At 64.3% G+C, this 56,269-nt stretch carries 51 protein-coding genes (1 of these 51 cut by a window edge); 17 read left to right on the top strand and 34 right to left on the bottom strand.

Going from position 1 to position 56,269, the window contains the following annotated elements; genetic code table 11:
- Positions 1–263: 263 nt before the first annotated feature.
- The gene (locus tag VSR72_RS36570) at positions 264–737 is read left to right on the top strand and encodes a hypothetical protein (RefSeq protein ID WP_342957105.1); all 474 of its coding nucleotides are present in this window, start codon (positions 264–266) and stop codon (positions 735–737) included.
- A 41-nt stretch (positions 738–778) separates the two neighbouring features.
- Entirely contained in the window at positions 779–1,036 is a 258-nt protein-coding gene (locus VSR72_RS36575; RefSeq protein ID WP_342957106.1) for a hypothetical protein, read from the top strand.
- A 278-nt stretch (positions 1,037–1,314) separates the two neighbouring features.
- Here the strand turns inward: VSR72_RS36575 and VSR72_RS36580 are convergent, their stop codons facing one another.
- Positions 1,315–3,843 (bottom strand): penicillin-binding protein 1A, encoded by a 2,529-nt coding sequence (locus VSR72_RS36580; protein WP_342957107.1) that lies wholly within the window; start codon positions 3,841–3,843, stop codon positions 1,315–1,317.
- Positions 3,844–4,443: 600 nt separating this feature from the next.
- Between VSR72_RS36580 and VSR72_RS36585 the strand changes: the two genes are divergently transcribed.
- The 4 genes from VSR72_RS36585 to VSR72_RS36600 all read left to right on the top strand — a co-directional run bounded on the left by VSR72_RS36585 (position 4,444) and on the right by VSR72_RS36600 (position 9,092).
- Positions 4,444–5,112, top strand: coding sequence for a hypothetical protein (locus VSR72_RS36585; protein WP_342957108.1), 669 nt, complete (start codon positions 4,444–4,446; stop codon positions 5,110–5,112).
- A gap of 407 nt (positions 5,113–5,519) precedes the next feature.
- Positions 5,520–6,200 (top strand): PspA/IM30 family protein, encoded by a 681-nt coding sequence (locus VSR72_RS36590; protein WP_042265728.1) that lies wholly within the window; start codon positions 5,520–5,522, stop codon positions 6,198–6,200.
- A gap of 128 nt (positions 6,201–6,328) precedes the next feature.
- The gene (locus tag VSR72_RS36595) at positions 6,329–7,492 is read left to right on the top strand and encodes a tetratricopeptide repeat protein (protein ID WP_342957109.1); all 1,164 of its coding nucleotides are present in this window, start codon (positions 6,329–6,331) and stop codon (positions 7,490–7,492) included.
- Between the two features lie 109 nt (positions 7,493–7,601).
- Positions 7,602–9,092: an NAD(P)/FAD-dependent oxidoreductase gene (locus VSR72_RS36600; protein ID WP_342957110.1), complete on the top strand. Its 1,491-nt coding sequence runs from the start codon at positions 7,602–7,604 to the stop codon at positions 9,090–9,092.
- A 5-nt stretch (positions 9,093–9,097) separates the two neighbouring features.
- Here the strand turns inward: VSR72_RS36600 and VSR72_RS36605 are convergent, their stop codons facing one another.
- Both VSR72_RS36605 and VSR72_RS36610 read right to left on the bottom strand, forming a co-directional pair.
- Positions 9,098–9,868: a class I SAM-dependent methyltransferase gene (locus tag VSR72_RS36605; protein ID WP_342957111.1), complete on the bottom strand. Its 771-nt coding sequence runs from the start codon at positions 9,866–9,868 to the stop codon at positions 9,098–9,100.
- Between the two features lie 18 nt (positions 9,869–9,886).
- Complete coding sequence (locus tag VSR72_RS36610) at positions 9,887–10,018, bottom strand: hypothetical protein (RefSeq protein WP_342957173.1); 132 nt, start codon at positions 10,016–10,018, stop codon at positions 9,887–9,889.
- Positions 10,019–10,239: 221 nt separating this feature from the next.
- Between VSR72_RS36610 and VSR72_RS36615 the strand changes: the two genes are divergently transcribed.
- A complete protein-coding gene (locus tag VSR72_RS36615) occupies positions 10,240–11,661 on the top strand; it encodes a methyl-accepting chemotaxis protein (RefSeq protein WP_342957112.1) in 1,422 nt (473 codons plus the stop codon).
- 83 nt (positions 11,662–11,744) lie between these two features.
- Here VSR72_RS36615 and VSR72_RS36620 read toward each other — a convergent pair whose 3' ends face one another.
- The 4 genes from VSR72_RS36620 to VSR72_RS36635 all read right to left on the bottom strand — a co-directional run bounded on the left by VSR72_RS36620 (position 11,745) and on the right by VSR72_RS36635 (position 15,876).
- Positions 11,745–12,563: an ABC transporter permease subunit gene (locus VSR72_RS36620; protein ID WP_342957113.1), complete on the bottom strand. Its 819-nt coding sequence runs from the start codon at positions 12,561–12,563 to the stop codon at positions 11,745–11,747.
- Complete coding sequence (locus VSR72_RS36625; RefSeq protein WP_342957114.1) at positions 12,560–13,495, bottom strand: ABC transporter permease subunit; 936 nt, start codon at positions 13,493–13,495, stop codon at positions 12,560–12,562. Before VSR72_RS36625 ends, VSR72_RS36620 begins: the two co-directional genes overlap by 4 nt.
- Entirely contained in the window at positions 13,492–14,655 is a 1,164-nt protein-coding gene (gene potA / locus VSR72_RS36630) for a polyamine ABC transporter ATP-binding protein (protein ID WP_342957168.1), read from the bottom strand. The genes VSR72_RS36625 and potA overlap by 4 nt, the downstream gene beginning before the upstream one ends.
- Positions 14,656–14,775: 120 nt before the next feature.
- Entirely contained in the window at positions 14,776–15,876 is a 1,101-nt protein-coding gene (locus VSR72_RS36635) for a polyamine ABC transporter substrate-binding protein (RefSeq protein ID WP_342957115.1), read from the bottom strand.
- 459 nt (positions 15,877–16,335) lie between these two features.
- On the opposite strand from VSR72_RS36635, the gene VSR72_RS36640 reads away from it, so the two are divergent.
- Positions 16,336–16,539 carry a DUF1289 domain-containing protein gene (locus VSR72_RS36640; protein ID WP_028204006.1) on the top strand — a complete coding sequence of 68 codons (204 nt, stop codon included), beginning with the start codon at positions 16,336–16,338 and terminating at the stop codon, positions 16,537–16,539.
- Between the two features lie 49 nt (positions 16,540–16,588).
- Here VSR72_RS36640 and VSR72_RS36645 read toward each other — a convergent pair whose 3' ends face one another.
- The 5 genes from VSR72_RS36645 to VSR72_RS36665 all read right to left on the bottom strand — a co-directional run bounded on the left by VSR72_RS36645 (position 16,589) and on the right by VSR72_RS36665 (position 23,111).
- Positions 16,589–17,191, bottom strand: a complete 603-nt coding sequence (locus tag VSR72_RS36645) for an OmpW family outer membrane protein (protein WP_342957169.1) — start codon at positions 17,189–17,191, stop codon at positions 16,589–16,591.
- A 125-nt stretch (positions 17,192–17,316) separates the two neighbouring features.
- On the bottom strand, positions 17,317–18,507 hold the full coding sequence (locus tag VSR72_RS36650; protein WP_342957116.1) for a nitronate monooxygenase family protein: 1,191 nt from the start codon (positions 18,505–18,507) through the stop codon (positions 17,317–17,319).
- 165 nt (positions 18,508–18,672) lie between these two features.
- Positions 18,673–20,106 (bottom strand): aldehyde dehydrogenase family protein, encoded by a 1,434-nt coding sequence (locus VSR72_RS36655; RefSeq protein ID WP_342957117.1) that lies wholly within the window; start codon positions 20,104–20,106, stop codon positions 18,673–18,675.
- 213 nt (positions 20,107–20,319) lie between these two features.
- Complete coding sequence (locus tag VSR72_RS36660; RefSeq protein ID WP_321925502.1) at positions 20,320–21,912, bottom strand: ABC-F family ATPase; 1,593 nt, start codon at positions 21,910–21,912, stop codon at positions 20,320–20,322.
- Positions 21,913–22,190: 278 nt separating this feature from the next.
- Positions 22,191–23,111 carry an NAD(P)-dependent oxidoreductase gene (locus VSR72_RS36665; RefSeq protein ID WP_342957118.1) on the bottom strand — a complete coding sequence of 307 codons (921 nt, stop codon included), beginning with the start codon at positions 23,109–23,111 and terminating at the stop codon, positions 22,191–22,193.
- A gap of 173 nt (positions 23,112–23,284) precedes the next feature.
- Here VSR72_RS36665 and VSR72_RS36670 point away from each other — a divergent pair, with 173 nt between their 5' ends.
- Complete coding sequence (locus VSR72_RS36670) at positions 23,285–23,494, top strand: dodecin (RefSeq protein ID WP_233881467.1); 210 nt, start codon at positions 23,285–23,287, stop codon at positions 23,492–23,494.
- 144 nt (positions 23,495–23,638) lie between these two features.
- On the opposite strand, the gene VSR72_RS36675 is transcribed toward VSR72_RS36670, so the two are convergent.
- The 4 genes from VSR72_RS36675 to VSR72_RS36690 form a co-directional block, all read right to left on the bottom strand.
- A complete protein-coding gene (locus tag VSR72_RS36675) occupies positions 23,639–24,724 on the bottom strand; it encodes a BMP family ABC transporter substrate-binding protein (protein WP_342957119.1) in 1,086 nt (361 codons plus the stop codon).
- Positions 24,725–24,802: 78 nt separating this feature from the next.
- Entirely contained in the window at positions 24,803–25,732 is a 930-nt protein-coding gene (locus tag VSR72_RS36680) for an ABC transporter permease (RefSeq protein ID WP_342957120.1), read from the bottom strand.
- Between the two features lie 39 nt (positions 25,733–25,771).
- Positions 25,772–26,878 (bottom strand): ABC transporter permease, encoded by a 1,107-nt coding sequence (locus VSR72_RS36685; RefSeq protein WP_342957121.1) that lies wholly within the window; start codon positions 26,876–26,878, stop codon positions 25,772–25,774.
- A 66-nt stretch (positions 26,879–26,944) separates the two neighbouring features.
- Positions 26,945–28,573, bottom strand: a complete 1,629-nt coding sequence (locus tag VSR72_RS36690; protein ID WP_342957122.1) for an ABC transporter ATP-binding protein — start codon at positions 28,571–28,573, stop codon at positions 26,945–26,947.
- 267 nt (positions 28,574–28,840) lie between these two features.
- Between VSR72_RS36690 and VSR72_RS36695 the strand changes: the two genes are divergently transcribed.
- Entirely contained in the window at positions 28,841–29,773 is a 933-nt protein-coding gene (locus VSR72_RS36695) for a LysR substrate-binding domain-containing protein (protein WP_158757707.1), read from the top strand.
- Positions 29,774–29,815: 42 nt separating this feature from the next.
- Here VSR72_RS36695 and VSR72_RS36700 read toward each other — a convergent pair whose 3' ends face one another.
- Entirely contained in the window at positions 29,816–31,216 is a 1,401-nt protein-coding gene (locus VSR72_RS36700; protein ID WP_342957123.1) for an 8-oxoguanine deaminase, read from the bottom strand.
- Positions 31,217–31,804: 588 nt separating this feature from the next.
- Between VSR72_RS36700 and uraH the strand changes: the two genes are divergently transcribed.
- Together uraH and VSR72_RS36710 are read left to right on the top strand one after the other, a co-directional pair.
- Complete coding sequence (uraH, locus tag VSR72_RS36705; protein WP_342957124.1) at positions 31,805–32,158, top strand: hydroxyisourate hydrolase; 354 nt, start codon at positions 31,805–31,807, stop codon at positions 32,156–32,158.
- 227 nt (positions 32,159–32,385) lie between these two features.
- Entirely contained in the window at positions 32,386–33,579 is a 1,194-nt protein-coding gene (locus VSR72_RS36710; protein WP_342957125.1) for a urate hydroxylase PuuD, read from the top strand.
- Between the two features lie 512 nt (positions 33,580–34,091).
- Here the strand turns inward: VSR72_RS36710 and VSR72_RS36715 are convergent.
- The 12 genes from VSR72_RS36715 to VSR72_RS36770 form a co-directional block, all read right to left on the bottom strand.
- Positions 34,092–34,616: an ureidoglycolate lyase gene (locus tag VSR72_RS36715; RefSeq protein WP_342957126.1), complete on the bottom strand. Its 525-nt coding sequence runs from the start codon at positions 34,614–34,616 to the stop codon at positions 34,092–34,094.
- A gap of 18 nt (positions 34,617–34,634) precedes the next feature.
- Positions 34,635–35,645 (bottom strand): allantoicase, encoded by a 1,011-nt coding sequence (gene alc, locus VSR72_RS36720; RefSeq protein WP_342957127.1) that lies wholly within the window; start codon positions 35,643–35,645, stop codon positions 34,635–34,637.
- 81 nt (positions 35,646–35,726) lie between these two features.
- A complete protein-coding gene (gene uraD, locus VSR72_RS36725; RefSeq protein ID WP_342957128.1) occupies positions 35,727–36,248 on the bottom strand; it encodes a 2-oxo-4-hydroxy-4-carboxy-5-ureidoimidazoline decarboxylase in 522 nt (173 codons plus the stop codon).
- The gene (gene puuE / locus VSR72_RS36730; protein WP_342957129.1) at positions 36,245–37,204 is read right to left on the bottom strand and encodes an allantoinase PuuE; all 960 of its coding nucleotides are present in this window, start codon (positions 37,202–37,204) and stop codon (positions 36,245–36,247) included. Before puuE ends, uraD begins: the two co-directional genes overlap by 4 nt.
- 257 nt (positions 37,205–37,461) lie before the next feature.
- A complete protein-coding gene (locus tag VSR72_RS36735; protein WP_342957130.1) occupies positions 37,462–38,250 on the bottom strand; it encodes an aspartate/glutamate racemase family protein in 789 nt (262 codons plus the stop codon).
- Between the two features lie 37 nt (positions 38,251–38,287).
- Positions 38,288–39,802, bottom strand: coding sequence for an NCS1 family nucleobase:cation symporter-1 (locus VSR72_RS36740; protein ID WP_342957131.1), 1,515 nt, complete (start codon positions 39,800–39,802; stop codon positions 38,288–38,290).
- A gap of 299 nt (positions 39,803–40,101) precedes the next feature.
- Positions 40,102–40,824: a GntR family transcriptional regulator gene (locus VSR72_RS36745; protein WP_342957132.1), complete on the bottom strand. Its 723-nt coding sequence runs from the start codon at positions 40,822–40,824 to the stop codon at positions 40,102–40,104.
- A 309-nt stretch (positions 40,825–41,133) separates the two neighbouring features.
- Positions 41,134–42,060: a muramoyltetrapeptide carboxypeptidase gene (ldcA, locus tag VSR72_RS36750; protein WP_342957133.1), complete on the bottom strand. Its 927-nt coding sequence runs from the start codon at positions 42,058–42,060 to the stop codon at positions 41,134–41,136.
- A gap of 25 nt (positions 42,061–42,085) precedes the next feature.
- Entirely contained in the window at positions 42,086–42,691 is a 606-nt protein-coding gene (gene tadA / locus VSR72_RS36755) for a tRNA adenosine(34) deaminase TadA (protein ID WP_342957170.1), read from the bottom strand.
- A gap of 80 nt (positions 42,692–42,771) precedes the next feature.
- Entirely contained in the window at positions 42,772–43,182 is a 411-nt protein-coding gene (locus VSR72_RS36760) for a DnaJ family domain-containing protein (RefSeq protein ID WP_342957134.1), read from the bottom strand.
- 508 nt (positions 43,183–43,690) lie between these two features.
- Positions 43,691–44,887 (bottom strand): amino acid aminotransferase, encoded by a 1,197-nt coding sequence (locus VSR72_RS36765; RefSeq protein ID WP_342957135.1) that lies wholly within the window; start codon positions 44,885–44,887, stop codon positions 43,691–43,693.
- Between the two features lie 43 nt (positions 44,888–44,930).
- Entirely contained in the window at positions 44,931–46,325 is a 1,395-nt protein-coding gene (locus tag VSR72_RS36770) for an amino acid permease (RefSeq protein WP_342957136.1), read from the bottom strand.
- A 254-nt stretch (positions 46,326–46,579) separates the two neighbouring features.
- Between VSR72_RS36770 and VSR72_RS36775 the strand changes: the two genes are divergently transcribed.
- From VSR72_RS36775 to VSR72_RS36790, 4 genes are all read left to right on the top strand, one after another.
- Positions 46,580–47,053, top strand: coding sequence for an Lrp/AsnC family transcriptional regulator (locus VSR72_RS36775; protein WP_133186690.1), 474 nt, complete (start codon positions 46,580–46,582; stop codon positions 47,051–47,053).
- 216 nt (positions 47,054–47,269) lie between these two features.
- Positions 47,270–48,010 (top strand): ATP-binding cassette domain-containing protein, encoded by a 741-nt coding sequence (locus tag VSR72_RS36780; protein ID WP_321961588.1) that lies wholly within the window; start codon positions 47,270–47,272, stop codon positions 48,008–48,010.
- 56 nt (positions 48,011–48,066) lie between these two features.
- Positions 48,067–49,062: an ABC transporter permease gene (locus VSR72_RS36785; RefSeq protein WP_342957137.1), complete on the top strand. Its 996-nt coding sequence runs from the start codon at positions 48,067–48,069 to the stop codon at positions 49,060–49,062.
- Positions 49,063–49,247: 185 nt separating this feature from the next.
- The gene (locus tag VSR72_RS36790; RefSeq protein WP_165979471.1) at positions 49,248–50,240 is read left to right on the top strand and encodes a sugar-binding protein; all 993 of its coding nucleotides are present in this window, start codon (positions 49,248–49,250) and stop codon (positions 50,238–50,240) included.
- A gap of 81 nt (positions 50,241–50,321) precedes the next feature.
- Here VSR72_RS36790 and VSR72_RS36795 read toward each other — a convergent pair whose 3' ends face one another.
- The 5 genes from VSR72_RS36795 to guaB all read right to left on the bottom strand — a co-directional run bounded on the left by VSR72_RS36795 (position 50,322) and on the right by guaB (position 55,015).
- A complete protein-coding gene (locus VSR72_RS36795) occupies positions 50,322–50,687 on the bottom strand; it encodes a type II toxin-antitoxin system VapC family toxin (protein WP_342957138.1) in 366 nt (121 codons plus the stop codon).
- Entirely contained in the window at positions 50,681–50,902 is a 222-nt protein-coding gene (locus VSR72_RS36800) for a ribbon-helix-helix protein, CopG family (protein ID WP_342957139.1), read from the bottom strand. Before VSR72_RS36800 ends, VSR72_RS36795 begins: the two co-directional genes overlap by 7 nt.
- Before the next feature lie 133 nt (positions 50,903–51,035).
- On the bottom strand, positions 51,036–52,619 hold the full coding sequence (gene guaA / locus VSR72_RS36805) for a glutamine-hydrolyzing GMP synthase (protein WP_342957140.1): 1,584 nt from the start codon (positions 52,617–52,619) through the stop codon (positions 51,036–51,038).
- Positions 52,620–52,834: 215 nt separating this feature from the next.
- A complete protein-coding gene (locus VSR72_RS36810) occupies positions 52,835–53,548 on the bottom strand; it encodes a hypothetical protein (RefSeq protein ID WP_342957141.1) in 714 nt (237 codons plus the stop codon).
- A gap of 6 nt (positions 53,549–53,554) precedes the next feature.
- Positions 53,555–55,015 (bottom strand): IMP dehydrogenase, encoded by a 1,461-nt coding sequence (gene guaB / locus VSR72_RS36815; RefSeq protein WP_342957142.1) that lies wholly within the window; start codon positions 55,013–55,015, stop codon positions 53,555–53,557.
- Between the two features lie 276 nt (positions 55,016–55,291).
- Between guaB and VSR72_RS36820 the strand changes: the two genes are divergently transcribed.
- On the top strand, positions 55,292–56,269 hold the 5' portion of the coding sequence (locus tag VSR72_RS36820; RefSeq protein WP_342957143.1) for a DMT family transporter. It continues 75 nt past the right edge of the window; 978 of the gene's 1,053 nt are visible here — the first part of the coding sequence; the start codon lies at positions 55,292–55,294; its stop codon lies beyond the right edge, outside the window.

Here is a 56,269-nt window from a genome sequence, read left to right on the forward strand (position 1 = left end):
GCCCCACACCCTTTCGGGCGTGGGGGTCACACTTACCGGCTGCTAAACGGAGGCTGGCGGCCTGAAGATTCTGAACCGGCCCGTAATTTCCATCATGACAGGCGTCAAGGCTTGCGGAGAAACCGGCGCTGCGCTTCTACCCTGTCCTGGAACCGGTCGGCCAGCCCAGGAACTGTCCGAAAAAATCATACCCTGTGATTTTGTGATACTGTATATACATACAGTCTTTTCCTACAAACCATGCGCCTCCCACGGTCCGACAGATGAGTGACGAGATTCCCTACCTGCAACAACTTCACACTGACCTCGCGACGTTGTTGGGCGAGGCGATATGGGCGTTTGCGCTCGTAGAACGGGAAACGTACCGGTACATGAAGAAGCTGTCTAGCGATACGCTCGACATTTTGATGGCAGACCAGAGCATCCCCGTCCGAATTCGCGTCATCAAACATCTGATCGAACGAGCCGAAGGGACCGAGACAATGAAGCAATGTGCATTCAAATGCATCAAGCGTGTTCATACGCTGGCCGAGACACGAAACCACATTGCACACAATCCGTTCAGCACGTGGGTCGATCTTGATGCAGAAGTCTTCGTTAGTGAGATCGAGAAGGTCACCGACAATCGCCAGATCCTCTCCCTCGAGCAACTAGAGGAATTTGCGCGCAACGCCCACACATTGGCATCTGAAATGGCCGATGCGCTGTCGGACCTGAGTTATCGTGACAGCCGTTAGTGGCGCCCCCTTTCCAAGAGCCTCGGGCTCGACCCTAGACCATGCGCCCACCACCCCTGACCGCTGCCGAGCTGGCGGCCATCTACGACGCCGAGCCAACGGCGACCATCTGGCGGCTCATGCACGAAATCCACCGGCTGCGCGCGGTCGTAATCCGCAGCAACCAGATTCGCACGATGATAGGGGCGCGCTACGGCGGGTCGGTGACGGACGCCGTGTGGGCTGCATGGGGGGGCGGAGCTGGACGCGGAGCCGTGCCTGACCGATCCACCAACGCGGAGGCAGCAAGCGAAGGTTGACCGGATACTGGCGCTGCGGGGGAAATAAGAAGGCGGCCAGATTCGTCCAATTGAACACCTTGTCTACGCGGCCACATGTCCCGGTAAGGACGAAGATGTTTGTAGGTCTTGTGCACTGCGGGCAATATTGTCCACAGATTTTGTTGGCAGCCCTGTGGAAAAGCCCTGGAAAGCTCAACCAACTCCTTGGCCCACAAGGAAATTCTGCTCACCAAACAAAACACGGCGCGCCGTTGCCGACGCGCCGTGTTTATCCTGCAGAACTCACCAACCCAGAATCAAGGTTTGTTCGTTTCGAACAGATCCATGATCTGCTTCTTCTCCGTCGTGGTCACGCTCGGCGGCGTCATGCCGCCCGGCCCCATGCTGCCGGTCGCGCCGCTCGCATCGCTCGCAGCACCCGCAGGATTGGCCGAGTCCAGACCGATGCTCGCCACGAAGCCGCTACCCGGCGTCATGTCCGAGAAGTACAGCTCGTCGTTGATCGTCGTGAGGCCCTCGGGCATCGCCGGCTCTTCCTGCGGCACGCCGCGCAGCGCGCGCTGCATGTACTCCACCCAGATCGGCAGCGCGAGTTGCGCGCCGAATTCGCGGCTGCCGAGGCTCTTCGGCTGGTCATAGCCCATCCACGCCACGGCAACCAGCGTGCGCTGATAGCCCGCGAACCAGCCGTCCTTGGCGTCGTTGGTCGTACCGGTCTTGCCCTGCAGGTCGTTGCGATGGAGCACGTTGGTGCCCGCGCCCGTGCCCGCCGTCGCCACCGAGTGCAGCAGGCTGTTCATCACGAACGCGTTGCGCGGCGAGAGCGTTTGCGGCGCATTCTGGCCCGCCACCAGCGGCTGCGCACGCAGGATCGGCTGGCCATGCGCATCATCGACTTCGGCGATCAGATACGGATTGATGCGATAGCCGCCGTTCGCGAACACGCTGTACGCGCCCGCGGACTGCAGCGGCGTGACGAGGCCCGCGCCGAGCGCCATCGGCAGATACGGCGGGGTCTTGTCCGCGTCGAAGCCAAAGCGTTGCGTCACGTAATCCTGCGCGTACTTCGTGCCGATGTACGAGAGGATGCGGATCGACACGAGGTTCTTCGACTTCTGCAGCGCGAGGCGCATCGGCATCGGGCCTTCGGGCTGGTCGTCGTCCTTCGGCTCCCACGCATCGCCGCCCGGCGTGCTCGGCGGGAAGTACAGCGGCGCGTCATTGATGATCGTCGCCGGTCCAAGGCCCTTTTCGAGCGAGGCCGAGTAGATGAACGGCTTGAAGCTCGAACCCGGCTGGCGCCATGCCTGCGTGATGTGGTTGAACTTGTTCTTGTTGAAGTCGAAGCCGCCGATCAGCGCGCGAATCGCGCCGTCCTGCGGCGTGAGCGAGACGAGTGCGCCTTCCACCTGCGGCAGTTGCGTGATCTGCCAGTTGCCCTTCGCGTCCTCCATCAGGCGCACGATGGAGCCGGGACGAATGCGCAGCGCCTGCGAGGCGCGCGGCGAGAGCGCGGCCGCCACGAAGCGCAGGCCCTCGCCCGTCACCGTCACCGAGGTGCCGTCGAGTTGTTGTGCCGTCACCGACTTCGGACCGGCATCGGTCACGACCGCCGAGACGAGGTCGCCGTTGTCCGGGTGGTCGGTGAGCGCGTCTTCGATGGCCTGCTCGCGGTCGTCGCCGTCGGCGGGCAGTTGCACGAAGCCTTCGGGTCCACGATAGCCGTGGCGGCGCTCGTAATCCATCACGCCCTTGCGCACGGCCGCGTAGGCAGCGTCCTGGTCGGCGGAATCGATGGTGGTCGTGACCGTGAGTCCGCGCGTATAGGTCTCGTCCTTGTACTGCGCGTACATCATCTGACGCACCATTTCCGCGACGTATTCGGCGTGCACGTTGTACTCGGTGCCGGCCGTCTTCGTCTGCAGCGGTTCCTTGATCGCTTCGTCGTACTGCGCCTGCGTGATGTAGCCGAGGTCGAGCATGCGCTTGAGGATGTAATCCTGGCGAATCTTTGCGCGGTGCGGATTGACGATCGGGTTATACGCCGACGGCGCCTTCGGCAGACCCGCGAGCATCGCAGCCTGCGCAATCGTGATGTCCTTCAGATCCTTGCCGAAGTACACGCGCGCGGCCGCCGAAAATCCATACGCGCGCTGCCCCAGATAGATCTGGTTCATGTACAGCTCGAGAATCTGGTCCTTCGAGAGCGCGCGCTCGATCTTGTAGGCGAGCAACATCTCGTAGACCTTGCGCGTGTAGGTCTTCTCGCTCGACAGGAAGAAGTTGCGCGCGACCTGCATCGTGATCGTGCTCGCGCCCTGCGAGGCGCCGCCGTGCATCAGGTCGGCCACGCCCGCGCGCAGGATGCCGACGAAGTCCACTCCGCCGTGCTCGTAGAAGCGGTAGTCCTCGATGGCGAGCACCGCCTTCTTCTGGATGTCAGGAATATCCTGGAAGCGCACGAGCTGACGACGCTCTTCGCCGAACTCGCCGATCAGGACGTGATCGGCGGTATAGATGCGCAGCGGCACCTTGGGCTGATAGTTGGTGAGCGCGTCGAGCGATGGCAGTTGCGGCTCCATCACCACGAGCATGTAGCCCACGATCAGCGCACCGACGACGCAGAGCGTGCCGACGAGGCCGACGAACCAGAGCGCGAGCGCGGTGCCGATGGAGCGCCGCTTCGGGCTTCGATCGCGCGGCCCGTCGCCGCCCGAGCCACCGCCCGATTCTGGCCGGCGAGGCGGCTGGCGTCCGTTGTTGAAGGAGGGTTCCCGATCTTCGTTCGGGTACTGCGGTGAAGGCGGTCGTTTGATGATAGGCATGACTGGAATGATGGGCGCGTCTCGCGCGCGCCGGCTGCGCGCAACTCGCGCGCATGGATCTCGACCACGGCGTCATGGCGCCAATGCGGCATACGACGTCGCCGGCTCAATCCCGGCGACGCGGCGCGACCGGCAACGCCCCCGTCCGGCCGCGCGGCGCGCACTACGGCACGCCACACACGAATACACGCCCGTTCAGGCGCCATTCGCGAAATGTAACAGCGCATTCTAAAGAAATCGCGTGCGCCGGGTCGCGCTTTTTTTGTAAGAGTTTCTTGGGAAACGCTTCCTGCCCGATTTTTTGCGGACTCAGGCGGTCGTTTGCGCCAATCGTGGCTTTATGCGCGAAAAGTTTCGTAACGGCCGGGCCAGCCGCGCGACAAGTTACGCGATGAAGGAAATCTGCAGCAGATTCTTCCAGGCAGGGTTGTTCCCATCAGCGCACCTTCCGATTGCGCATCGGCGCACTCGTCTTATGATGAAAGATCTGCTACACGCCCCTGTTCGCGCCCACACAAGCCGGCATTCATTCTTACAAATTGCTGTGGCGCAGGCAGGAAAACCGACGTCATACGAAGCCGACCCAACGGCCCGTCGATCATGAACAAGCCTAGCGAACGCATCGTCGTCTTCGTCACGCCCGCGCAAAAACGCGCGATCTCCGCCACCGCCGACGAACTCGGCATCAGCATCAGCGAACTCATGCGCCGCGCCGTGATCGCGTTCAGCGCCACGAGCGATCAGGTGAAGGCCGCAAGCATTGTCGACCGGCTGAACGCGCCGCGTCAGCCCGACGCTCTCGCCCAGGTGCTGCAAAAGGCGGCGAAGCCGCTGCGCGCAGGCCGTTCGGGCGCGATCCGGCCACCCGCCGGCGTGGGGACGGCCATCGCAGCGAACGATGCGAACCCCGACGCTCGGCAAAAAGACGCGCTCGCAGAAAGCAAAGCGGCTGCAACGGTCAATGACGACGCCACCGATGAGCACGCGCCTCATGCGTCAATCGCCGCCCTGCCCGCCGCGCACACCGACGAACCGGACGTGAGCCATGCCGCGCGAGAAATCGCCCAGGCTGTCGCCCGGCTGAACGCTGAAGCGGCGGCTGCCGCGGAAAGCGCCGCGCTCGATGCAGCCGCTGCGCCATCGTTCGACGCCGAACCGCTGCAGCCGTTAAGCTCGGCGCCCTTCGCCCGCTCACGGCGCGACGCAAACGACCCGCGCGATGAAGCCCACAGCGACGACGGCGCGCCCGAAGGCGGAAAATTCGCCTGACACGGGCCGCATCCGCACCGCCATACACACGCTTCACAGTCGGCTTAACGCCCGCTTACACACAGGCAAACACGCGCTTGGCGGGCTGCGTGCGCGCTATTCCTTTAAGTCCCTTTTAAGACGGGCCGTGGTGTAATATCCGCGATCGATGGCGGGGCCCGCCTGCAGCGGGGCTTCGAGCCGCACAGTCAGGCCTCGTCCCGAGGAACACACGCCTGCAAGAAAACGCATTCACGCTATTGCAATTGCCGCACTCGCCCCGATTTTCGCGGGGCATGCGCGCCAGGCGCAAAGCGGCGTAAGCTGGCAGATGGATCAGCTTTTCGTCAGCCGGCTGGCGCGTGAGTCCAAACCGCATGCACGCACCTCGGCCCACCATGGCCGATCTCAATTCACTGGAGGAATTCATGTCGCTTTTCGACTCCATCTCGCGCACCGTCAAGGGCCTGCTCAACGACGCGGCCGACTCGGTGCAGGACCCGTCGCGCGACGCGCGCCAGATCGTGCGTGAGCTCGACGACAGCATCGCCCGCGCGGAGAACTCGCTCGTCGAGATTCAGGCGCAGGTCGCGACGCAGCAAAGCAAGCGCGACGTGGCCGCCGACAAGGCGAAGAAGTACGAAGACGGCGCGAAGCGCGCACTGCAATCGGGCGACGAGGCACTTGCACGCGAAGCGCTCGGCGCGCAGCAAACCGCCGAAGCCGAACGCGACGCGCTCGCGGGCGAACTCGCAAAGCTCGAACCGTCGGTCGATCAACTGAAGCAGCAGATCGACGACATGCGCCAGCGCCGCAACGACCTGAACGCACGCTCGAACATCCTGCAGGCGAAGCAGCAGATCGCCCAGGCGAAGGATGTCGCGGCCACGGCGCTGGGCGGCATCGGCGGGAAGAATCTCGATGGCGACTTCCAGAAGCTGGAGGAAAAGGTCGCGCTCTCGAACGCGCGCTCGGACGCCCGTCTGAATTCGTCGGACCAGTCGAGCGGCAAGGCGCTCGACGACAAGCTCGCGGCGCTCAACAAGGGGCCGTCGGTCGACGAGCGCCTCGAGGCGCTGAAGAAGCAGATGAACACCCCGGCGCAGTAAAACGCGCCGGCGTGCTGGATGCGGCGCGGCATGGGCCGTGCTGACGGCATAGTCGGCAGGCGCCCGAGGGCGCCGCATCCTCGAATCGAATGCCATGGAGACGGGCGTCAATCCGCCCGGCCTGCAACATGAAAAAGTTTCTTGCCGCTGCCAGCATCGCTGTCGCGTCGCTCGCCTTCACAGGCGGCGTTGCGTTCGCCGTGCCGAGCGTGCAGCAGATCGAATCCGCGATGTCCCAGGGCGACTGGCAGCGCGCCGACTCCGGCCTGACCGAAGTCCTGCAGGCGCATCCGGACAACGCTCGCGCGCACTATCTCTACGCCCAGGTGCTCGACCGCGAAGGCCGTTACAGCGACGCGCTCGCGCAGGTCGAGCAGGCGAAGTCGCTCGATCCGCAAATCCGCTTCACCCAGCCGCAGCGTTTCGCGCAGGTGGAAGCGAAGATCCGTTCCGACGCCTCACGCGCCGGCGCTGTGAAGACGAGCAGCGCGGATAATCCGTTCGCACAGCAGCAAGTCGCTGCACCACAGAAGCGAGGTCCTGGTATGGGCATGTGGATTGGTATCGCCATCTTGCTGGTCGGCATTGTGCTCGTGCTGCGCTGGACGCTGCGCCGCGCGAAGTCCACCGAAGACGCCAAGGCCGGCGACGACCGCCGCGACCAGCTCAAGCGCGCCACCGAGTTGCTCAACGGCGTGCGCTCGCTCAAGCTCGACGTGAAGCTCTCGACCGCGCCCGGCCACGAAGTGCTCGAAAAGGAAGTCGAAGGGCTCGAAGCGCAGTTGCGCACCCTCGTGGAAACACTCTCGAACAGCGCGAATCCGCGGCCGCCGTATGAGATCGAAGATCTCGAACGCCAGTTCGCAAGCCTCAAGGCGCGCGCCGAAGGCCGCCCCGATCCGAATGCGCAGCCTGCCGCGCCGGACTACGGCAGCAACTCCTCCTACGCGCGCGAAGCCGACGCTGCGTTCGGGCGTCAGCCGCAGTATCCGCCTGCGCCGCCGCAGCAACCGCCGCAGGTCATCGTGCAGCAAGGCGGCGGCGGAATGGGCGGCATGGGTGGCCTGCTCACGGGCGTGCTGCTCGGCGAAGCGCTGAACCATGGCCGCGACCGCGTGATCGAGCGCGACGTGTTCGTCGACGAAGATGGCCGCCGCGTTCAGCGCGATGGCAACGGCAATGGCGGCGGCCTCGACTTCGGCCAGGGCTCGAATGACTGGGACGACGGCTCGGGTGGTGGCGGTGTCGATATGGGCAGCAACGACAGCTCGGACGACTGGAACAACTCCTGAACGCCTGAGGCTTCCCCAGCGCACGCGCTAAAGCAACAACGGGCTCCTTCACGGAGCCCGTTTTGCATCGGCCCGAAACAACACATCACACGTAACGGCGGACGCATACATGGCAACGAAAGCGCTCGGCAACGGGGGCGCGCTGCGCATCGCCATCATTGGCAGCGGCTTTTCCGGCATCGGCATGGCGATCCGGCTGCGCCGCATGGGCGTGGAATCGTTCACGATCTATGAGGCGGCCGCAAGCCTCGGCGGCACCTGGCGCGACAACGCCTATCCGGGCGCCGCTTGCGATATTCCTTCGCACCTCTACTCGTTTTCGTTCGAGCCGAATCCGGCGTGGACGCGCACCTTCGCGCCGCAGCACGAAATTCTCGACTATCTGCGCCACTGTGCTCACAAGTACGACGTCGAGCGCTTCATCGAATACCGCTCGCGTGTACGCGCAGCGCGCTTCGTTGAAGCGCGTGGCTGCTGGCAGGTGGAGATCGAACGAGACGGTGCGGTCAAGACGATCGAAGCCGATATCGTGATCGCCGCGAACGGCCCGCTCTCGCGTCCGGCGCTGCCACATATCGCGGGTATCGAGCGCTTCGAAGGCAAGCTCTTTCACTCGGCGCGCTGGGACCATGACTATGCGCTCGAAGGCAAGCGCATCGCCGTGATCGGCACGGGGGCAAGCGCGATCCAGTTCGTGCCGCACATCCAGCCGCGCGCGGCGCAGCTCACGGTGTTTCAGCGTACGCCGCCGTGGATCATGCCGCGGCGCGATCGCGCCATCAGCGAGCGCTGGCGCTGGATTTACCGGCACCTGCCCCTCGCGCAACGCGTGGCGCGCGCCGCCATTTACTGGCAACACGAATCGCGTGCGCTCGGCTTCGCGGTGGAGCCGCGCCTGCTCAAGGCGCCGACGAAGTTCGCACTCAGCTATCTCGCGCACAAAGTCAAGGACACCGAACTGCGCACGCGCCTCACGCCCGACTATATGCTGGGCTGCAAGCGCGTGCTGCTCTCGAGCGACTACTACCCTGCCCTCGCGCAGCCTAACGTCGAGCTGGTGACCGACGCGATCCGCGAAGTCGTCGCCGATGGCATCGTCACGGCCGACGGCACGCATCGGCCTTATGACGCGATCGTCTGCGGCACCGGATTTCAGGTCAACGACGTGGACGCGCCCTTTCAGGTGACGGGCCTCGCCGGCCAGGACCTCGGCGAGACGTGGCGGCGCGACGGCCCCGAGGCTTACCTCGGCGCGAGCGTCGCGGGCTTCCCGAACTTCTTCTTCATGGTCGGGCCGAACACGGCGCTCGGGCACAACTCGATGATCTACATGATCGAGTCGCATATCGCCTATATCGCGGCCTGCATCCGAGCGCTGCGGCGCTCGGGCGCCCGCACGATGGACGTTCGCGCCGAAGCGCAGCAAAGGTGGAACGCGCGCCTGCAAGCGCGTTTCGCGCGCACCGTATGGCAGTCGGGCTGCCGCAGCTACTACCTCACGCGGGCGGGCAAGAACACCGCGCTGTGGCCCGGCTTCACCTTCATGTTCCGCCGCAGGACGCGCCGCGTGCGTACCGCCGACTACGCGTTCGAGCGCTAGACATGTCAGGCGCGCTGCGGCCGCCCGGCGTACACGCGCGTTTCGTAGGCGAAGTTCACGGTGCCGTCCTTTTGCGTCGCCTCGAATAGTTCGCGCAGCGCAGCAAGCATCGGCTCGTGGCGTTCATCGCCCGCGCGCGGCGCGTACGACGACGACATCAGCCGTCCGCGCAGGCCATCGAAGTCGAGCAATTGCGCATTCGGGAACACCGTCTGGTGCTCGAAGCCGTCGCCGAACCAGTCGGCCATCGCGGCCGCGTCCGGATAGGTTTCAGCCACGCGCGCGTAGTCGGGGCAAAAACGCTGCAGGAGCGCTTCGTAGCCCGCAAGAAACGCCGAGCCCTCGAGCAGGCGGCTGTTCCAGAACAGCACGATCTTGCCGCGCGGCTTCAGGATGCGCGCGAACTCGCGCTGCGTGTCGGTCTTGTGGAACCAGTGAAACGCCTGCGCGGCGCTCACGAGGTCCACGCTCGCGGCTTCGAGCGTAGTCGCCTCCGCCGTGCCCGCCACGCTGCGATAGCCCTTGTAGCCGCCTAGCAGGTCGTCGGCCGCCGCGCGCATGGCTGCGTTCGGCTCCACGGCCGTAACCGGGTGGCCCGCGTCGAGAAAGAGTTTCGTGGAGAGGCCCGTCCCCGCGCCGATGTCGGCCACGGGCGCGCCCGGCGCGATGCCGCACTCCACGTGCACGAAGGTCGCCACTTCGCGCGGATAGGTCGGCCGGAATTTCACGTAGTCTGCGACCCGGTCGGTGAAACGCCGGGTGGAATCGTCGATCATCGTCTGCCCTTTTGTCGTTCAACCGCCGCCGCCAAGGAGCTTCAACAGCTCCCAGAGGAAGCGCAACACCATCACGATCAGCTCCCAGAGCTGGATCAACTGCTGCCAGAGCGCGAGCGGCGCGCTCCCGCCCATCACTGCTCCGATCATCGCTTCTATCATCTTGCTCCCATCGCGACGCCCCTCCGCTCCCCATCACCGGCTTTCGGAGCGCCCGAGTTCCCGATCATAGCGCCAGGCGCCTCCACTGCGCTCAAGTGCCCGTATTACAGGCCGTTAACAAGTTCAGAAAGCCCGGCGATCGGACCTGCTGACGACCGGGCACGCGGTATCCCCGCAGTAGTCATTCCGCACGGGCAAGGAGACACCCGATGACACCTTTGCGTTTGCTGGGCCTGCGCGGTCGCCGCCGCGCGGGAAAATCCGCCGGCGTCGTGGGCGACATTGCCGCACATGCCGGCAGGCTCGGTATCGAGATCTGCGACGTGGCGGGCCACGTCGACGAGGTCGCCGCGCGCGTGCAGCGTCAGACCGACGTGTGCCACGCCCTGCGCGAGTCGGCGGCCCACACCCTCGCCGGCAATCATCAGATCGCGACTGCGGCGCGCGCCATGCGCGAGCTGAGCACCGGCACCGCCGCTACCGTGCAGCAGTCACAGCAGACCATCGAGGGGTCGCTCGCCGACATTCACGGTCTCGTGGAGAGCGTCACCGTCATCGAGACGCAAATCCGGGCGCTCAAGAGCGCGCTTGCACATGTTTCGAAGGTCTCCGAGGAAATCTCCCTGATCGCGCGGCAAACCCAGCTTCTCGCGCTCAACGCGGCCATCGAGGCGGCGCGCGCGGGCGAGTCGGGCAAGAGCTTCGCCGTGGTCGCGGCGGAGGTGAAGAACCTCTCCGCCAAGACGGCACAGGCCACCGGCCAGATCGAGCAAACGCTCGGGCAGCTCACGCAGCAGACCGAACAGCTCATCGCCGAGGGCACCGCCAACACCGAACGCGCGCATCGCGTGCGCGAGGGCACGCACACCATCGGCGAGGCCGTGCACAGCACCGGCCAGGCGATCATGCAGCTCGACGAGCACGCGGGCCAGATCGCCCAGCTCACGGGGGAGATCGAGACGAAATGCGACGGGCTCGAAAGCCAGGTGGGTGAGATGGTCGCGGGCGTCGAAGATTCGGGCCGCAACTTCGTGCAGGCCAAGGATCAGCTCGGGAAGCTGCTCGAGGTCTCGGAAACGCTCATCGAGCTTACCGCCGCCACGGGCGTGGAGACCGACGACACGCGCTTCATCGAGACCGTGCAACGCAGCGCCGCGCAGGTCAGCAAGCTGTTCGAGGGCGCGCTCGCGCGCGGCGAGATCGGCGAAGCGGATCTGTTCGACAGCGTCTATGCGCCGGTGCCGAACACGAACCCGCAGCAGCATATGACGCGCTTCACGGCCTTCACCGACCGCGTGCTGCCCGCGATCCTCGAGCCGCTGCTCGCGTTCGACGAACGCGTCGCCTTCTGCGTGGCGATCGATCCGCGCGGCTATATTCCGACGCACAATCGCAAGTTCTCGCATCCGCAGGGCGCCGACCCGGTGTGGAACGCCGCGAACTGCCGCAACCATCGCATTTTCAACGACCGCGCGGGCCGCGCCGCCGGCTCGCACACCAAGCCGTTCCTGCTGCAGACCTACCGTCGCGACATGGGCGGCGGCACCTTCGTGATGATGAAAGACGCCTCCGCGCCGATCTTCGTGAACGGGCGCCATTGGGGCGGGTTTCGCATGGGCTATCGGCTGTAGCGCTTAAACGCCCAAAAGCAAACGGCGCGCGGACATGCCTGCCCGCGCGCCGTTTTTGCATGCGCTTCGAAGCGCGGTGGCGCTCAAACCGCCATTGCCATGCGCTTGCGCTCCGCGCGTTGCATGAAGTAGTTGCCGGCGATCACACCCACCGTCACGACCGCGATGAACAGCGTCGCGAGCGCGTTCATCTCCGGATTCAGGCCAAGGCGCACGCGCGAGAACACGACGAGCGGCAACGTGGTCGAACCCGGTCCCGAAAGGAACGCCGAGAGCACCAGATCGTCGATCGAGAGCGTGAACGAGAGCAGCCAGCCCGCAGCAAGCGCCTGCGAGATGAGCGGCAGCGTGATCTGGAAGAACACCCTGAACGGCGTCGCGCCCAGGTCGAGCGCGGCCTCTTCGAGCGACGGGTTCAACTCTCGCACGCGCGACTGCACGATGATGGCGACATACGAAATGCACAGCATGACGTGGCCGATCCAGATCGTGAACACGCCGCGCCCCGCGGGCCAGCCGATCAGCTTGCCCATTTCCACGAACAGCAGCAGCAGGGAAATGCCCTGGATCACCTCGGGAATCACGAGCGGCGCGTTGATCATGCCCGAGAAGAGCGTAAAGCCGCGAAATCGCCCCATGCGCGCAAGCACGAAGCCCGCCCACGTGCCGATGAGCACCGAGGCGAACGCGGTCATCAGCCCGATGCGCAGCGAGAGCCATGCGGCAGTGATGAGTTCATCGTCGGTGATGAGCGCCTGGTACCAGCGTGTGGAAAAGCGCGTCCACACGGTCACGAGTTGCGACTCGTTGAACGAGTAGACGATCAGGCTCAGGATCGGGATATAGAGGAACGCGAAGCCGAGGCCGAGCGCGATGAATTGCAGTACGCGATTCGGTTTCATTTACCGCGGCCCTCCAGTTCCTTCGCCTGGTAGTGCTGGAAAAGCGCCATCGGCACGAGCAGCAGCAGCACCATTGCGCAGGTCACGGCGGAGGCCATCGGCCAGTCGGCGTTGTCGAAGAACTCGTTCCACATGACACGGCCGATCATCAGCGTATTCGCACCGCCAAGCAGCTCAGGAATCACGTACTCGCCCACCGCCGGAATGAACACCAGCAGGCAGCCCGCGATGATCCCGTTCTTCGAGAGCGGCAGCGTGATTTCCACGAACGCGCGCCACGGCTTCGCGCCAAGGTCGTAGGCGGCTTCGAGCAGCGTGAGGTCCATCTTCACGAGGTGCGCGTAGAGCGGCATCACGAGAAACGGCAGATACGAATACACCATGCCGATATAAACGGCCGTGTTCGTGTGATAAAGCTCGATGGGCGAATGAATGATGCCGATCGACATCAGGAAATTGTTCAGCAGTCCGTTGTTCTTCAGAATGCCGATCCACGCGTACACGCGGATCAGGAACGACGTCCAGAACGGCAGCATCACGGCCATCATGAGAATGTTGCGCGAGGCCGGATTCGAGCGCGCGATGTAATACGCCATCGGATAGCCGATGATGAGACACAGCAGCGTCGAAATCGCCGCCACGACCACCGAATTCACGTAGGTCGCGAAGTACAGGCTGTCCTGAAACAGAAACGCGTAGTGCGAAAAATCGAGCGCGATATGCCATACGCCATCGGCGAACGAAGTCAGCTCCGTGTACGGCGGAATGCCGAGCTGCTGGTCGGCGAAGCTGATCTTCACCACCAGGATGAACGGCACGAGGAAGAACAGCAGCAGCCAGATGAACGGGCCGGCCACGACGGCCGTGCGGCCGGTCAGATTGAAGCGCTTCGCCGGCCAGTTCAGGATGTTCCGGAAAGTCGTCGTGCTCATGAGGTCAGCACCACGCCGGCCGAAGCGCTCCAGCGCACATAGACTTCGTCTTCCCACGTGGGCGAGTCGATCTCGGAGAGCGCGAGGCTCGACATGTTGGCGATCACCGTTTTGCCCGAGTCGAGCTTGACGTGATAGAGCGAGTAGCCGCCCATGTAGGCAATGTTCTTGACCACGCCCTTGCCCCAGTTGAACACGCCCTCGGGCGGCTTGCGCGTGAGCGCGATGCGCTCGGGGCGCACCGAGATCGTCACCGGCATGCCCAGCGGCCCGGTGATGCCGTGGTTCACGTAAAGACGCACCGGCAGCTCCGGACACTCGACGAATACGTGATCGGGCTCGTCCTCCACCACGCTGCCGTCGAAGAGATTGGTCGAGCCAATGAACTCCGCCGAGAAGCGGCTGTTCGGGAATTCGTAGACCTGGTTCGGCGTGCCGAGCTGGACGATCTCGCCTTCGCTCATCACGGCGAGGCGCCCGGCCATCGTCATCGCTTCTTCCTGGTCGTGCGTGACCATGATGCAGGTGACGCCGACCTTGTCGAGAATGTTGACGAGTTCGATTTGCGTGCGCTGGCGAATCTGCTTGTCGAGCGCCGACATCGGTTCGTCGAGCAGGAGCAGCTTCGGACGCTTCACGAGCGAGCGCGCGAGCGCCACGCGCTGCTGCTGCCCGCCCGAAAGCTGGTGCGGCTTGCGCTTGGCGAAGCGCGTCATTTGCACGAGTTCGAGCGCGTTGGCCACTCGGTCCTTCAGTTCGCCCTTCTTCACACCTTCCTGGCGCAGCCCGAAGCCCACATTCGACTCGACCGTCATATGCGGAAAGAGCGCGTACGACTGGAACATCATGTTGACCGGCCGGCGATACGGCGGCATCGAGGCGAGGTCTTCGCCGTCGATCAGGATCTTGCCCGACGTCACGGTTTCGAGACCCGCGAGCATGCGCAACAAGGTGGACTTGCCGCAGCCCGAGCTGCCAAGCAGCGCGAACAGTTCGCCCTTCTTTACCGACAGATTGACGCCCTTGACTGCGGTCGTCTCGCCGAACTTCTTGACGACATCGACGATCTGCACGAAGTTGTCCGCGGCCGAATCTGCCGCGGTGAAGCCCGAAGGCAGCGAACCGGCGGATGCCGGCGCGCTCGACTGGTCACTCATGATTCTCTCTGCCCTGCCTGTTTCTGCGTAAATGCTGGACGGGGTTGACGAACAAAGCCCCCGGCATCGTGCCGAGGGCTCGGGGTAAAACGCGAACGGTTTTCAACCGCGGCACCGACCGCGTCAGCGGCCCGACTTGAACTCGGTCCACAGACGCGTCTGCAGGCGCTGGATCTCAGGCGGCAGCGGCTTGAGCAGGAACAGCGTCTTCAGGACTTCGGGCGACGGGTAGACGGCCGGGTCGTTGGCGATGTCCTTGTCCACGTACTTGCGTGCTTCCGCGTTCGCGCTCGGGTAGTAGACAGCGTTCGTGATCGCTGCGTGGACTTGCGGCGTCTCGATGTAGTTGATCCACTCGTGCGCCGCTTCCTTGTGCTGCGCATCCTTCGGGATGGTCATCACGTCAAACCAGATCGGCGCGCCGCCCTTCGGGATGTAGTACTCGATCTTGTAGGGCTTCTTCGCGTCGATGGCGCGGTGCTTGGCGATCACGACGTCGCCCGACCAGCCGTACGCGAAGCAGATGTCGCCGCCCACGAGGTCGTTGATGTAGCCCGACGAGTTGAACTGCGTGATGTACGGACGGATCTTCTTCATCATCGCGAGCGCGGCGCGATAGTCGTCCGGATTCGTCGAGAGAGGGTCCTTGCCGATGTAGTGCAGCGCAGCCGCGAACATCTGGTCCGGCGCGTCGAGCACGGACACGCCGCATGCCTTCAGCTTCGAGATGTTCTCGGGCTTGAAGAGGATGTCCCAGTTGTCGAGCGGCACGTTCTTGCCGAGGATCTGCTGCGCCTTCGTGACGTTGTAGGCGAGACCGGTCGTGCCGTAGGCCCAGGGCACCGCGTACTTGTTGCCCGGATCCGCGCCGGCGACGAGCGCCATCAGCTGCGGATCGAGATACTTGAGGTTGGGGATCTTCGACTTGTCGAGCGGCGCGAAAATGCCGGCGGCGATCTGCTTGCCCGCGTAGTTGCTGGTCGGCACGACGATGTCGTAGCCCGAGTTACCGGCGAGCAGCTTGGCCTGGAGCGTGTCGTCGCTGTCGTAGTTGTCGTACTTGACCTGAACGCCGGTCTGCTTCGTGAAGTTCGGAATCGTGTCCTTGGCGATGTAATCGGACCAGTTGTACACGTTCAGTTGCGTGTCCTTCGCCACCGACGTCATCCACGGCGCCGCGCACAGTGCGAGCACGGCCAGTTGCGCCACAACCCCTTTCTTCATCCCGTTCTCCGATCCTGACCGGCTCTTGCCGGCTGCCTGCCTCGCTTCGTGCCGCGCTTCGTGTCACCTGTGCACGGCTCCCCTGACTTCCCCAAAACCTACCATCAAACCCGCCCGGCAAGAAATAAAACGCGGGCGTGTCGCGCAAACGGAACATGGGCCATGGAAACAAGGCGAGCCGCGCGCGGACGGTAAATCGCGCGCAATTTTAGCCGTTTCACGGGCTGTGTCCACAAAAAACCGCGCGGATGGCGCATGCGCGCGACGGCCTGCTCCCGTCGGGGTGCAGCGCCGCGCCTCACCTTGCTATCGGCTTGCAGTTGCATGGCCGATCCATCGCGCATCGCCCCGGCACGTCCAAGGGCGCGGGCGGCCGCCCGGCTCCGTATCGGTTAACATAGCGGCGTTTCGTACCAAAGCCGGCGCGCGCGACGCCCGGCCACGCCCCAAGGCTCTTCAATGGCATCCAATCTCCACGACCTCCCCGACAGCCCGTGTATCGGCGTCTGCTCGACCCTCTTCGACGACGTCTGCAAAGGCTGCGGGCGCACCGCCGTGGAAGTCTCCAACTGGGTTTTCCTGAGCGACGAGGAAAAGCGCGCCGTGTGGGAACGCATCGAGCGCGAAGGAACCGCCATGCGCTTTCAGAAAGACCGCGCCTGAAGTAAAAAACGCCGGGCAAGCCGGCGTTCGAAAAGCGGTGGCAAGGCGATCAGAACTTCATGCCAACGCCCAGACCCACCACGAGTGGATCGATATGCAGCGTGCCGAGAGGCGTGCCAGCCAGCGACGCGTCGGTGTGCATCCAGATCTTCTTGATATCCGCGTTCACGAAGATGCGCTTCGTCACCTGGAAGTCGATGCCGAACTGCAGCGCCGGACCCCAGCTGTGATTGTCAATCGAAACCGACTGCCCGCCTGCGTGCAGCCCGTTGTTGTAGAACAGCGTGTAGTTGATGCCCGCTCCCACGTACGGCCGCACCTTGCCCGCGTTATTGAAGTGATATTGCAGCAGCAGCGTAGGCGGCAGCACGCCCACTCCGCCGAGTGCACCGATGTTCGACGTCACCTGGTTGCGCGACGTGCCGAGAATCAGCTCGACGCCGATGTTGTTGGTCGCCATGTAGGTGAAGTCGACTTCGGGCACGATGGCGTTGTTCACGTCCGCGCCAATCGCGCCGAGCGTACCGTTGCCGCGCGCTTCCGGCGCGATCTCGATCGCGCGCAAGCGCACCAGCCAGTCCCCCGCGTAAATACCCGAATCGGGCGAGCCGGCTGCGCTGGCCGGCGCTGCGAAAAAGACTGCGCCCAACATGAGCGCAGAGGTTGCTGCAATCTTTTTAATTGCTTTTTGCATCGTAAATCCCCGTGTCTGTCGATATAGCCTGTCAGAGGCCTACAGATTGTCAGAGACGGGGTCCGAAGCAGTTTTGATGCTTATCAAGCCAGTGCGAAGGCTGCGCGCTGTGCGACTGCAGGTCGCGCGGCACCGGTCAGCAGCAACTCCAGCAGGTCGCGGACACTGCGGATCGCATTGCCGAACGGCAACGCTTCGCGGCCGCGGAAGAACAAGCCGTTCGCGACGTCGCCACGCAACGCCGCAGCAAGGCGCGTGTCGATGCAGAAGTGGCCGAACTTTTCGATACCATCGCGCAGCCCACAGGCCGAAAGGCATTCGAGCCCGGTTGGGCAGGCAAGCTTGAGCGAGCCGATCTTGGTGCGGATACGCGATTCGTTGCGCAGGTAACGTTCGAGCCACGGCGTTTTCACCGCGCGTGCCGGCAGGCCCGTCACGCTCACGAACTCGACGATGTCTTCGGGCTTCGCTTCGGCGAGCACGCGCTTGAAGTCGGGGTGGGCGTCGCCCTCCTCGGTCACTGCGAACGGCGTACCGACCTGCACACCGTTCGCACCTGCTTCGAGCCATTTGCGCACGGCCTCGTGGCTATTGACGCCGCCCGCCACGACGAGCGGCACGTCTTGCCGCGTAATGCCGAGCGTGGCGTAGACGCCTTCGAGTTCCTCGAAGATCCGCGTGAATGCGAAGCGCTCGTTGCCCATATCGGCGATGTCGGTCACGCCGAGGTGGCCGCCCGCGTAGGCAGGATGCTCGATCACGATGGCGTCGGGCAGGCGGCCCTTCTTCATCCACTTTTTGAGCACGAGCGCGACGCCACGCGCGTCGGACAGGATCGGTACGAGCGCGATATCCACGCCCGCCGTGAGGTCGGGCAGATCGAGCGGCAAGCCCGCGCCCATGACGATGGCGTCGGCGCCATGCTCACAGGCGGCGCGCACATAGTCGGCATGGGCGTTCACCGCCTTCATGACGTTCACGGCGATCATGCCGTTGCCGCCTGCAAGCTTGCGTGCCGCCGCGATCTCGCGGCCCAGCGCGATGAGGTTCGCGCGAGCGAGCGTTTCGTGCTGCGGGTCCGCGCGGCACATGTCCATGAGATCGCTGTGATGATGGCGCAGGTCGATGCTCGCGATCGTGCCGAGCGCGCCTTCACGCGCGACGCTGCCAGCGAGCCGGTGTGCCGAGATGCCGACACCCATGCCGCCCTGCACGACGGGCAGGAGTTGACGACCGCGAATCTGGAGCGGAGCGAAGGAGTGTCCAGGAAACATGTTGTGCTCTGTCGATGACAAAGCGCTTATGGTCGCGCGTACCCCACATATGACATTGACGTGCATCAAACAAAAACGCGGACATCTGTAAAGAAGTCCGCGTTTATGATTTGCATCAACACGTCGCATTAAAAGATTTGCGATAGCGCGCGACGAGATGCCTCATCAGCCCTTCGGCACCTTGAATTGCATCGACTTGTATTCCAGGTACTCCTCGAGGCCGTACGCGCCGTTCTCACGGCCGTGTCCCGACTGCTTGAAGCCGCCGAAAGGCGCGGCCATGTTCCAGGCGCCGCCGTTGATGTCGATCTGCCCCGTGCGGATGCGGCGCGCCACGCGCATCGCGCGCTCGTCGCTGCCGGCCCAGACTGCGCCGCCGAGGCCGTAAAGCGAGTCGTTGGCGATCGCCACGGCATCGTCTTCGTCCTTCGCCGTGAGGATAGTGAGCACCGGGCCGAAGATTTCTTCCTGTGCGATAGCCGCGTCGCGCGGCACGCGTCCAAACACGGTCGGCTTCACGAAGAAGCCCTGCGTCACGCCTTCCGGCATGCCAGGGCCGCCCGTCACAAGCTCGGCGCCGTCTGCCATGCCGCGCTCGATGTAGTGCAGCACGCGCTCCTGCTGCACCTTCGAGGCGAGCGGGCCGAGCTTCGCCTTTTCGTCGCGCGGATCGCCCACCTTGAACGCCTCGGCGGCCTGCTTCGCGAGATCGCGAGCCTCTTCGTAGCGCGACTCCGGCACGATCATGCGCGTGTGCGCCGAGCAGGTCTGCCCCGAGTTCAGGAAGCACGCGCCCACCGTGCCCTTCACGGCGGCCGCGAAGTCGGCGTCGTCGAGCACGACGGAGGCCGACTTGCCGCCCAGCTCCAGTGCGACGCGCTTGACCGTGGCCGACGCGACTTCCGACACGCGCTTGCCCGCGCGCGTCGAGCCGGTAAACGACACCATGTCGACGTCCGCATGGCGCGCGAGCACCTCGCCCACCACCGGGCCATAGCCTGTCACGAGGTTGAATACGCCCGCGGGCAGGCCCGCTTCGTGGATCGCCTCGGCGAGCACGAATGCGTTGAGCGGTGCGACCTCGGAAGGCTTGAGCACGACGGTGCAGCCCGCGGCGAGCGCGGCGGCAACCTTGAGCGTGATCTGGTTGAGCGGATAGTTCCACGGCGTGATGGCCGCGACGACGCCCACCGGCTCGCGGACGACGAGAGAGTTACCCACGCGTTCTTCGTACTGGAACTCGCTCGCGAGTTGCGCATAGGCGCCCCAGTTGTAGACCGGGCCGCCCACCTGGATGGCGCGCGCCAGCTTGAGCGGCATGCCCACTTCACCTGCGATCAGTTGCGCGAGTTCGTCGGTGCGGGCTTTGAGGTTGTCGGCAATTTTCTGCAGAAACGCCCCGCGCTCGGCGGCGGGCGTCGCGGCCCAGCCGTCGAAGGCGGCGCGCGCGGCGGCAACGGCGGCTTCGGCGTCCGCTTCGATGCCCTCAGGGATGCGGCCCATCACCGCCTCGGTGCCCGAGTCGATCACGTCGATCGTGCCCTTGCCATGCGGGGCGACCCATTGGCCGTTGATGTAGAACTGCGTGTAGTTGTTCATGGGCGGTGCTCCTTGTCTCCGTGTGTTTGTTCACGCGCATTCGCGGCTGAGCCGCGGCGATTCCGCATTCTAGCGTGGTTGACGCAAACGGAAAGCTCGGGGGCACAAGGCTGCAAGCGAGCACAATTCGGCACCCAGAAGACAAAACGGGCGACGCTCGCGCGCCGCCCGTTTTCATTTCAAGCTTTGACCGCCTCGATCAGCGATCGGACCTCATTGCAGGCCCTGGCTCACGAGGAAGTCCTCGTAGTTGCCGCTGTAGTCCTTGACCGTGCCATCGGTTTTCACCTCGATGATGCGGTTGGCAAGACCGTTCACGAACTCGCGGTCGTGCGACACGAAAACGAGCGTGCCTTCGAACTTCTCGAGCGCGATCTGCAGCGACTCGATCGATTCCATGTCCATGTGGTTCGTGGGCTCGTCCATGAGCAGCACGTTGTGGCGGCCGAGCATCAGCTTGCCCCAGATCATGCGGCCCTTCTCACCGCCCGACAGCACCTTCACCGACTTCCTGATGTCGTCGGCGTTGAACAACAGGCGGCCCAGCGTGCCGCGCACCGACTGCTCGTCGTCGCCTTCCTGACGGTACTGGTCGATCCAGTCCATCAGCGTGACGTCGGCCGGGAACTCTTCGTACGTGTCCTGCGGCATGTAGCCCACGTTCGCGTTTTCGGCCCACTTCACCGAGCCGTTATCGACGGCCAGGTTGCCGAGCAGCGAGCGCAGCAGCGTGGTCTTGCCCGCGCCGTTCTCGCCGATGATCGCGATACGCTCGCCCGGCTGCACGCTGATGCTGAGCTTGTTGAAGATGCGGCGCTCGTACGTCTTCGTGATCTCTTCCGCGACCACGACGATGTTGTGCAGCTTCTTCTCGAACTCGAAGCGGATGAACGGGTTCTGGCGCGACGAAGGCTTGAAGTCCTCGATCTTGATCTTGTCGATCATCTTCAGACGGCTGGTTGCCTGACGCGCCTTCGACTTGTTCGCCGAGAAGCGGCGCACGAAGTCCTGGAGATCGGCCACACGTTCCTTGGCCTTCTGGTTGGCCGCTTGCTGACGCTCGCGCGCCTGCGTCGACGCCAGCATGTAGTCGTCGTAGTTGCCCGGCCAGACCTTCAGCGTGCCGTAGTCCATGTCCGCCATGTGCGTGCAGACCTGGTTCAGGAAGTGTCGATCGTGGGAGATGATGATCATCGTCGAGTTGTACTCGTTGAGCACATCTTCCAGCCAGCGGATCGAGTTGATGTCGAGGTTGTTGGTCGGTTCGTCGAGCAGCAGGACATCAGGCTTCGAGAACAGCGCCTGCGCGAGCAGCACACGCAGCTTCCAGCCCGGCGCCACGCCGCTCATCGGGCCGCTGTGGAATTCCGTGCCGATGCCGATGCCCAGCAGCAGCTCGCCGGCGCGCGCTTCGGCCGTGTAGCCGTCGTACTCGGCGAACTTCGCTTCGAGTTCGGCGGCGTGCATGTAGTCGTCGTCGGTGGCTTCGGGGTTCGCGTAGATCGCGTCGCGCTCGGTCATCGCGGCCCACATTTCGGTGTGGCCCATCATCACGACGTCGAGGACGCGCACGTCTTCGTAGGCGAACTGATCCTGGCGCAGCTTGCCCAGACGCACGTTCGGCTCGAGGATGACGTTGCCCGAGCTCTGCTCGAGGTCGCCGCCGAGGATCTTCATGAACGTGGACTTGCCGCAACCGTTCGCGCCGATCAGGCCATAGCGGTTGCCTTCGCCGAATTTGACCGAGATGTTCTCGAACAAGGGCTTCGGCCCGAATTGCATGGTGATGTTGGCGGTAGAGAGCACAGCGCGTCCCGGTAAGTAGATCGACGAAAAACCTGTAATTTTAGCAGGTTATGCCACTTCGCGCGCGAGTTCCAGCCGCGCGGGCGGCTCGCAGGGCACTGAACTCGCTGCGCGAAATCGGTACGGATCGCATGGGCGCAAGCGACCCTGCCCTGCACTAGCATGCCATGGCGAGAAGTGAGGAATGTGAAGGCAGGCGTGCGCGCCGGTTACGGCCGTGACAACAGGGGACGCATCGCCTGCAGAGACCTGCCGATACTTGCCGATACTTGCGCGGCTCAGGCTTCGCCGGTGCGTGACGTCTGCAACACGTCGACGAAGCTGGAAAAATCGGCCTGCGCGAGCCCCATGGCTGCAGCCAGACGCAGCAATTGCTGGACCGTGCCCGAAACGGGCATGGGCGTGCCGGTCTGCGCCGCCGCAGCGGCGATCGTGTCCACGTCTTTCTGGAACGTCTTCAGCGCACCGATGGGTTCGAGCCCGTCTTGCGTCATGCGCGGCACGAACGTGCGCAGCAACGTCGAATCGGCCCAGCCACCCGCTAGCGCCTCGGGCAGCTTGGCCGCGTCGATACCGCTGCGCCGCGCGAGGCTCACCGCCTCGGCAATCGCGGCGACCGTGGCCGTAACGATGGCCTGATTGCACAGCTTGGTGGTCTGCCCAGCGCCGATGCCGCCCATGTGCGTCACGCGCGCCGCGTAGGCGCCGAGGACCGGCGTGACGGCTTCGACGTCGGCGGCTGCACCGCCCGCCATGATCGCCAGCGTGCCGTTCTGCGCGCCCGCCACGCCGCCCGAGACCGGTGCGTCGACCCACCCCACGCCGAACGCCGCCGCGCGCTCTGCGAGCCTGCGCGTCGCGTCGGGCGGGATGCTCGAATGATCGACGATGCGGCGCACGCGCACGCTCTCGCCAGGCGCGCCGGCCAAAAGCCCTTGCTCCCCGAACACGACCTGCTCGACCGCCGCGGCATCGGCGACACACAGCAACACCACATCGGCCTCGCGCGCCAGTTCGTTGGGCGTCGCAGCCACTTGCGCGCCGTCGGCGATCAGCGCCTCGGCCTTCGCCGGCGTACGGTTCCACACGTGCACAGCGTGTCCGGCGCGCAGCAAATGACGGATCATCGGCGCGCCCATCAGCCCCGGTCCGCAAAAACCCAATACCTGCTCGTCCATGTTTTCTGTCTCCTGCTTCATCTGCTGTCAGCGTGGCGCGCCCGTTCCTGCCGGGGCACGCACGATGCTCGGTTTCAAGCGAGGCGCCATCATAACCGGCGCTGGACTAGTTCATGTTTGCGCTCGCGTGCCGGTCCGTTACCTATACTCGATTGACGCGCCCACGCCGCGCGCGCTCCCGAGGAGACACTGTCATGAGCGACCACGTCTACAAGCAGATCGAACTCACCGGCTCGTCGAAGGTTTCGAGCGACGAAGCCATCCGCTGCGCGATTGCGCGCGCGTCGAAGACGCTGCGTTACCTGCACTGGTTCGAAGTCGTGGAAACGCGCGGACTGATCGAGAACGATCAGATCTCGCACTGGCAGGTCACGATCAAGGTGGGTATCCGCATCGACGACTGATACGGCGCGCTTTCTGGTCGGCCAGAAAGCAAAACGGCTGCGCGAGCCTCAGAGGCTACACGCAGCCGTTTCGCGTACGCGCGTCTAAATCGTACGAAGAATGCGCCCGCGCCGTGCGAGGCGGCGCGTGCGCTCGACGCATGCTTACTTCGGCAGCGAGCCGTCCACGCCTTCGACGTACCAGTTCAGGCGTTGCAGTTCCGGGTCGGTCAGCGTCTTGCCGTCCGGAATCTTGACTGCGCCCGTCTGATCCTTGATCGGACCCGTGAAGACGTCCCACTTGCCGCTCGCGATCTGTTCGCGCTTCGCGGCGACGGCCTTTTGCGCGTCGGCCGAAAGCTCGGACGTGTTGACGTCGCCGAGATCGACAGCCTTTTGCGGAATGCCCCACCACACAGGGTCGTTCTTCCACTTGCCGTCGAGCACCTGCTGGATGGCTGCGACGTAGTACACGCCCCAGTTCGCCTCGACCGAGCCCAGGTGCGCGTGCGGGCCGAACTTCTTCATGTTCGAATCCCAGCCGAACGCGTGAACCTTCTTCTCTTCGGCGGTCGCGAGCGTGGCGCTCGAATCGGTGTTTTGCAGCAGCACGTCGGCGCCCTGGCCGATCAGCGTTTCGGCGGCCTGCTTCTCCTTGCCCGGATCGAACCAGCTGTTGATCCAGATGACCTTCGTGTGCACCTTCGGATTCACCGAGCGCGCGCCGAGCGTGTATGCGTTGATGTTGCGCACGACCTCGGGAATCGGTACTGAGGCGACAAAGCCGAGCGTGTTGGTCTTCGTTGCATAGCCCGCCGCGACGCCCGCGAGATACGCGCCCTGATACATGCGTACGTCGTAGGTGCCGAAGTTCGGCGCCTTCTTGTAGCCCGTTGCGTGCAGGAACACGGCGTCCGGGAAATCCTTCGCCACTTTCAGCTGGAAGTCCTGATAACCGAAGCTCGTGCCGAAGATGATCTTGTTGCCCTTGTTCGCGAGATCGCGGAACACGCGCTCCGAATCGGCCGATTCCGGCACGTTTTCCACACGCGTGATCTTGATCTTGTTGCCGAACTTCTGCTCGGCGACTTTGGAGCCCTGATCGTGCGCGAAGGTCCAGCCGGCATCGCCCGGATTGCCGAGATAGACGAACGCGACGCCCGGCGCGTCGGCGGCCTGGGCCGCGCTCGCGAGGGCCGCCGTGCCGCACGTGGCGGCGACGGCGAAAGCGGTCAGGATGGTTTTTTTCATCGTGGATCTCCTGTCGTGGATGAGAAGACTGCGAGCCGTCAAAGCGTTTTAGTTAGTAATCCAGATAAGCCAGTCAACCTATGCCGCGCCAAAGAAAGGCTTACCGAGCGAAGCCGGCGCGTTCAGGCGGATCGTATTCGGGTTGCGTGAAATGAGCACGAGCACGACGATCGTCGCGACATACGGCAGCATGGCGAGGAACTGCGTGGGCACCGGCACGCCTACGGCTTGCGCATAGAACTGCGCGCCCGTGACCGCGCCAAAGAGCAGTGCGCCAATCAAGAGACGCCCCGGCCGCCACGTCGCGAACACCACAAGTGCAAGCGCGATCCAGCCGCGGCCCGCGGTGATCTGCTCTTGCCACAAATGCAGTTGCACGACCGAGTAGTAGCTGCCTGCGAGCCCGGCCATCGCGCCACCGAAGGCCGTTGCGCCATAGCGCACGCCAATCACGGGAAAGCCCACCGCATGCGCGACTTGCGGCGACTCGCCGACCGAGCGCAGCACGAGCCCGGCGCGCGTGCGATAGAGGAACCAGCCGACCACGGCGAACATGATGAACGCGAGGTAATCGACGGGTGTGAGGCTGAAGAACGCCTGTCCGACCACCGGCAATTGCGAAAGCCCCGGAATCGGCCAGGCCGAGATGGTCGCCGACGTGGCAGCCGAGGTGTACGGCTTGCCCACATACGCCGAAAGCCCGACGCCGAAGATCGTGAGCGAGAGGCCCGTTGCGACCTGATTGGCGAGCATGGTGAGCACGAGAAAGCCGAACAGCAAGGACATGACGACGCCCGCCGCCATGCCCGCTACGAGGCCGAGCCACGGATTGCCGGTGATGGTCGTGACCGCGTAGCCTGTCACGGCGCCCATCAGCATCATGCCTTCCACGCCGAGGTTGAGCACACCCGACTTTTCGGTGACGAGTTCGCCCACGCCGGCAAACATGAGCGGGATGGCGGCGGTGACGGCGCTCGAGGCGAGCGAACTGGCTTGCTGGATATCCATGTCGTGTGGCCTGTTTCGTTGTTCTCTGGATTGCGTCGATCAGTTCGCTGCCACGACCGGATGACGGCGGCGCACGCGATAGTTCACGAAGAGGTCCGCGCCAAGCAGGCAGAAGAGCAGCAGCCCCTGAAATACGCCGGAAAGCGCCTGCGGCAATTGCAGCGACGTCTGCACCGCTTCGCCGCCCAGATAGAGCAGCGCCATCAATAGACTTGCGAGCACGATGCCGACCGGATGCAGACGCCCCACGAACACGACGATGATCGCCGTGAAGCCGTAGCCCGGCGACCACGTCGCTTGCAGCTGGCCAATCGGGCCGGCAATCTCGCCCATGCCCGCGAGGCCCGCCAGGCCGCCTGAGAGCAGCAGCGACGTCCAGATCGTCTTTTTCTCCGAGAAGCCTGCGTAGCGCGCGGCAAGCGGCGCGAGACCGCCCACGCTCATGCGGTAGCCCGCGAAGCTGCGGCGCATGAAAAGCCACACGAGCGGAATGGCCGCGAGCGTGAGGAAGATCGACGCGTTCAGGCGCGTACCGCGCAGCCAGTGAATGCGCCAGTCGCCGCCGAAGGTCGGATAGAGCGCGTCGCCGCTGAACATTTCGGAGAGCGGAAAATTCATGCCTTGCGGGTCACGCCACGGACCGCTCACGAGCCAGATCAACAGTTGCGTGGCGACGTAGGTGAGCATCAGGCTCGTGAGAATCTCGTTGGTGTTGAAGCGGCTCTTGAGCCACGCGGGAATCGCCGCCCACGCCATGCCGCCCAGCACGCCTGCGAACATCATCAGGAAGAGGATCCACCAGCCCGTGGATTGATCGAAATAGATCGCCACGCCGCTCGCCGCAATGCCGCCCAGCACCATCTGCCCTTCCGCGCCGATGTTCCACACGTTGGCGCGATATCCCGCCGCGAGACCGAGCGCGATCAGACATAGCGGCGAAGCCTTGAGCAAGAGTTCGGACCAGCCGTTGACGCTCGAAAGCGGTTCGATGAAGAACGCGTGCATCGCCTGCAAGGGATCGCGGCCCACAAGGCCGAAGATCAGGAAGCCGATAACCAGCGTGAGCAGCGCGGCAATGAGCGGCACGGCGATGCGCACCGTGCGCGACGGCGTCGTGCGGGCTTCGAGTCGGTACGGGAAGATCATGGTGGTGAAGTCGGTAGTCGGTCTCGGGTGGTCTATTCGCGTTCGCGTGTTTTTATGAATCGCGCCTCAGGCGTTCGCCACGGTCTGCGCGGGCGGCTCGCCGTTGGGCCGGCCGCCGCCGCCTCCACGATCGGCGCGTTCGCCAAAGAGCCCCGCCATCCAGCGGCCGATTTCCTCGGCGTTCGTCTCTCCGGTCAAACGCGCGGGCGAAAGGCGCCCACCCGCGAGCACGGCAATGCGGTCGCAAATGTCGAAAAGTTCTTCCAGTTCTTCCGAGATCACGAGTATCGCCACGCCGCGCGCCGAAAGATCGAGCAACTGCTGACGGATGAATGCCGCCGCGCCCACATCCACACCCCAGGTGGGCTGCGCGACCACGAGCACCTTGGGCGCCTGGAGAATCTCGCGCCCCACGATGTACTTCTGCAGATTGCCGCCCGAGAGGCTTTGCGCGAGCGCGTCCGGGCCGCCGCAGCGCACATCGAACGCGCCGATGCAGCGCTCGGCGAACGCGCGCATCGCGCCGGTCTTGAGCCACCCCGAGCGCACCATGCCTTCGCGGTGCGCCGTGAGCAAGGCGTTTTCGGCAAGCGACATGGCCGGCACCGCGCCGCGCCCAAGCCGTTCCTCCGGCACGAACGCAAAACCGAGCTTGCGCCGCGCGCCCGCCGAAAGACGTCCTGCAGGCTTGCCGCAAATCGTGACGGCATCGGCGCTCACACCGTGACGGCCTGCTTGCGCTTCGCCCGAGAGCGCCGCGAGCAATTCCGCCTGGCCGTTGCCCGAGACCCCGGCAATACCGAGAATCTCGCCCGCATGCACGCCGAACGAAACGTCGCTGAGCGACGTGCCGAAGGGATCATCGCTCGGCATCGACAGATGCTTCGCTTCGAGCAGCACGTCGCCGGGCGCGTGCGCGCGCCGCGTGTAGTCGGGCAGTTCGCGCCCGACCATCAGCCGCGCGAGCGACGCATGCGTTTCCTCGCGCGGAATGACGTGGCCGGTGACCTTTCCGCCGCGCAGCACGGTGGCCGTGTCGCAGAGCTCCTGGATTTCGTCGAGCTTGTGGCTGATATAGAGAATGCTGCAACCCTCGGAAGCCAGACGCCGCAGCGTGCCAAACAGCTTGCGCACCGCTTGCGGCGTGAGCACCGAAGTCGGCTCGTCCATGATCAAAAGACGCGGATTCTGCAGCAGACAACGCACGATCTCCACGCGCTGCCGCTCGCCCACCGTGAGGCTATGCACATGACGCTGCGGATCGACATCGAGGCCGTATTGCGCCGACACCTCGCGAATGCGTTTGCCGAGCGTTTTCAGATCGAACGGTTCGTCGAGCGAAAGCGCGATGTTCTCGCCAACGGTCAGCGTTTCGAACAACGAAAAATGCTGGAACACCATGCCGATGCCGAGCTTGCGCGCCGCAGCCGGATTCGCGATTTCGACAGCCTGGCCTTCCCAGCGGATCTCGCCCGCGTCCGGCCGCACGGCGCCGTAGACGATCTTCATGAGCGTGCTCTTGCCCGCGCCGTTCTCGCCGAGCAAGGCGTGGATTTCGCCAGGCGCGACCGTGAGCGTGACGTCGTCATTGGCGCGCACCGCCGGGTACTGCTTCGTGATGCCGGCAAGTGCAAGACGCGGCACACCGTTGCCATCTTGCACACCCGTTGCCTGACGTGAAGAAGAATCGCCCATGGAGGTTCCGCCGTTGTACGTTATTGCTGTCCGAAAACCGTTTGACGCCTGCCGCTGCGGCCAGACGCTGTGCGCCGCCGTGCGGGGGTGACGATACCCGTTAGCCCTGCGAAGGTCGAGCCGCCAAAATTCGCTGTTGCCTCGCTGCAAGGGCCGCCCAGCGCGACCCTCGGGGTAAGCCTCGCTTGACGCCACTTTTTGTCCATATTAAAAACGATATACCCCCAAGCCCCATCGATCAGCTAGAACATATAATTCGGAGAATTCATGAGTCAGCAACGCGAGGCGATCGACACGTACCTCTTGCGCGTCTTGCACACGCTTCTGATGGAGCGCAGCGTGACACGCGCCGCCGTCAAGCTCAATCAGTCCCAGCCCGCAATCAGCGCGGCGCTGCGGCGTCTGCGCGACATCACCGGCGACCCGCTCCTGGTGCGCGGCAAGTCCGGCATGGTGCCGACCGAGTACGGCCTGCGCCTGCTCGAGCCTGTCCAGAACGCGCTGCGCGAGATCGAGCGCATCCGCTTCCAGCAACACAATTTCGATCCGGCCACGTCCATTCGTTGTTACCGGATTGGCTGTCCTGACTATCTGAACGTCCTGTTCGTGCCGACCGTGGTCGAGCGCTTTCGCCAGGCCGCGCCCAATGCCACGCTCGAGTTCCACTCGCTCGGGCCCGCGTTCGACTACGAACTCGCGCTCGAGGAAGGCAAGCTCGATATCGTCATCGGCAACTGGCCCGAGCCGCCCGAGCAGCTGCACCTCTCGAACCTGTTCGTCGACCAGATCGTCTGCCTGATGAGCAACACGCACCCGTTCGCCAAGCGCGGCGGGCTCACGCTCGACCAGTACCTGAACGCGCCGCATCTCGCGCCCACGCCCTATTCCGTGGGCCAGCGCGGCGCCATCGACGTGCACCTCGCCCGCGAGCGTCTTAAGCGCCACGTGGTCGTCACGCTGCCGTACTTCAATCTCGCGCCCTACGTGCTCGTCAAGTCGGACCTGGTCTTCACGACCACGCGCCTTTTCGCCGACCACTATGCGCGCTTCCTGCCGCTCACGGTCGTGCCCGCGCCGCTCGACTTCCCGCCGATGCAGTACTACCAGTTGTGGCACGAACGCTGTCATTACTCGGACGAAGTACGCTGGTTGCGCAGCCTCATCGCCGAAGCGACGAAGACGCTGATCGACAAGCCTTGAGTATCGCGGGCGCCACCGTGCGCCCGCTTTCCGCTTTCTGCTTTAGCGCGCCATCTGCACGAGCTGTGCCGCGAGCCGGTTGTGCCGCTCGATGACCGGCCCAAGCTCCACCGTCTGCAACACGCCCTCCTTCACGACCGCGCGACCGCCGATCACGCTCAGCGCGACCTGCGAGGGCGCGCAGAACACGAGCGCCGCCACCGGATCGTGGAGCGCCCCCGCGAAAAGCGGCTGACGCAAGTCGAACGCCACGAAGTCAGCCGCCATGCCGGGCGCGAGCGCGCCGATGTCGTCGCGGCCCAGTACCTGAGCGCCGCCTAACGTCGCGATCTCCAGCGCCTCGCGCGCCGTCATGGCATCCGGCCCAAACCCCACGCGCGCGAGCAGCATCGCCTGGCGCGCCTCGGCCACCATCTGCGCGCCGTCGTTCGACGCCGAGCCGTCCACACCCAGTCCCACCGGCACGCCAGCGAGCCGCATCTTTTTCACGGGCGCGATGCCTGAGGCGAGCCGCATGTTCGAGCACGGACAATGTGCGACGCCCGTGCCCGTCCTGCCGAACAATCCGATGCCGTGGTCGTCGAGCTGTACGCAGTGCGCATGCCATACGTCGCGGCCCACCCAGCCAAGATCCTCGGCGTATTCGGCCGGCGTCATGCCGAACTTTTCGCGGCTGTAAGCAATGTCGTTCACGTTTTCGGCGAGATGCGTGTGCATCGACACGCCGTAGTGCCGCGCGAGCACGGCCGACTCGCGCATCAGATCACGGCTCACCGAAAACGGCGAGCATGGCGCCACGACGACGCGCAGCATCGCGTACCGGCCCTCGTCGTGATACGTCTCGATGAGGCGCTGGGTGTCGGCGAGAATGGCGTCCTCGCGCTCGACTACGGAATCGGGCGGCAGCCCGCCGTCCTTCTGGCCGACGCTCATGCTGCCGCGGCTCGCGTGAAAACGCATGCCGATGCGTTGCGCCGCGCGAATGCTGTCGTCCAGACGGCTGCCGTTCGGGTAGATGTACAGATGATCGCTGGAGGTCGTGCAGCCAGAGAGCAGCAACTCGGCCATCGCCGTGAGTGTCGAGACCTCGATCATCTCTGGCGTGAGGTTCGCCCACACCTTGTAGAGGTTGGTGAGCCAGCCGAACAGTTCGGCGTCCTGCGCGGCCGGCACGGCCCGCGTGAGGCTCTGGTACATGTGGTGATGCGTGTTGACGAGCCCAGGCGTCACGAGGTGGCCGCTGGCGTCGATCACCTCGTCCGCCGTGGCGGGCAGTTCCGCCATCGGGCCGACCGCGACGATGCGGTTGCCTTCCACGTAGATGCCGCCGCCACGAATCTCGCGGCGTGCGCCGTCCATCGTTACCAGCATGTCGGCGTTCTTCACCAGCAACGTCTTGCCGGGCTTTTGCGGGTCTTGCCCCTGCGCGAGTGTGCGTTCCATCGTCCTTGTTCGCTCCGTTGTCGTGCCGCTGCGAGTCGTCGTCATTGCTTTGCGCTCGCACGGCGTGTGAACCAGACGCCCTCGCCTCACCCGCCGGCCTCGCCGGGCCGCCCAGGCGTCCGGTGCCGACGCGTCCCGAGGAGGACGCCGCTGGCCCGGTTACCCGGCGTCCACCGCCGTCTTCGGGACGCGCAGCACGCGCTGCGCATGGGCTCTACGATCCCCAACCAAAATAGTCGTGGCAATTCGCGCCGCTGCGATACCCACATTTACGCCACGCATATAAAGGTCGATTTTTGGCGCCGCTACGATGCAAACATGGGACGCACGAATCCAGGGCGCGATGAGCGAGAGCCGCCGCGCAGCACCCAGGGCTCACCCTCATGCGCGAAGCTTTATCTTTCCTATCGCTCGCGCGCGCCGGGTGCGATCGTTCTTAAAATGCGTTCACGGCGCTCGCTTCGATCCGCCGACGGGTATGTAGCCACTGACGTGGAGCCTCGATCCGCCGCAATGCATCATGCATGGGATCGAGCGCTGCCGCTGAAACCTCGCAATCGCACCAGGCACTCACAAGGAAAACTGCGAATGGGCAAGCTGACTACCCACGTGCTCGACACCGCGAACGGCCGTCCCGGCGCGGGCATCAAGGTCGAGCTCTTTGCGCTCTCGGGCGACGCGCGCCGCGCGCTCAAGACCGTGACCACCAATGACGACGGCCGCTGCGACGCGCCGCTGCTCGAAGGCGAGGCGCTCGCCAAAGGCGAATACGAACTCGTGTTCCACGTCGGCGACTATTTCGCCGCCCTCGGCGCGAACGTGCCCGAGCCGCGTTTCGTCGACCGCGTGGTGCTGCGCTTCGGCATCGCCGACTCAGGTTCGCACTACCACGTGCCGCTACTCGTTTCGCCGTGGTCGTACAGCACGTATCGCGGCAGTTGAGCGAGAACTGAGAGAGAACTGAGCGGCCACCGCACACATTCTCATAGGGCATTCCGGGCGATCTTCTAGCCCGATTCACCAAGCCCAAGGTCATACACAAACAACAACGGCAGCGCCGGCAGCATCCGGGTCGTTCAGCGGCCCAAGAGCTGCGCGGCGCGCTCATACCCCGCAGTTAGCGCGTGCGTTCAGACGCGCGCGCCATGCATCAGGACTGGAGACGTTTCATGGAAGGCTTTATTACCGATTGGCTGAACCTCGCATTGCGCTGGTTCCACGTCATCGCGGCGATCGCCTGGATTGGCGAGTCGTTCTACTTCGTCGCGCTCGACAACAGCCTCAAACCGCCCACGGACCCGAACCAGCGTCGCCGCGGCGTGTTCGGCGAGTTGTGGCACGTGCACGGCGGCGGCTTCTACAACATGCAGAAGTACACCGTCGCGCCGCCCGAAATGCCCGACGACCTGCACTGGTCGAAGTGGCCGTCGTACACCACGTGGCTCTCGGGCGCGTCGCTCTTCACGGTGCTCTACCTCATGGCGCCGAACACGTATCTCATCGACAAGAACGTGCTCGACATGGGTCCGGTCGTCGCGATCTTCTCGGCGCTCGGCTTCCTCGCCGCGGGCTGGATCGTCTACGACTCGCTGTGCCGCGCGCTCGGCACGAAGGACAAGTTGCTGGGCGTGTGCGTGGGCATCTACGTCGTGATCGCAGCCTACCTCGCCTGCCACATCTTCTCGGGCCGCGCCGCGTACCTCATCATGGGCGCGATGCTCGCGACGATCATGTCGGCCAACGTGTTCTTCGTCATCATCCCCGGCCAGCGCAAGATGGTCGCCGCGATGCTCAAGGGCGAAGTGCCGAACCCGATCTACGGCAAGCGCGGCAAGCAGCGTTCAGTGCATAACACGTACTTCACGCTGCCCGTGGTGTTCGCGATGCTGTCGAACCACTACGCCATGACCTATGCGCACGCCTACAACTGGGCCGTGCTCGTGGTGATCATGCTGGCCGGCGCGCTGATTCGCCAGTTCTTCGTGATGCGTCACCGTGGTCAGCAACTCTGGTATCTGCCGATCGGCGGCGTGGCGCTGATGTTCGTGGCGCTGGTGTGGACGCTGCCGCGCCCGGTCGTGCCGCAAGCGGAAGCCGCGAACGCGCCATCGCTCAAGGTGTCCGACATTCAGCCGATCCTGCAGCAGCGCTGCGCATCGTGCCACTCGGCCCACCCGACGATGATGGGCGCAGCGCCCGCCGGCGTGATGTTCGATACGCCCGATGAGATTTCGCAGAACGCGCAGCGCCTGTATCAGCAAGCTGTGACGCTCAAGGCGATGCCGCTTGGCAACGTCACGCACATGACCGACGACGAGCGGCAGAAGATCGCCATGTGGTTCCAGGGCGGTGCGAAGCAGTGAGACAGATGGCAGCGCGAGCGGTTTGAATCGCGCTAGCTGAGCAGTGACTGGAAGGACCCGAAGTGCAAGGCGCTTCGGGTCCTTTTTCTTTTTGTGCGGCGTTTTGTGCAGCTCGCGGGCTATGAGGCAGCCGCGGGATGTTGCGGGCCGGCATCCGGTATCCTGGGAAGCTGGGAACCGCGTGGCGAAGCGCAACGGGAGCGAAAGCGCGTGCCCTTGCGCCAGATATCACCGCCAACCGTTGACGCGCAACGAACGCAGGCTCTGCCCCGCGCGTCGCGATAGCAACCGCAGGCGTATCGCACGGTGAGGCATATGGCGAACGCCTCGACTGCGAATGGCGCGAGCAGCACTGAGCGCCGCAAGCAAGCATGGCTCGGCCTCAGTGCTCCCGATGTCGCCGAACCCCTGCAATTTATGTCTGCGGTCTATACACACGCCAAACGCAAAAAAGCCACGGTCGAGACCGTGGCTTCTTCGTACTGCTGCGTACTGCTATGTAATGCAAAGAGTCAGCGCACTGCCGCCTTCATCGCCTCTTGCGTCAACCAGAGCGACTCCGGCAAATCCTGCTCGTTGAGATTGAGCCCATCGCCGCCGCGATCGACGACGATGAAATCGCTCACCTCGCCCAACGCAATTAGCGGATGATGCCAAACACCCTTCGCGTAGTTCACGCCTTGCCAGCCGCTCGAAACGAACGCGCGAATCTGCGTGACGTCCAGATCGCCTGCGGGCGCGACCACCACGAGATACGGCTTGTCGTTGAGCGGCACGAACGCCTGGCTGCCCAGCGGATGCCGTTCGAGCATCTTCACTTCGAACGGCAGCTCGCGCGGCTGCCCGCGAAAAAGATTCACGAGCGTGCGCCCGCCTTCGTCCGTCACGTCCACTTTCGCGAGATCGTGAAAGCGGATCGTCGTGCCGAGGTTGATTGGAATCTGCTTCGCGCCCGTGAGCTCGATCACGTCGCCGAAGGGCGCGAACGCCTCGCGCGTGAGCGGCTCGATGACAAGCGTCGTCCTGGTTTCACTCATGATGGCCTCGTCAGCGTATCAAGCGAGCGTGCCCCAGAGGCGCACGCGTGAAACGCCGCCGTCCGGGATGATATTGAAGCGCACGTGCGTAACCGGGCCCAGCGCCGCGAGTTCGCTTTCGTAGTAGTGCTGCTTGTCCATCTGCAGCTTCTGCTCGCCGAGCAGCACCGGCCAGAACATCGCCTGGGTCACAAGCGAGCTGTCCGTGCCGCCGACCACGCGCGCGGCCTGGAACGAGCAGCGGTCCGGGTAGTTGCCCTTGAAGTGCGCCGTATCGACTTCGATCTTCTTGATGATGCCCGGCTGCGCGAGCGCGATGATCGCCCAGTCGTTGCCAGGTTCGCGGCGGCGGCGCGTTTCCCAGCCGTCGCCCATGTTCACGCCGCGGCCCGGCATGAGCAGCGTGGAGGCCATGCCGAAGTGCTGGTTGTTCGCGCCAACGAGATACGCGCCGTTTTCCATCGCGGCGAGGTCGAACAGTTCGGTGCGGCTCGCACCCGCCCAGTCCACCTGCGGCTGGCCGTACACGCGCAGACGCGCGATGCCGCCATCGGGATAGATGTTCACGCGCAGGTGCGTGTAGGGCTTGTCGCTCGAGACTTCCACGTAGTGGTGGCTATTGCCGTTCAACGAGGTCGAGGGGACGATTTCCGTCCATTGCGTCGCGGCGGTGGGGGCACCTTCGGCCACGTATGCGGCCTCCACCGATGCCGCCGGCGGATAGTTGCCCGTGAAATGGCTCGTGTCGATATCGAGGCCCTTGATGACGCCGGGGCGTGCGAGCTTCACGACGCACCAGTCATAGCCGGTCGTGCGCTTGCGGCGCGTTTCCCAGCCGTCCATCCACTTGCCGTGTTCGTCGTACTTGCCCGGAATGAAGACGGCCGGCTCCGGATTGAGCATGCGATCCTTCGGCGCGAAGAAGTCGTCGCTCGCCTCGAGCGCCTGTGCGCCCAGCCGCGGGTCCGCGAGATTCACATAGCGGCGCGTGAAATCAGGGGCGTTGGGGTCGAGAGTCGGGAGTGCCATCGTTGTCTTCCTTCGTGTCTTTTCTGTAGATCAAAACGGCGCTGCGCCCGCTCGCGAACAGCCGAGGGGCGCATCGCCACGTTACGCGTCGATCAGCTCATCCAGCCTGAAGCGCGCAATGCGGTAAATCTGGTCGAGGCTCGCGCGCATTTCGTCGGCGCGGCTGTTGTTCACGCGCGTCTCGAAGTTCGCGATGATGCCGTGGCGGTCATAGCCGCGCACCGCGAGAATGAATGGGAATCCGAACTTCTCGCGATACGCGCCGTTGAGCGCGAGCAGCTTGTCGAACTCTTCCTGCGTGCACTGGTTCAGGCCCGCGCCGCTTTGCTCGCGCGTGGATTCGGCGGTCAGTTCGCCGCGCACCGCAGCCTTGCCTGCAAGCTCCGGGTGGGCGTTGATGAGCGCAAGCTGTTTCGCTTCGCCCGAGTTTTCCACGGCCTGCGACATGGTGCGATGCAGCGCGTCGATGCTCGCAAACGGGCGTTGCTGCGCGGCCGCTTCGGCCACCCAGGGCGAGTGCTCGAAGATGCCCGAGAGCGCCGCCACGAAGGCGTCGGCCGAGGCTTGATTCAGCTGTTCGAGGGTGTAGTGCATTGCCTTCATGCGGCGGCCCCGCGGTGGTCGTTCTGTTGCGGTTGATAGGGATGATGCTCGCGCCAGTGGCGCGCGATGTCCACGCGGCGCGTGACCCACACGCGCTCGTGCTTTTCGATGTGATCGAGAAAGCGCTGCAGCGCGCGAAAACGCCCAGGGCGCCCGAGCAGGCGGCAGTGCATGCCGATCGAGAGCATCTTCGGCGCTTCGTCGCCTTCTTCGTAGAGCACGTCGAATGCGTCGCGCAAGTACGTGAAGAAGTGGTCCGCGGTGTTGAAGCCCTGGGGCGACGCGAAGCGCATGTCGTTCGTGTCGAGCGTGTAAGGCAAGATCAGTTGCGGCGTCGTCTTGCCGCCGGTGACTTCAACGTCCATCCAGAACGGCAGGTCGTCGCCGTAGTAATCGGAGTCGTACAGGAAGCCGCCATACTCGGCCACCAGACGATGCGTGTTCGGGCTGTCGCGGCCCGTGTACCAGCCTAGCGGGCGCACGCCCGTCACGCGCTCGATCGCTTCCATGCCGAGCTTCATGTGCTCAGCCTCTTTGGCGGGCGAGACGTCCTGGTAGTGAATCCAGCGATAGCCGTGGCACGCGATCTCGTGGCCCAGCTCGACGAACGCGCGCGCGACTTCAGGATGACGCTCGATCGCCATCCCCACACCGAACACGGTAAGCGGCAGGCCGCGTTTCTCGAACTCGCGCAGGATGCGCCAGACGCCCGCGCGCGAGCCATATTCGTAGATCGACTCCATGCTCATATGGCGCGCGGGATACGCTGCTGCACCCACGATTTCGGAAAGGAACTGCTCGGAGCCGGGGTCGCCGTGCAACACGCAGTTTTCGCCGCCCTCTTCGTAGTTGAGCACGAACTGCACCGCGACGCGCGCCTGGCCGGGCCAGTTGGCCTGCACCGGATACCGGCCATAACCGATCAGATCGCGGGGATATTGGGGATCGAGTGGCATGCTGGTCGAATCAATCGAATAAAGAGGAACTAACGAGGTATCCGCGTAACGACGAGACGCCGCGAAGCGGCCGCCGGCGCTGCTTTGCAAGGCCAGGCGGACGGTCCGCGCAACCTGCTTACAGGACCGGTTCAGTGTAGCGAAATCACCCGTACGCGCCCATACGCACGCTCAGATAGTACGGGTCAAGGCAGGTGTATGTGGCCGCCCGATCTGGCGTCTCCGGGCGGCCCGCCTTACCTGAAAACGTTGCGCGTTTACCCGTAGCGAAGCGGCCGCACCGGCGGCGGCGTTTCCGTGACGGGTGCAGGATTGCCCGGACTAAAACGTGCGAAATCGCCGTCGTAACGCTTGGCAAGCGGCCGCGCAAAGTCGCCGCGCTTGGCGGTCGTGAGGCGCAGCGAGACAAGCGCCTCCACCCACTTCACGGCGGCCGTCACGCCGTCGACCACGGGCACGCCCAGCGCATCCTCCACCTGCGCGCACAAGCTCGTCATGCCCGCGCAGCCGAGCACGATCGCATCGGCGCCATCTTCTTCGAGCGCGCGCCGGCACTCCTCGACGATGGCGCGACGCGCGGCCGATCCCGGCTCGTCGAGTTCGAGCACCGCCACGTCGATTGCGCGCACGTTGCGGCAAAAACGTGTCATGCCGTAACGTTCGGCGAGATGCCAGGCCATTGCGCGTGTTCGCGAAAGTGTTGTCACGACCGAGAAGCCTGGCGCAAGCACGCTCGCCGCGTGCATCGCGGCTTCCGCGATGCCCACGACGGGCCCATGCGCCAACTCGCGCGCCGCATAAAGGCCCGGGTCGCCAAAGCACGCGATCACGTAGCCGTCAAAGCCTTCGCGCTCGCCCGCCTCGACTTCGGCGAGCAGGCCAGGTGTCGCGAGCGCCTCGTCGTAGTAGCCCTCAATCGACGGCGGACCCATCGTCGGGCTCACCGCCACGACCTCCGTGCCCGGCGCGATCACGGCGCGCGCGCACGCTTCCATCGCGGCGGTCATGCGCTGCGTGGTGTTCGGATTGATCAATTTGATGCGCATTTCGATTCCTTCGTCGATGCCTGGTTTTGCCTGCCGCTCATGCGTTTGCGCGAGCGCGTTCGCCCATCGTGAGCGCGCGATAGAACAACGCGCTGAGCGCGGCGCCAATGAACCACGAGAAGTTCGCCGCGCCGCCGAGCCAAGGCACCATCACGCAAAGAATCGCGATCACCGCTGCCGGCAGCAAGGCCGCCACCGCGCGCCAGTTCACGCCATTGCTGTACCAGTACGCACCTTTCGGCGACACCGTGTAGAGATCATCTACGGCAAGACGCCCGCGCTTCACGAGATAGAAGTCGACAATCAGGACACCATACAAAGGCCCGATGAAGGCGCCGAGCACATCGAGCGTGTAGTGAATCACGGCCGGGTTGTTGAAGAGATTCCACGGCGTGATGAAGATCGAGGCCACGGCGGCGAGCATGCCACCCGCACGCCAGCTGATGAGGCGCGGCGCGACGTTGGAAAAATCGAACGCAGGCGAAACGAAGTTCGCGACGATGTTGATGCCGATGGTGGCGATCGTGAACGTGAGTGCGCCGAGAATCACAGCGGTGGGATGATCGATGCGGCTGACCGTTTCGACGGGGTCGGTAATCAGTTCTCCGAACACAGGCAGCGTAGCCGACGTGGTGATGACCGTGACGAGCGAGAACGCGAGGAAGTTGACCGGCAGGCCCCAGAAGTTGCCCTTGTGAACGCTCTTGAGCGACTTGCCATAGCGCGAGAAGTCGCCGAAATTGAGCATCGGCCCCGAGAAATACGACACCACGAGCGAGATCGCCGTGATCATCACGGGAACCACTTCGGCACCGTGATACTTCACGGCGCCGAGGTTCAGGCCGATGTTGTGCCAGCCCGCGCGATAGACCATGTAGCCCGCAAGCGCGAACATCACGACATAAACGGCGGGCCCCGCGAAGTCGATGAACTTCTTGATGGTCTCCATGCCGTTCCAGAACACGAACGCCTGAAGCACCCAGAGCGTCATGAAGCCCGCCCAACCGACGGCAGAAAGCCCTAGCAGGCCGTGCTTGTGCACGTCGGCATAAGGCAAGAGTTGCGGCACGAACTTGAGCACGACGATCACGAGCGCGCTCGAAGCAAGAAAGGTTTGGATGCCGTACCACGCCACGGCGATGAGGCCGCGAATCACGGCGGGGATGTTGGCGCCGAGCACGCCGAAGGTGCCGCGACACGCCACCGGGTACGGCACGCCGTGACGCTGGCTGGGCCGCGCGATCAGGTTGCAAAGCACGTTGACGATGGAGATGCCGACGATCAGCGCTACGAGCACTTGCCAGCTCGTGAGGCCGAGCGCGAAGAGGCTCCCCGCGAACACATAGCCGCCGACGCTGTGCACGTCGGACATCCAGAACGCGAAGATGTTGTACGCGCCCCAGGTCTGCTCCTTGAGCGGCGCGAGGTCGTGATTGTAGAGCCGCTCGCTGTAGCCGGCCGGCATGCGCAGGTTTTCTGCGGACTCGCTGCTTTCTCCAGATTCGAAGTTGGGCACTGCCGGACTGCCTGGTGACGCGCTGAACTGAGCCATGATCCGCTCCTTGGATGGATTTGCCGACGGAAAAAAGACGCCTGAACGCCTCGAAACGCGTGCGTACCGCCGCTGAACGCGGCCGCCGCGATATCCCCGAATGGTCTGGCCTTCGCGGGCACTGCGCCGGTCGCCGCTTGCGGGCGCCCTGCAACGCTGTACCTGTTCGAGCCGCACGCATGCGCTGCATGCGCCCCACTCCATCCTTTTCAGCCGCGGCGGCCACCGTTCGCCGTTGGCCGCCGCGCTTTACTGCAATCCTTTACAGCTATCCGTTTCAGTGCCGCCTCGCAAGCGCGTCAGCGTGCAAGCGAAGTCGCCTCACGGGCGCTGAACACTTCCTGCAGGTCGACCGAAGCGCCCGCCGGGCGATCGAGCATCCTGAGCTCGACACCTTGCAAATGGCGCACCATGAGGTCGACTGCCTCTTTCTCGTCTCCGGCCTCGAGCGCCGCGAGAATCGCCTCGTGGTCGTCGAACGAACACGGGCTGCGTCCCGGCGATTCGTAGAGCGCCGAAATGAGCGTCGAGCGCGCTACGAGCCCGTTGAGGCAATCGCACAGCACCGTGTTGCCGGTGAGCGTGGCGAGCGACGTATGAAACTCGCCTGAAAGCCGGATCCACGTCGGGAAGTCACGCCCTTCAAACGCCTTGCGCTCGCGCCGGATCGTTTCGCCGATCGTTTTCAGCCGGCGGTTGCCGTGCTGCGCGCTGCAGATGCGCCCCACCACTGCCAACTCGATGATCCGCCGCATTTCAAATACCTCGTGCACTTCCTGAAGCGTCGGGCTTGCGACGAACGCGCCACGATTGGGCTCCAGATCCACGAGATGGTCCTTCGCGAGCAGCGCGAGCGCCTGGCGAATCGGGCCGCGCTTCACGCCGAATACTTCGCACAACTGTGCTTCAGTCAACTTCGCGCCGGGCGGCAGCCGGTGCTCGAGAATCGCTGCGCGGATTCGCGCGGCGATTGCCTCGGGCTTCATGCCGGTTGCTTCGGCGTCGATATCGGTCTTTCGCATGGCTCGGGTCTCTATGTTGGGTATCCTAGGTTGGACATAAATATTGTCAACAATTTTGTGGGCGAACCTGGGGAAGATCCCCACCTGCGTGTACGCTGGCACGCGCCTCCCATCGCTGAAAGTCGCTTTATTTCGGGGAATTCAGCACCTGCATGGTGATTCCTCGCCCCAATCCGGCCACATTTTTTGTCAACAATTTAGAGCGATAACGCTGGGATGAACATGGGCCGGGATCGGGCGGAATAGGCTGTTAGTTGCATAAGATTCCATGAAAAAAGCGCCCGAAAGCGCTCCTGTACGGGTGCGAAATCAACTCAGATGCGGGTAGCCGCTCACGGTTAGCTCGAAGCCGTGTGAGGTGGCGCTCAGTTGCGCCGGCGCGCCCATCGGCAGCGTCACCATATCCGGAATATGGCCGAACGGCAGGCCTGTCACCACCGGAATGCCCACCACGGAGCGCACCTGCTCCATCATTTCGCGCAGGTCGTAGCCGTTGTCGTAATCGAACTGCTTGTGGCCCGAAAAATCGCCCAGCACCAGTGCCTGCTGGCGAGCAAGAATGCCGGTCAGGTGCAACTGATAAATCATGCGCTCGATGCGGAACGGCTGTTCGTTCACGTCTTCGACGAACAGGATGCCGCCCTCGACCGGCGGCAGATAAGGCGTGCCGATCAACGATGTCAGCACGGCCAGATTCCCGCCCCAGAGCGTGCCTGAAACATTCGTCGATTGGGGCTGCGGCGCATTCACCTTGAGCGTGTAACTCGGCTTCGAGAGCGTGTCCCAGAAGTGATGCATGGTGAAGCTGCTGAGACTCTCCGCACCGAAGTCGCTGCAAAGCATCGGACCGCCGAACGTCGTGAGCCCGGCGCGCGCGAGCAGCGCGAGCTGGATGGCGGTGAAATCGCTATGTCCCACGAACGCAATCGGTTGGTCCTGCAAGCGCCGTTGCAGCCCGTCGTAGTCGAGACCGTGCAGGATGCGCACCGCGCCATAACCCCCGCGCACGGCGAGCACGATGTCCGGCAATTCGCGCGACGGGTCGGCAAGGCGGTTCAGTTCGGCCGCGCGCTGGCCATCTGTACCGGCAAAGCGCTGATAGCGCCGCTCGGTCGCCTGCACGCCGTTGACGTGATGGCCTTGCGCCCGCAACCGCGCAAGCGCACGGTGCACCGCTTCCGAGTCGTGCGGATAACCGGACGGTGCGATCAGTTCGAAGGTGCGATGAATGGTCATGTCGAATTCGATTCAACCGTGAGATTCAAGCCGCGGGTTCGTCCGGACCGGCTACGCCGGTTCCGGGCTGCGCTTCGTCGACCTGTGCCCGCGCCGCCCGGCGCGCTTCGCGGCTCGCACGGCGCCGGTCGGCGAAGAACGCGCGCAGCGCCTCGCCGCACTCGTGCGCCAGCACGCCTCCGGACACGCTCGTGTGATGATTCAGCTGTTCGTTGGCGAAGGCATCGACCACGCTGCCGCATGCCCCGGTCTTCGGGTCATGCGCGCCGAACACCACGCGTGCAATGCGCGCATGCATGATTGCGCCGGCGCACATGAGGCACGGTTCAAGGGTCACATAGAGTTCGCAGCCGGGCAAGCGGTAGTTACCCAGCGCGTGCGCGCCCGCGCGCAAGGCCGCCATTTCGGCGTGCGCGGAGGGATCGTGCGCGCCAATCGGGTGATTGAAGCCCGACGCGATCACTTCCTCACCGCGCACGAGCACCGCACCCACGGGCACTTCGCCTGCGGCGCGCGCCTCGTCGGCGGCGGCCTGCGCAAGGCGCATGAAACGCTGATCGCGTTCGGAGACGGGATTGGGTTGGAGGTCCGTCTGAGCGGCAGACGTCGTTGTCAGCGGATCGGCGGCGATCGATCCGGCAGGCAAGCTGGCAGCCGGCTGCGCCTCTTCGCGTTCGCCGCCCGGGGCGTGTGGCTGGACGGGAGAGCCCGTCACGCCGCCCCCGCCGCGAGCGCCGGCTGACCGGGCTCGCCGGCAGCACGTTCGGACAGACGCTCTGCAATGCGGCGGCGATATTCGTGCGGCACGACCATCGGCCCGCCGCGCAAGGATTCGAGCGCCATGTCGAGCGCCAGCATACGGGCGCGCAGACGGCATTGCGCGGCCTTGTCGCCAACGGTGGCGAGGTCGTCTTCGAGGTCGCGCAGGGCTCGCAGTTGTTCGACTGCGGGCGGCACGAACCCCGCATTCTTCAAGATGCGGTGAGCTATGCGCACTTCTTCGGGCACGAGCAAGTCGTCGTCGAGCGCCTGGGGCGCACCGGCACCGGGCAGGTCGTCGAGGTCGCCGCGCGCAGCCGCGGCGGCAATCCGTTGTTCGACGAGGGCATCAAGCAATTTCATCAGCAATCCACTACGTTGCGGCTCACGCATTCTATCAGGGTAAGACCTGGAAGACCGTGCGCGGCCGACATGTGTGCCATCTACTTCGTACAGCTTGACAGACCGACGGTTTGATGCGGGACGAATAGGCGTAGACGATGAAACCTGGAATTGTCTGATGCCATGTGGTGACGGCCAACGTGTATGGTTAGTCGGTTAGACCTGCCGATGCCCTCTTTCAGGGCGCCCTCCTTTTCGCGTGCCATGATGAAACATCTCGCCTGCCCGCATCGCCCCGCTACACGCCGACTTCGCCTCGCAGCCCTCTGCTTCCTGCTCGCCGCCAGCCTTTCCGGCTGCAGCGTGTTCTGCGGGGCAGCAGGCGGCAGCGGCGGCGGCACAGCCGGTGGATGCGGCACCGGCATGCGGTTCTGAAAGCCAGATGCAAAAACGCCGCTGGAGCGTCCGGCTCATACCGGCACACCAGCGGCGCTAGAAGGATTTCGGGGCACTCGACCCCGCCCTTCCCTCAGTCCTTCATGACCTTGCCGACCGCGTCGACCACAACGCTCACGTTCTCCTCGTTCAGGCCTGCCACACACATGCGGCCCGAGCGCAGGATATACACGCCGAACTCCTCCTTCAGGCGCCCGACCTGCTTCTCGCTCAAGCCCGTGTACGTGAACATGCCGCGTTGCTTCACATAACGCGCGAGCGCGGATTCGCTCGCATGCGCGCGCAGGCCATCGTGAATCGCCACGCGCATGCGCGCAATGCGCTCGCACATCGCCGCCAGCTCCTGCTCCCACGACGCCTTCAGTTCCGGCGTGCCCAAAACGCGCGTGACGATCTTCGCGCCATGCGTCGGCGGATTGCTGTAGTTCGCCCGCACCGAGCCCGTGAGCTGGCCGAGCACGCGGTCGGCGGCCGCCGCGTCCTCGCAGATCACGTGGAGGCCGCCGCAGCGCTCGCCGTAGAGCGAGAAGTTCTTCGAGAACGAATTCGCCACGAGCGCCGGCACGCCGCGGCGCGAAAGTTCACGCACCGCGAACGCGTCGTCTTCGAGGCCCGCACCGAAACCTTGATACGCCATATCGACGAACGGCAGCAGGTCGCGCTTTTGCAGCACGTCGATGATTTGCTCCCACTGCGCGCGATCCAGATCGACGCCCGTCGGGTTATGGCAGCACGCGTGCAGCAGCACCACGCTCTTCGCCGGCAGCGCGTCGATGGCCGAGAGCATCGCCTCGAACTTCAGGCCGCCCGTCACCTCATCGTAGTATGGGTACGTGTTCACCGTGAAGCCCGCGCGCTCGAAGATAAAGCGGTGGTTCTCCCACGTCGGATCGCTCACCCACACCTGGCTGGTCGCAAAGTAGCGCTTGATGAAGTCGGCGCCGACCTTGAGCGCGCCCGAGCCGCCCAGCGTCTGCACGGTCGCAATGCGGCCGGCCGCGCGCGACGGGCAGTCAGCGCCGAACACGAGCGCCTGCACGGCGTCGCGATACTGCGCGAAACCCGCCATCGGCAGATACGGCTTCGGACCCGGTTCTTCGAGAATCGCCGCCTCGGCTTTGTGAACGGCCTTCATGACGGGCAGACGGCCATCGTCGTCGAAGTAGATGCCAATGCTCAGATTGACCTTGTTCTGCCGCGGGTCCTTCTGGAAGTTCTCGTTGAGCGAGAGGATCGGGTCGCCGGGGTAGGCATCGATGTGTTCGAACATGCTGTTTAACTCTCTGGACGAAATTCGGGACGAATATCAGCGCTTACGGAGCCGGCACGCCGCGTTGCAGCGCCGGCGCCGACTTGCGGCACCACAGGCGGTAGGCGAGCCCAAGCACGCCCAGCCAGACCGGAATCAGGTACACGGAAATCCGCAGATCCGGAATCAGATACATTACAACGAGAATGCCGCCGAGGAACGCGAGACACACATAGTTCGTGAGCGGATAGCCGAGGCTGCGGAACGTGGTCGTCTGACCGGCGCGGGCCTTCTCGCGGCGGAACTTCAGGTGAATCAGGCTGATCATCGCCCAGTTGATGATGAGCGCGGACACGACGAGCCCCATCAGCAACTCGAACGCCTTGCCCGGCATGAAGTAGTTGACGATCACGCAAGCGGCCGTGACGAACGCCGACACGCCGAGCGCCGCTAGCGGAATGCCGCGCCGGCTAACCTTGAGCAGCGCCTTAGGCGCATTGCCCTGCTGCGCAAGGCCGTAGAGCATGCGGCTATTGCAGTACACGCCGCTGTTGTAGACCGAGAGCGCGGCCGTCAGCACGACGAGATTGAGCACGTTGGCCACGAGGTCGCTGTTCATCGCGTGGAAGATCAGCACGAAGGGGCTGCCGCCAGCCACGACCTTCTGCCACGGGTAGAGCGAAAGCAGCACGCCGAGCGCGCCGATGTAGAAGATCAGGATGCGGTAGATCACCTGATTCGTCGCGCGCGGAATGCTATGCGAGGGATCGTCGGCTTCGGCTGCGGTGATGCCGACAAGCTCCAGACCGCCGAACGAGAACATCACGACCGCCATGGCCATGACGAGCCCCGAGACGCCGTGCGGGAAGAAGCCGCCGTTGCGCCAGAGGTTCGACACGCTCGCCTCCGGACCCGCCGAGCCCGAAAACAGCAGCCAGCCGCCAAAGGCAATCATGCCGACGATCGCCAGCACCTTGATGATCGCGAACCAGAACTCGAGCTCGCCGTACGACTTGACGCTCGTGAGGTTGATGCCGTTGATCACGACGAAGAACACGAGCGCCGAGACCCACGTGGGCAGTGTCGGCCACCAGTAGTGCATGTAGATGCCGACCGCCGAAAGCTCGGCCATGCTCACGAGCACGTAGAGCACCCAGTAGTTCCAGCCGGAGAGAAAGCCCGCGAACGGGCCGAAATACTTGTCGGCGAAATGGCTGAACGAACCGGCAACGGGCTCGTCCACGACCATTTCGCCCAGTTGCCGCATGATGAAGAACGCGATGATGCCGGCAATGCCGTAGCCGAGCAGCACCGAAGGGCCGGCGGTCTGAATCGTCTGTGCAATGCCGAGGAACAGGCCCGTGCCGATCGCCCCGCCCAGCGCGATGAGCTGGATGTGGCGATTCTTGAGCCCGCGTTTTAGCTGGCCGCGATTTTCACGCGTGTCGTTTGAAACCATGTCTCTTCCTGTCTCCGACTTATCTGCGCGGGGCCAAAGCATCCGGGTAGGACGCCGGCTCCGCTCCACGAAATAAAATTGCGCACGCAACGTTCTGCGCCGGTGCGCTGCCAGGCTTGACTGTATTGGCCGCCAGCCCGATCGGGTGCGCCCAGTGTATAGTTGGCGCGGAAAAATATGATTTCATCTCGTACGCAGGCAAACCCTGATTGATACAATTCCCTCTCGCCTCAAACCCATCTCACGCAAGATAAATGCAAAATCTCGCGCTCGACACGATCGACATGCGGCTGCTCGCCGCACTGCAGGAGCACGGCCGCGCCTCGAACCTCGAACTCGCGGCGGCGATCAAGCTCTCGCCCGCGCAGACGCTGCGCCGTCACCGGCGGCTCGAGGAGCTCGGTGTGATCCGGCGCTACGAGACGCGCCTCGACGCGCAGGCGCTCGGCTTCGGCGTGGTCGCCTTCATTCAGGTGACGATGGAACGCGGGCACATGCGCGAGCTCGTGAAGTTCAAGGAGCTCGTCGCGACGTTGCCGCAGGTGCAGGAGTGCTACTCCGTGACTGGCGATATCGACTACGTGCTGAAGGTGGTGGCGCGCGATCTCAAGGCGCTTTCCGAGTTCCTGCTCGATACGCTGATGCGCGCGCCCGGCGTGAACAGCGTGCAATCGATCGTCTGTCTCGATGAACTCAAGGGGACGAGTGCGATGCCGCTGGAAGCCTGAGGCCAGGTGCGCGCCAGGTCCGTCTGGCGGGGTTTTTCGGCGAAAACACAATTTTATCTCATCGGCGGTCCGCCGGCGGCGCTTCCGGACCGGCCGATGAAATAGTCTTGCTAAAAGCCCCATCGTGCTCTAAAAAACATGCTAGCTAGTTAGCATGTTTCCCGGCCGCTCTGGACACTGCAGCGGGCGGCTTCACAAGCGCGAGCGCGACAGTCCATGAGTCTTCTTGAGCTCCGAGGCGTTTCCAGGCACTTCGGCGCCATTCAAGCGCTGACCGACGTGACGTTGAGCCTGGAACCCGGCCAGGTGGTCGGCCTGATGGGCGACAACGGAGCCGGAAAATCGACGCTGGTGAAGGTGATCGCCGGCAACTTCCCGCCCTCTCACGGCGAAGTTCTCATCGACGGCAAGCCCGTTCATTTCAGCCGGCCTGTGGACGCCCGCGCGAAGGGCATCGAGGTCGTGTATCAGGACCTCGCGCTCTGCGACAACCTCACGGCGGCGGCCAACGTCTTTCTCGGCCGCGAGCCGCGCATCGGCATATGGCCCTTTCGCGTGCTCGATCACGCGGCCATGTACCGGCGCGCCGCCGAGCTTTTCAAGGAACTGAAGTCGGAGACGCGCCCGCGCGATCTCGTCCGGCAGATGTCGGGCGGTCAGCGGCAGGCGGTGGCGATCGCGCGCACGCGTCTGTCCGATGCGCGGCTCGTGCTCATGGACGAACCCACCGCCGCGATCAGCGTGCGCCAGGTGGCGCAGGTGCTCGACCTCATCAAACGCCTGTCCGAACACGGCATTGCCGTCATTCTCATCAGTCACCGCATGCCTGACGTTTTCGAAGTCGCTCACCGCGTGGTCGTCATGCGGCGCGGGCGCAAGGTCGCGGACAAACAGACCGCTGCGTCTTCGCCGGAGGAAGTTACCGGGTTGATCACCGGAGCCATCGCCGCCGCCTGAAGCTGTCCCGCCGAGGAGACCTGAAATTGAACGATGCGCCGCAAAGGCCAAACCCGATGCCGACATTGCTTGACGATCCCCAATCCGCGAAGACCCACACACGCTGGAGCGGACTGCTCGCGAGCCAGGTCTTCTGGGTGGTGCTTGCGACGCTCGTTGCCTGCGTCCTGCTTTCCTTCGTCACCTCGACATTCGCCACGCAGCAGAACCTCTTCAACGTCACGCGCAACTTCGCCTTCGTCGCCATCGTGGCGCTGGGCATGATGGCCATCATCGTCACGGGCGGCATCGACATTTCAGTTGGCTCGACGATTGGCCTGAGCGGCATCGTGCTCTCCGTCACCATGAACGCGGGCTACCCGATCTGGGCCGGCATCGGCCTTGGCCTGCTCACCGCGGGGGTCGTCGGGCTCGTGAACGGCCTGCTCATCGCGTATCTCAACATGCAGCCGTTCGTCGTGACGCTCGGCATGCTGAGCGTAGGCCGCAGCCTCGCGCTCGTGATCTCCGGTAGCCGGACCATCTTCGAATTCGGCCCCGACGGGCACAAGCTCCTCGTGCTCGGTGGCGGCAAGACGCTCGGCGTCGCCAACCCCGTGTGGTTCCTGATCGTCCTCGGCGTGCTGTTCTGGTTTGCGTTCGCGTTCACGCGATGGGGCCGCTATGTGTTCGCGGTCGGCGGCAATCGTCACGCGGCGAATCTCACGGGCGTGCCCGTGCGGCGCGTGATCTGCTCGGTCTATGTGCTGGGCGGACTGATGGCGGGCGTCGCGGCCATTCTCGAAGTGGGCTGGCTCGGCGCGGTGACCACAGGCCTTGGCACCGGCGACGAACTACGCGTGATCGCCGCCACGGTGATCGGCGGCACCAACCTCGCGGGCGGCGTGGGCAGCGCTTTCGGCACCATCGTGGGCGCGGCGCTCATTGAAGTAATCCGCAACAGCCTGATCCTGCTCGGCGTCGACTCGTTCTGGCAGGGAACGGTCGTGGGAGGCTTCATCATCATCGCCGTGCTGTTCAACCGGCTCGGCGGCGAACGGCAAGGAGACTGATCCGAATTCAGGGAGGCGCGGCCGGACTGTACGCGGAACCACCGGCCGCCAGCCATCACAAGAAACGCGACAAGTAACGCGAGGTTCCGCAGGAAGCCCAAGGCACGGGCGCGGGCTTTCCTTCCGATGACGAAGACTGTACGAGACACGTGCGCCGTACAACCGGCGCCGAACAGGAGGAAACCATGAAGAAGGCGTGGAAGTATCTCGCTGCGATCGGAGGGCTCGCCATGCTGGCCTCTTCCGCCTATGCAGCCGACAAGACCCTCGCGCTGGTCGTGAAGGGCCTCGACAATCCGTACTTCGACCTCATGCACCAAGGCTGCGACCGGGCCAACAAGGAGCTCAGCAAACAGGGCTACAACTGCTACTACACCGGGCCCGCGACAGCCGCAGACGAAAGCGCGGAAGTGCAGATCGTCGACGACCTGCTCACCAAGGGCGTCGCGGCGATCGCGATTTCACCGTCGAACGCACCGGCCATCGCCGAGGTGATCCGACGTCGCAACGCGAAGATCCCGATCATTACCGCGGACGCCGATCTGCTGCCGAAGGACCAGTCGCTGCGCAAGGCGTATGTCGGCACCGACAACTACGAGCTGGGCGTGAAGCTCGGCGAACAGTTGAAGACGCTCATGCCAAAGGGCGGCAACATCTGCCTCGTGATGGGCAACCCCGCCGCCGAGAACATCAACCAGCGCGCCCAGGGCACGCGCGACGTGCTCTCGGGCAAGAAAGGCATCAAGAAGCTCGCGGGCGAAAACAACTGGCATGAGATCAGCGCCTGCCCGCTCTACGTGAACGACGACGCCGCGAAAGCGAACCAGATGATGCAGGACACCCTCACCGCCAACGCCAGCACGCTTCAGGCGTTCGTGTTCGAGGGCGGCTGGCCGCTCTTCGCACCCGAAGCGTATTCGCAGGTGGTCGCGCCGATCATGGACAAGATCAACAGCGGCCAGTTCGTGATCGTTTCAGCCGATACGCTCGGGCCGGAACTGCAGGCCCTCAAGGATCACAAGGTCAATGCGCTGGTCGGGCAGCGGCCTGAGGAAATGGGCTATCAGGCGGCGATGGTGATGCGCGACCTAGCCGAAGGAAAGACGGTGAAGCCGATCGTTCACACGGGTCTCGACGTTTGCACCTGGAAGAACGCGGATACGTGCCTCAAGCACTGAGACCGTAATGGTGCGCAAGCCGAGGCGCGGATAGCCCGGCTTGCGTTGCGCGGATTCGCCTGGCCTTACGCAACCGCCAGGCTAGACCTTGTACGGCACGCGAATGCCCGGCTCGTCGGCGGGGAAGTCCTTCGTGTTGCGCGAGACCAGCAGCAGCGAGTGAACTTGCGCGGTTGCCCATACGATTGCATCGGGCAGGCGCACCTTCTTCGTCCTGCGGATCGTAACGGCGCGATCCGCTATGCGGTGGTCGAGTTCAAGCACGTCGAACGACGCCAGCCAGCCGCGAATCGCCGCCTCGTTGTCGGGCTGCGCGCCGACCATCACTTCCATCCACGTGATCGTGCTGATCGCGCGATATTCGTAGCGCGCCAGTTCTTTTTTCGCCTGAAGGATGCCGCTGAGGTAGTCGATCAGGATGTTGGTGTCGAAGAGCGCCCTTACCATTCCGAACGCAACTCCCGCTGATAGTCGACACCGTCGAGCTGCCTGTCCTTCCACGCCCCGAAGACGTCCTCCCCGGCCGCCGAGCGCTTGCGCTGCGCAATATAGGACTCGATCGCCTCGCGAATGATCGCCGCGCGCGAGCGATGTTCGGTCTGCACGAGCGCCGCCAGCTCTTCGACTTGCGCATCGGTCAGGTCAATCAAAATCCGGCTCATTCCATCCTCCATACACGATATACATATCGTATATCAAAACGCGGCGACAGGTACTCCACAAAAGAAAAAACCCGCGTCGGCTCAAAGTGCCGAACGCGGGTTTTTAGATGGCCAGCAGCCTAGCGGGAAGACGTCACTCCCACTCGATCGTCGCCGGCGGCTTGCCCGAGATGTCGTACACGACACGATTGATGCCGCGCACTTCATTGATGATGCGGTTCGACACGTGGCCCAGCAGCTCGTGCGGCAGATGCGCCCAGTGCGCCGTCATGAAGTCGAGCGTCTGCACCGCGCGCAGCGCGACGACGTACTCATAGGTGCGGCCATCGCCCATCACGCCCACGCTCTTCACGGGCAGGAACACGGCGAACGCCTGGCTCGTGAGCTCGTACCACGACTTGCCGGTTTCCTTGTCGATCGTGTTACGCAGCGTCTCGATGAAGATCGCGTCCGCGCGGCGCAGCAGGTCCGCAAAATCGCGCTTCACTTCGCCGAGAATGCGCACGCCGAGGCCGGGGCCCGGGAACGGATGGCGATACACCATTTCGTGCGGCAGACCGAGCTTCACGCCCAGCTCGCGCACTTCGTCCTTGAAGAGCTCGCGCAGCGGTTCGAGCAGCTTGAGGTTCAGCGTTTCCGGCAGGCCGCCCACGTTGTGGTGGCTCTTGATCGTATGCGCGGCCTTCTTGCCCTTGCCAGCCGACTCGATCACATCCGGGTAGATGGTGCCTTGAGCAAGCCACTTGGCGTCGGTGAGCTTGCCCGCTTCCGTCTGGAACACCTCGACGAACTCCGCGCCGATGATCTTGCGCTTCGCTTCCGGGTCGGTGACGCCCGCGAGCTTCGACATGAACGCTTCGCTCGCATCGACGTGAATCACCTTCACGCCAAGGTTGTCCGCGAACATCGACATCACCTGCTCGGCCTCGTTCAGGCGCAGCAGGCCGTGATCGACGAACACACAGGTCAGCTGGTCGCCAATCGCGCGATGCAGCAGCGCCGCCGCGACTGACGAATCCACGCCGCCGGAGAGGCCGAGAATGACGTGCTCGCTGCCCACCTGCTTGCGGATCGTCTCGACCGCTTCGTCGATGTAGTGGCCCATCTCCCAGTCGGCCTTGGCGCCGCAGATGCCGAGCACGAAACGCTCGAGCATCGCGCGGCCCTGGACCGTATGCGTGACTTCCGGGTGCCATTGCAGGCCGTAGAAGTGGCGCGCTTCGTCGGCCATTGCCGCGATCGGGCACGATTCCGTCGATGCCATCAGCTGGAAGCCGGCCGGCATTTCCGTGACCTTGTCGCCGTGGCTCATCCACACCTTGAGCATGCCGTGGCCTTCGCTCGTGCGGAAGTCTTCGATGCCTTCGAGGAAGCTCGTGTGGTTGCGCGCGCGCACTTCGGCGTAGCCGAATTCGCGCAGATGGCCGCCGTCGACCTTGCCGCCGAGCTGCTCAGCCATCGTCTGCATGCCGTAGCAAATGCCGAGCACCGGCACGCCCAGTTCGAACACGGCCTGCGGCGCGCGCGGCGTGTCGGTGTCGGTGACCGAGTTCGGGCCGCCCGAGAGGATGATGCCCTTCGGCGCGAATTCGCGCACAAAGGCATCGTCGACATCGTACGGATGGATTTCCGAATAGACGTGGGCTTCGCGCACGCGGCGTGCGATGAGCTGGGTGACTTGCGAGCCGAAGTCGAGGATCAGGATTTTGTCGTGCATGGCTGCGGACGAGACCTAAAAAAGAACGGATACAGAAAGCCGCGCGACAGTTCAAACGCGCGCGGCGTGAATTCATCAGGACCGGAGCGCCGCGCTACGGCGGCACCGGGTAGCGCAATTCCGGGTGCGCGGTGCGCGCAACTTCGGACGCATATTCAGGCGCTGCTTTGGACGCATTGAGTCTGGTGTTTCGGAGGCCGGGCTTGCGCGCGGCCTCAGCCACGCAGCGGAGGCCTCGGTGCGTCGGCCGCTTCGTCGCGAGCCGCCTGGCGAGCCTCTTGAGCTTGCGCCGGGCTGGCGGGCGGCGTAACCGGCGATGGACGGGGCGTAACCGGCGGGACTGCGGCGGGCGTCACGGTCGGAACTTCCACTACGGGTTCGACCGGCGCCGCAGGCCGTTTCGCCTCATTCGCACCGCCCCACGCCATCGTTCGCAAAAAGCCCGGCTTCGCGTACGACACCGGCTCTTCACGACGTTCGGGCTGCGCCACCTTCCGTTGCTGCGCGGAACTGCCGCTAGCCTGCCCCTTCTGGCGCTTGCGCACCGCGCCCGCTAGCCGGGCGCCGCCGAGTCCGAGAACGATCAGCCACACGCCGACCGCGCCGGCCACCAACTGACCAAAACCCGTGAGCCGCGGTGCACGCAGCCCGATCAGCCAAACCAGCATGAGCACGCCGGCAATCCAGTTGACGTGCCCCACAGTTCGGCCCACCGGTACGGTCATCTCCCCGTGGAAGGCCGCGCGCAGCGCAAGCCACGCGAACCCCAAGAGCACCACGCCAAACGCCTGCCCAACGAGCGCCGGCTGCGTTTGCACCAGTTGCAACGCGTTGTAGACCAGGGTCCAGGGCGTGAGAACGAACAGCACGCCGAACCCCAGCAACGTCAACGCATCGACAATCAGCAGCACGCGCAGTAGCGGCTTCATTGAGGTTTAGTCCACGTGATAGTTGGGCGCTTCCTTCGTGATCTGCACGTCGTGAACGTGCGATTCGTTCAGGCCGGCACCCGTGATCTGCACGAACTCCGCCTTCGCATGCAGTTCGTCGATCGTGCGGCAACCGCAGTAGCCCATCGAAGCGCGCACGCCGCCGATCAGCTGGAACAGGATTGCGTTGATCGGGCCCTTGTACGCGACGCGGCCTTCGATGCCTTCCGGCACGAGCTTGTCGATGTTCGCGGAGTTGTCCTGGAAATAGCGGTCCGCGGCGCCGTCCTTCATCGCGCCGACCGAGCCCATGCCGCGGTACGACTTGTACTGGCGGCCCTGGAACAGGAACACGTCGCCCGGCGACTCTTCGGTACCCGCGAACATGCTGCCCATCATCACAGCGTTCGCGCCGGCTGCCAGCGCCTTCGAGACGTCGCCCGAGTAACGCACGCCGCCGTCGGCGATGCACGGCACGCCCGTGCCCTTGAGCGCTTCGGAGACATTCGAAATCGCGCTGATCTGCGGCACACCCACGCCTGCGACGATACGCGTCGTGCAGATCGAACCCGGGCCGATACCGACCTTCACGCCGTCTGCACCGTACTCGACGAGCGCACGTGCGGCATCAGCCGTGGCGATGTTGCCACCGATCACTTCGACGTGCGGGAAGTTCTTCTTGACCCAGCGAACGCGCTCGAGCACGCCCTTGCTGTGGCCGTGCGCCGTGTCGACCACGATCACGTCCACGCCGGCCTGGACCAGCAACTCGACGCGCTCTTCGTTGTCCGGACCGACGCCGACTGCCGCGCCTGCGCGCAGCTTGCCGTGCTCGTCCTTACAGGCGGCCGGGTGCTCGGTCTGCTTGGTGATGTCCTTGACCGTCATGAGGCCGCGCAGCTCGAACGAGTCGTTCACGACCAGCACGCGCTCGAGACGGTGGCTGTGCATGAGCGCCTTGGCTTCGGTCAGCGGCGTGCCTTCCTTGACGGTCACGAGGCGCTCGCGCGGCGTCATGATCGAGCGCACCGGCTCGTCCAGACGCGTTTCGAAACGCAGGTCGCGGTTCGTGACGATACCGACGAGCTGGGCGCCTTCCACGACCGGGAAGCCCGAAATGCCATGCTGCTGCGACAGCGCGATGACGTCGGCAACCTTCATTTGCGGCGGAATCGTGATCGGATCGCGCACTACGCCCGACTCGAAACGCTTCACCTTCGCGACCTCGCGCGCCTGCTCGGCCGGCGTGAGGTTCTTGTGGATGATGCCGACGCCGCCCTGCTGCGCCATGGCGATTGCCAGACGGCCTTCCGTGACGGTATCCATAGCGGCCGACACGAGCGGGATGTTCAGGGAGATATTGCGGGTCAGCCGGGTCTTCAGGCTGGTGTCGCGCGGGAGAACGTCGGAGAAGGCGGGGACGAGGAGCACGTCATCGAACGTGAGTGCTTTCTGGATCAGACGCATGGCAAATCCTATAGGCGCAAAAGCAGATTATACGCGATAGCGCCCTGGAAATCATCAGCGCTAACAGTAGCTTAGCGCCGTTTTCGGGATTATTTCCACGCTCCGGCCCTGCTGACGCAGGCGTGCGGGCGCGCCACGCCTCCGACCCGAATATCGGGTGCACGGTGCAGGATTGAACAAGACGGGCGCGCACGCCTGCGGTTAAGCTTCGGGCCATTCCGTTAAAACGGCCCGATTGCACGATTGGGCCACCCGAAGTTTCTGGAGGCAATACAAATGCAGCGTGGTGTGTTGTACGGCGTGCTCGCCGGTGCGTTATGGGGAACGGTGTTCGTCGTGCCCCGGCAATTGGCGGAGTTCTCGCCACTGCTCCTGAGCGCAGGCCGCTACGTGATGTATGGGCTCGTCTCGCTCGCCGCGCTCCTGCCCATGCTGCGCCGTGTCTGGCCGCGCATCACGCGCGACGATCTCGTCGCGCTCGTGAAGCTCGCGCTCGTGGGCAACGTGCTTTATTACCTCTTTCTCGCGAGCGCGATTCACCTGGTGGGCATCGCGCCGGCCTCGCTGATCGTCGGTGTACTCCCTGTCACGGTCACGCTGCTCGGCCGCCGCGACCATGGCGCCGTGCCGCTTTCACGTCTGGCCTTGCCGCTCGCAATGATTGCGGCCGGCATCGTTTGCATCAACGTGGACGTGTTCACCGCTGCCGGCGACGCAGGCGGTGCGAGCGTTCTCACGCGCATTGCGGGCATTGGTTGTGCAGTCGGCGCGCTCGTTTGCTGGACCTGGTTCGCGGTCGAGAACGCCCGCTATCTCCAGCGCAACGCGCATTTCAGCGGCAACGAGTGGTCGGTGCTTTGGGGCGTGGTAACGGGTGCGCTCGGCGGCCTGCTCTGGCTCGGCATTCTCGTCGTGCCGTCGCACTGGGTGCAGGAAACCGTGGCCGACGGCCGCTGGACCACGTTCTGGCAGCTGAATCTGGTGCTCGCGATCGGCGCCTCATGGCTCGGCAACGGGCTCTGGAATGCCGCCGCCAAGCGCCTGCCGCTCACGCTCTCGGGTCAGATGATCGTATTCGAAACGCTGTTCGCCCTGCTCTACGGCTTTATCTACGATCACCGGCTGCCGCGCGGGCTGGAAATTGCGGCCGTCGTCCTGCTGGTGGCGGGCGTGAGCTGGTCGGTGCGCCAGCATGCAGGCAGCCCCGAAGATACCGCGCATGGCGACGGCATCGTGCCGGACGGCGATCTGCCT

Source organism: Paraburkholderia sp. JHI869 (assembly GCF_038900775.1).
In the GTDB taxonomy this organism is placed as follows: domain Bacteria; phylum Pseudomonadota; class Gammaproteobacteria; order Burkholderiales; family Burkholderiaceae; genus Paraburkholderia.

Excerpts from the sequence above, each read along its gene's own strand:
- VSR72_RS36690 (WP_342957122.1), bottom strand. The coding sequence starts at position 28,573 with ATGGGCGATTCTTCTTCACGTCAGGCAACGGGTGTGCAAGATGGCAAC.
- VSR72_RS36655 (WP_342957117.1), bottom strand. The coding sequence starts at position 20,106 with ATGAACAACTACACGCAGTTCTACATCAACGGCCAATGGGTCGCCCCG.
- VSR72_RS36700 (WP_342957123.1), bottom strand. The coding sequence starts at position 31,216 with ATGGAACGCACACTCGCGCAGGGGCAAGACCCGCAAAAGCCCGGCAAG.
- VSR72_RS36685 (WP_342957121.1), bottom strand. The coding sequence starts at position 26,878 with ATGATCTTCCCGTACCGACTCGAAGCCCGCACGACGCCGTCGCGCACG.
- guaA (WP_342957140.1), bottom strand. The coding sequence starts at position 52,619 with ATGCACGACAAAATCCTGATCCTCGACTTCGGCTCGCAAGTCACCCAG.
- VSR72_RS36635 (WP_342957115.1), bottom strand. The coding sequence starts at position 15,876 with ATGAAGAAAGGGGTTGTGGCGCAACTGGCCGTGCTCGCACTGTGCGCG.
- VSR72_RS36780 (WP_321961588.1), top strand. The coding sequence starts at position 47,270 with ATGAGTCTTCTTGAGCTCCGAGGCGTTTCCAGGCACTTCGGCGCCATT.
- VSR72_RS36695 (WP_158757707.1), top strand. The coding sequence starts at position 28,841 with ATGAGTCAGCAACGCGAGGCGATCGACACGTACCTCTTGCGCGTCTTG.
- VSR72_RS36675 (WP_342957119.1), bottom strand. The coding sequence starts at position 24,724 with ATGAAAAAAACCATCCTGACCGCTTTCGCCGTCGCCGCCACGTGCGGC.
- alc (WP_342957127.1), bottom strand. The coding sequence starts at position 35,645 with ATGGCACTCCCGACTCTCGACCCCAACGCCCCTGATTTCACGCGCCGC.
- uraH (WP_342957124.1), top strand. The coding sequence starts at position 31,805 with ATGGGCAAGCTGACTACCCACGTGCTCGACACCGCGAACGGCCGTCCC.
- uraD (WP_342957128.1), bottom strand. The coding sequence starts at position 36,248 with ATGAAGGCAATGCACTACACCCTCGAACAGCTGAATCAAGCCTCGGCC.
- VSR72_RS36710 (WP_342957125.1), top strand. The coding sequence starts at position 32,386 with ATGGAAGGCTTTATTACCGATTGGCTGAACCTCGCATTGCGCTGGTTC.
- VSR72_RS36665 (WP_342957118.1), bottom strand. The coding sequence starts at position 23,111 with ATGAAGCAGGAGACAGAAAACATGGACGAGCAGGTATTGGGTTTTTGC.
- VSR72_RS36745 (WP_342957132.1), bottom strand. The coding sequence starts at position 40,824 with ATGCGAAAGACCGATATCGACGCCGAAGCAACCGGCATGAAGCCCGAG.
- VSR72_RS36800 (WP_342957139.1), bottom strand. The coding sequence starts at position 50,902 with ATGAGCCGGATTTTGATTGACCTGACCGATGCGCAAGTCGAAGAGCTG.
- VSR72_RS36625 (WP_342957114.1), bottom strand. The coding sequence starts at position 13,495 with ATGAGCACGACGACTTTCCGGAACATCCTGAACTGGCCGGCGAAGCGC.
- VSR72_RS36575 (WP_342957106.1), top strand. The coding sequence starts at position 779 with ATGCGCCCACCACCCCTGACCGCTGCCGAGCTGGCGGCCATCTACGAC.
- VSR72_RS36765 (WP_342957135.1), bottom strand. The coding sequence starts at position 44,887 with ATGTTCGAACACATCGATGCCTACCCCGGCGACCCGATCCTCTCGCTC.
- VSR72_RS36795 (WP_342957138.1), bottom strand. The coding sequence starts at position 50,687 with ATGGTAAGGGCGCTCTTCGACACCAACATCCTGATCGACTACCTCAGC.
- VSR72_RS36620 (WP_342957113.1), bottom strand. The coding sequence starts at position 12,563 with ATGAAACCGAATCGCGTACTGCAATTCATCGCGCTCGGCCTCGGCTTC.
- VSR72_RS36600 (WP_342957110.1), top strand. The coding sequence starts at position 7,602 with ATGGCAACGAAAGCGCTCGGCAACGGGGGCGCGCTGCGCATCGCCATC.
- VSR72_RS36570 (WP_342957105.1), top strand. The coding sequence starts at position 264 with ATGAGTGACGAGATTCCCTACCTGCAACAACTTCACACTGACCTCGCG.
- VSR72_RS36810 (WP_342957141.1), bottom strand. The coding sequence starts at position 53,548 with ATGAAGCCGCTACTGCGCGTGCTGCTGATTGTCGATGCGTTGACGTTG.
- VSR72_RS36715 (WP_342957126.1), bottom strand. The coding sequence starts at position 34,616 with ATGAGTGAAACCAGGACGACGCTTGTCATCGAGCCGCTCACGCGCGAG.
- VSR72_RS36640 (WP_028204006.1), top strand. The coding sequence starts at position 16,336 with ATGGCATCCAATCTCCACGACCTCCCCGACAGCCCGTGTATCGGCGTC.
- VSR72_RS36650 (WP_342957116.1), bottom strand. The coding sequence starts at position 18,507 with ATGTTTCCTGGACACTCCTTCGCTCCGCTCCAGATTCGCGGTCGTCAA.
- VSR72_RS36580 (WP_342957107.1), bottom strand. The coding sequence starts at position 3,843 with ATGCCTATCATCAAACGACCGCCTTCACCGCAGTACCCGAACGAAGAT.
- VSR72_RS36590 (WP_042265728.1), top strand. The coding sequence starts at position 5,520 with ATGTCGCTTTTCGACTCCATCTCGCGCACCGTCAAGGGCCTGCTCAAC.
- VSR72_RS36760 (WP_342957134.1), bottom strand. The coding sequence starts at position 43,182 with ATGAAATTGCTTGATGCCCTCGTCGAACAACGGATTGCCGCCGCGGCT.
- VSR72_RS36740 (WP_342957131.1), bottom strand. The coding sequence starts at position 39,802 with ATGGCTCAGTTCAGCGCGTCACCAGGCAGTCCGGCAGTGCCCAACTTC.
- VSR72_RS36785 (WP_342957137.1), top strand. The coding sequence starts at position 48,067 with ATGCCGACATTGCTTGACGATCCCCAATCCGCGAAGACCCACACACGC.
- VSR72_RS36775 (WP_133186690.1), top strand. The coding sequence starts at position 46,580 with ATGCAAAATCTCGCGCTCGACACGATCGACATGCGGCTGCTCGCCGCA.
- VSR72_RS36735 (WP_342957130.1), bottom strand. The coding sequence starts at position 38,250 with ATGCGCATCAAATTGATCAATCCGAACACCACGCAGCGCATGACCGCC.
- puuE (WP_342957129.1), bottom strand. The coding sequence starts at position 37,204 with ATGCCACTCGATCCCCAATATCCCCGCGATCTGATCGGTTATGGCCGG.
- VSR72_RS36790 (WP_165979471.1), top strand. The coding sequence starts at position 49,248 with ATGAAGAAGGCGTGGAAGTATCTCGCTGCGATCGGAGGGCTCGCCATG.
- guaB (WP_342957142.1), bottom strand. The coding sequence starts at position 55,015 with ATGCGTCTGATCCAGAAAGCACTCACGTTCGATGACGTGCTCCTCGTC.
- VSR72_RS36615 (WP_342957112.1), top strand. The coding sequence starts at position 10,240 with ATGACACCTTTGCGTTTGCTGGGCCTGCGCGGTCGCCGCCGCGCGGGA.
- VSR72_RS36645 (WP_342957169.1), bottom strand. The coding sequence starts at position 17,191 with ATGTTGGGCGCAGTCTTTTTCGCAGCGCCGGCCAGCGCAGCCGGCTCG.
- VSR72_RS36610 (WP_342957173.1), bottom strand. The coding sequence starts at position 10,018 with ATGATCGGAGCAGTGATGGGCGGGAGCGCGCCGCTCGCGCTCTGGCAG.
- VSR72_RS36585 (WP_342957108.1), top strand. The coding sequence starts at position 4,444 with ATGAACAAGCCTAGCGAACGCATCGTCGTCTTCGTCACGCCCGCGCAA.
- VSR72_RS36670 (WP_233881467.1), top strand. The coding sequence starts at position 23,285 with ATGAGCGACCACGTCTACAAGCAGATCGAACTCACCGGCTCGTCGAAG.
- VSR72_RS36770 (WP_342957136.1), bottom strand. The coding sequence starts at position 46,325 with ATGGTTTCAAACGACACGCGTGAAAATCGCGGCCAGCTAAAACGCGGG.
- VSR72_RS36680 (WP_342957120.1), bottom strand. The coding sequence starts at position 25,732 with ATGGATATCCAGCAAGCCAGTTCGCTCGCCTCGAGCGCCGTCACCGCC.
- ldcA (WP_342957133.1), bottom strand. The coding sequence starts at position 42,060 with ATGACCATTCATCGCACCTTCGAACTGATCGCACCGTCCGGTTATCCG.
- VSR72_RS36605 (WP_342957111.1), bottom strand. The coding sequence starts at position 9,868 with ATGATCGACGATTCCACCCGGCGTTTCACCGACCGGGTCGCAGACTAC.
- VSR72_RS36595 (WP_342957109.1), top strand. The coding sequence starts at position 6,329 with ATGAAAAAGTTTCTTGCCGCTGCCAGCATCGCTGTCGCGTCGCTCGCC.